The organism is Mesobacillus boroniphilus JCM 21738 (genome assembly GCF_000517385.1).
GTDB lineage: Bacteria > Bacillota > Bacilli > Bacillales > Cytobacillaceae > Mesobacillus > Mesobacillus boroniphilus.
Map to the genome: position 1 here is coordinate 1 of NZ_BAUW01000022.1, position 45,063 is coordinate 45,063.

At 43.9% G+C, this 45,063-nt stretch carries 43 protein-coding genes, 12 pseudogenes and 1 other annotated feature; of the genes and pseudogenes, 45 read left to right on the forward strand and 10 right to left on the reverse strand.

Translation table 11 applies throughout. The annotated features are described in order from the left end of the window. A partial coding sequence (locus JCM21738_RS25620; protein WP_243462955.1) for a hypothetical protein occupies positions 1-187 on the forward strand: 187 nt, incomplete at its 5' end. A gap of 28 nt (positions 188-215) precedes the next feature. Here the strand turns inward: JCM21738_RS25620 and mnmM are convergent. Then, a pseudogene (mnmM, locus tag JCM21738_RS08570) lies at positions 216-787 on the reverse strand (tRNA 5-(aminomethyl)-2-thiouridylate-methyltransferase MnmM). Continuing rightward, entirely contained in the window at positions 777-1,751 is a 975-nt protein-coding gene (gene mnmL, locus JCM21738_RS08575) for a tRNA modification radical SAM protein MnmL/YtqA (protein ID WP_023626897.1), read from the reverse strand. Before mnmL ends, mnmM begins: the two are co-directional and overlap by 11 nt. Before the next feature lie 214 nt (positions 1,752-1,965). On the opposite strand from mnmL, the gene JCM21738_RS08580 reads away from it, so the two are divergent. Together JCM21738_RS08580 and JCM21738_RS08585 are read left to right on the forward strand one after the other, a co-directional pair. Continuing rightward, a complete protein-coding gene (locus tag JCM21738_RS08580; RefSeq protein WP_023626898.1) occupies positions 1,966-2,229 on the forward strand; it encodes a YtzC family protein in 264 nt (87 codons plus the stop codon). A gap of 17 nt (positions 2,230-2,246) precedes the next feature. Beyond that, positions 2,247-2,426, forward strand: coding sequence for a hypothetical protein (locus JCM21738_RS08585; protein ID WP_023626899.1), 180 nt, complete (start codon positions 2,247-2,249; stop codon positions 2,424-2,426). Between the two features lie 13 nt (positions 2,427-2,439). On the opposite strand, the gene JCM21738_RS26685 is transcribed toward JCM21738_RS08585, so the two are convergent. Further along, a complete protein-coding gene (locus JCM21738_RS26685) occupies positions 2,440-2,574 on the reverse strand; it encodes a hypothetical protein (RefSeq protein WP_256360189.1) in 135 nt (44 codons plus the stop codon). Between the two features lie 375 nt (positions 2,575-2,949). Between JCM21738_RS26685 and JCM21738_RS08590 the strand changes: the two genes are divergently transcribed. From JCM21738_RS08590 to JCM21738_RS08680, 23 genes and pseudogenes are all read left to right on the forward strand, one after another. Further along, entirely contained in the window at positions 2,950-3,144 is a 195-nt protein-coding gene (locus JCM21738_RS08590; protein WP_035209218.1) for a hypothetical protein, read from the forward strand. Continuing rightward, positions 3,141-3,908, forward strand: a complete 768-nt coding sequence (locus JCM21738_RS08595; protein ID WP_035209220.1) for a tumor necrosis factor receptor family protein — start codon at positions 3,141-3,143, stop codon at positions 3,906-3,908. Before JCM21738_RS08590 ends, JCM21738_RS08595 begins: the two co-directional genes overlap by 4 nt. Beyond that, positions 3,905-4,063, forward strand: a complete 159-nt coding sequence (locus tag JCM21738_RS25625) for a hypothetical protein (protein ID WP_243462956.1) — start codon at positions 3,905-3,907, stop codon at positions 4,061-4,063. The genes JCM21738_RS08595 and JCM21738_RS25625 overlap by 4 nt, the downstream gene beginning before the upstream one ends. After that, a complete protein-coding gene (locus JCM21738_RS08600) occupies positions 4,060-4,356 on the forward strand; it encodes a cytochrome c maturation protein CcmE (protein WP_243462957.1) in 297 nt (98 codons plus the stop codon). The genes JCM21738_RS25625 and JCM21738_RS08600 overlap by 4 nt, the downstream gene beginning before the upstream one ends. Before the next feature lie 342 nt (positions 4,357-4,698). Further along, a pseudogene (ccsA, locus tag JCM21738_RS27250) lies at positions 4,699-5,198 on the forward strand (cytochrome c biogenesis protein CcsA); the annotation flags it as partial. A gap of 549 nt (positions 5,199-5,747) precedes the next feature. Continuing rightward, positions 5,748-6,359, forward strand: coding sequence for a cytochrome c-type biogenesis CcmF C-terminal domain-containing protein (locus JCM21738_RS27870; RefSeq protein WP_500778548.1), 612 nt, complete (start codon positions 5,748-5,750; stop codon positions 6,357-6,359). A 4-nt stretch (positions 6,360-6,363) separates the two neighbouring features. Then, positions 6,364-6,834, forward strand: coding sequence for a cytochrome c-type biogenesis protein CcmH (locus tag JCM21738_RS22380; protein ID WP_023626903.1), 471 nt, complete (start codon positions 6,364-6,366; stop codon positions 6,832-6,834). A 12-nt stretch (positions 6,835-6,846) separates the two neighbouring features. Then, positions 6,847-7,563 carry a hypothetical protein gene (locus JCM21738_RS08615; protein WP_035209222.1) on the forward strand — a complete coding sequence of 239 codons (717 nt, stop codon included), beginning with the start codon at positions 6,847-6,849 and terminating at the stop codon, positions 7,561-7,563. 17 nt (positions 7,564-7,580) lie between these two features. Next, positions 7,581-8,285, forward strand: a complete 705-nt coding sequence (gene ccmA, locus JCM21738_RS08620; RefSeq protein WP_023626906.1) for a heme ABC exporter ATP-binding protein CcmA — start codon at positions 7,581-7,583, stop codon at positions 8,283-8,285. Further along, positions 8,282-8,806 carry a heme exporter protein CcmB gene (locus tag JCM21738_RS08625; protein ID WP_500778546.1) on the forward strand — a complete coding sequence of 175 codons (525 nt, stop codon included), beginning with the start codon at positions 8,282-8,284 and terminating at the stop codon, positions 8,804-8,806. Before ccmA ends, JCM21738_RS08625 begins: the two co-directional genes overlap by 4 nt. Then, on the forward strand, positions 8,794-8,964 hold the full coding sequence (locus JCM21738_RS27875; RefSeq protein ID WP_500778547.1) for a hypothetical protein: 171 nt from the start codon (positions 8,794-8,796) through the stop codon (positions 8,962-8,964). The genes JCM21738_RS08625 and JCM21738_RS27875 overlap by 13 nt, the downstream gene beginning before the upstream one ends. Continuing rightward, positions 8,964-9,122, forward strand: coding sequence for a hypothetical protein (locus JCM21738_RS25630; protein WP_243462958.1), 159 nt, complete (start codon positions 8,964-8,966; stop codon positions 9,120-9,122). Before JCM21738_RS27875 ends, JCM21738_RS25630 begins: the two co-directional genes overlap by 1 nt. A 5-nt stretch (positions 9,123-9,127) precedes the next feature. Further along, positions 9,128-9,673: a cytochrome c biogenesis protein CcsA gene (gene ccsA, locus JCM21738_RS08630; RefSeq protein WP_243462959.1), complete on the forward strand. Its 546-nt coding sequence runs from the start codon at positions 9,128-9,130 to the stop codon at positions 9,671-9,673. Between the two features lie 20 nt (positions 9,674-9,693). Beyond that, positions 9,694-9,825 carry a CcmD family protein gene (locus tag JCM21738_RS23215; protein WP_023626909.1) on the forward strand — a complete coding sequence of 44 codons (132 nt, stop codon included), beginning with the start codon at positions 9,694-9,696 and terminating at the stop codon, positions 9,823-9,825. Positions 9,826-9,842: 17 nt separating this feature from the next. Next, positions 9,843-10,349: a TlpA family protein disulfide reductase gene (locus JCM21738_RS08635; protein ID WP_023626910.1), complete on the forward strand. Its 507-nt coding sequence runs from the start codon at positions 9,843-9,845 to the stop codon at positions 10,347-10,349. 105 nt (positions 10,350-10,454) lie between these two features. Further along, positions 10,455-10,712 carry a NapC/NirT family cytochrome c gene (locus JCM21738_RS25635; RefSeq protein WP_243462960.1) on the forward strand — a complete coding sequence of 86 codons (258 nt, stop codon included), beginning with the start codon at positions 10,455-10,457 and terminating at the stop codon, positions 10,710-10,712. After that, the gene (locus JCM21738_RS25640; RefSeq protein WP_243462961.1) at positions 10,709-10,978 is read left to right on the forward strand and encodes a hypothetical protein; all 270 of its coding nucleotides are present in this window, start codon (positions 10,709-10,711) and stop codon (positions 10,976-10,978) included. The genes JCM21738_RS25635 and JCM21738_RS25640 overlap by 4 nt, the downstream gene beginning before the upstream one ends. Further along, positions 10,971-12,404, forward strand: a complete 1,434-nt coding sequence (locus JCM21738_RS08645) for an ammonia-forming cytochrome c nitrite reductase subunit c552 (protein ID WP_023626912.1) — start codon at positions 10,971-10,973, stop codon at positions 12,402-12,404. Before JCM21738_RS25640 ends, JCM21738_RS08645 begins: the two co-directional genes overlap by 8 nt. Before the next feature lie 341 nt (positions 12,405-12,745). Beyond that, positions 12,746-13,930: an MDR family MFS transporter gene (locus JCM21738_RS08650; protein ID WP_031308324.1), complete on the forward strand. Its 1,185-nt coding sequence runs from the start codon at positions 12,746-12,748 to the stop codon at positions 13,928-13,930. 155 nt (positions 13,931-14,085) lie between these two features. Then, positions 14,086-14,612 (forward strand): annotated as a pseudogene (locus JCM21738_RS24740) (CueP family metal-binding protein). Between the two features lie 93 nt (positions 14,613-14,705). After that, positions 14,706-16,068, forward strand: a pseudogene (locus JCM21738_RS08665) (sigma-54 interaction domain-containing protein). Positions 16,069-16,407: 339 nt separating this feature from the next. Continuing rightward, positions 16,408-17,727 carry a GntP family permease gene (locus JCM21738_RS08670; protein ID WP_023626918.1) on the forward strand — a complete coding sequence of 440 codons (1,320 nt, stop codon included), beginning with the start codon at positions 16,408-16,410 and terminating at the stop codon, positions 17,725-17,727. 208 nt (positions 17,728-17,935) lie between these two features. Then, positions 17,936-18,712 carry a 3-hydroxybutyrate dehydrogenase gene (locus JCM21738_RS08680; RefSeq protein ID WP_023626920.1) on the forward strand — a complete coding sequence of 259 codons (777 nt, stop codon included), beginning with the start codon at positions 17,936-17,938 and terminating at the stop codon, positions 18,710-18,712. Between the two features lie 164 nt (positions 18,713-18,876). Here JCM21738_RS08680 and JCM21738_RS08685 read toward each other — a convergent pair whose 3' ends face one another. Continuing rightward, positions 18,877-19,737, reverse strand: coding sequence for a nuclease-related domain-containing protein (locus JCM21738_RS08685; RefSeq protein WP_035209224.1), 861 nt, complete (start codon positions 19,735-19,737; stop codon positions 18,877-18,879). A 365-nt stretch (positions 19,738-20,102) separates the two neighbouring features. After that, positions 20,103-20,320, forward strand: a binding site (T-box leader). A 120-nt stretch (positions 20,321-20,440) separates the two neighbouring features. On the opposite strand from JCM21738_RS08685, the gene leuS reads away from it, so the two are divergent. From leuS to JCM21738_RS08700, 3 genes are all read left to right on the forward strand, one after another. After that, the gene (leuS, locus tag JCM21738_RS08690; RefSeq protein ID WP_023626923.1) at positions 20,441-22,855 is read left to right on the forward strand and encodes a leucine--tRNA ligase; all 2,415 of its coding nucleotides are present in this window, start codon (positions 20,441-20,443) and stop codon (positions 22,853-22,855) included. 178 nt (positions 22,856-23,033) lie between these two features. Next, on the forward strand, positions 23,034-23,345 hold the full coding sequence (locus JCM21738_RS08695; protein WP_023626924.1) for a rhodanese-like domain-containing protein: 312 nt from the start codon (positions 23,034-23,036) through the stop codon (positions 23,343-23,345). A gap of 57 nt (positions 23,346-23,402) precedes the next feature. After that, positions 23,403-23,588: a sporulation protein Cse60 gene (locus JCM21738_RS08700; RefSeq protein WP_023626925.1), complete on the forward strand. Its 186-nt coding sequence runs from the start codon at positions 23,403-23,405 to the stop codon at positions 23,586-23,588. Positions 23,589-23,836: 248 nt separating this feature from the next. Here JCM21738_RS08700 and JCM21738_RS08705 read toward each other — a convergent pair whose 3' ends face one another. Further along, positions 23,837-25,105 carry a BaiN/RdsA family NAD(P)/FAD-dependent oxidoreductase gene (locus tag JCM21738_RS08705; protein WP_023626926.1) on the reverse strand — a complete coding sequence of 423 codons (1,269 nt, stop codon included), beginning with the start codon at positions 25,103-25,105 and terminating at the stop codon, positions 23,837-23,839. A gap of 293 nt (positions 25,106-25,398) precedes the next feature. Here JCM21738_RS08705 and JCM21738_RS08710 point away from each other — a divergent pair. Continuing rightward, positions 25,399-27,025: pseudogene (locus tag JCM21738_RS08710) on the forward strand (putative polysaccharide biosynthesis protein). 39 nt (positions 27,026-27,064) lie between these two features. On the opposite strand, the gene JCM21738_RS26690 reads toward JCM21738_RS08710, so the two are convergent. Then, the gene (locus JCM21738_RS26690) at positions 27,065-27,187 is read right to left on the reverse strand and encodes a hypothetical protein (protein WP_256360190.1); all 123 of its coding nucleotides are present in this window, start codon (positions 27,185-27,187) and stop codon (positions 27,065-27,067) included. 220 nt (positions 27,188-27,407) lie between these two features. Between JCM21738_RS26690 and JCM21738_RS08715 the strand changes: the two genes are divergently transcribed. After that, complete coding sequence (locus JCM21738_RS08715) at positions 27,408-28,124, forward strand: pseudouridine synthase (RefSeq protein ID WP_023626929.1); 717 nt, start codon at positions 27,408-27,410, stop codon at positions 28,122-28,124. 35 nt (positions 28,125-28,159) lie between these two features. Here JCM21738_RS08715 and JCM21738_RS23225 read toward each other — a convergent pair. After that, a pseudogene (locus JCM21738_RS23225) lies at positions 28,160-28,380 on the reverse strand (DeoR family transcriptional regulator). 497 nt (positions 28,381-28,877) lie between these two features. On the opposite strand from JCM21738_RS23225, the pseudogene pepV reads away from it, so the two are divergent. The 3 genes and pseudogenes from pepV to speD all read left to right on the forward strand — a co-directional run bounded on the left by pepV (position 28,878) and on the right by speD (position 32,262). After that, positions 28,878-30,292: pseudogene (pepV, locus tag JCM21738_RS08720) on the forward strand (dipeptidase PepV). 36 nt (positions 30,293-30,328) lie between these two features. After that, a complete protein-coding gene (dat, locus tag JCM21738_RS08725; protein WP_023626932.1) occupies positions 30,329-31,183 on the forward strand; it encodes a D-amino-acid transaminase in 855 nt (284 codons plus the stop codon). Positions 31,184-31,408: 225 nt separating this feature from the next. Then, positions 31,409-32,262: pseudogene (speD, locus tag JCM21738_RS08730) on the forward strand (adenosylmethionine decarboxylase). A gap of 320 nt (positions 32,263-32,582) precedes the next feature. Here speD and cysK read toward each other — a convergent pair. Further along, positions 32,583-33,517, reverse strand: a pseudogene (gene cysK, locus JCM21738_RS08735) (cysteine synthase A). Between the two features lie 221 nt (positions 33,518-33,738). On the opposite strand from cysK, the gene thpR reads away from it, so the two are divergent. The 5 genes and pseudogenes from thpR (at position 33,739) to JCM21738_RS08760 (ending at position 39,506) form a co-directional block, all read left to right on the forward strand. Then, complete coding sequence (gene thpR, locus JCM21738_RS08740; RefSeq protein WP_023626935.1) at positions 33,739-34,314, forward strand: RNA 2',3'-cyclic phosphodiesterase; 576 nt, start codon at positions 33,739-33,741, stop codon at positions 34,312-34,314. A gap of 36 nt (positions 34,315-34,350) precedes the next feature. After that, positions 34,351-35,310 carry a hypothetical protein gene (locus tag JCM21738_RS08745; RefSeq protein WP_023626936.1) on the forward strand — a complete coding sequence of 320 codons (960 nt, stop codon included), beginning with the start codon at positions 34,351-34,353 and terminating at the stop codon, positions 35,308-35,310. Between the two features lie 30 nt (positions 35,311-35,340). Then, entirely contained in the window at positions 35,341-36,255 is a 915-nt protein-coding gene (locus tag JCM21738_RS08750; protein ID WP_035209225.1) for a diacylglycerol/lipid kinase family protein, read from the forward strand. Positions 36,256-36,306: 51 nt separating this feature from the next. Beyond that, positions 36,307-38,456 (forward strand): annotated as a pseudogene (gene pulA, locus JCM21738_RS08755) (type I pullulanase). 276 nt (positions 38,457-38,732) lie between these two features. Beyond that, the gene (locus JCM21738_RS08760; RefSeq protein WP_023626939.1) at positions 38,733-39,506 is read left to right on the forward strand and encodes a phosphotransferase family protein; all 774 of its coding nucleotides are present in this window, start codon (positions 38,733-38,735) and stop codon (positions 39,504-39,506) included. 3 nt (positions 39,507-39,509) lie between these two features. Here JCM21738_RS08760 and JCM21738_RS23230 read toward each other — a convergent pair. Next, a pseudogene (locus JCM21738_RS23230) lies at positions 39,510-39,787 on the reverse strand (YtzH-like family protein). A 147-nt stretch (positions 39,788-39,934) separates the two neighbouring features. On the opposite strand from JCM21738_RS23230, the gene trmB reads away from it, so the two are divergent. Further along, positions 39,935-40,579, forward strand: a complete 645-nt coding sequence (trmB, locus tag JCM21738_RS08765) for a tRNA (guanosine(46)-N7)-methyltransferase TrmB (protein WP_023626941.1) — start codon at positions 39,935-39,937, stop codon at positions 40,577-40,579. Between the two features lie 399 nt (positions 40,580-40,978). Continuing rightward, on the forward strand, positions 40,979-41,818 hold the full coding sequence (locus JCM21738_RS08770) for a YtnP family quorum-quenching lactonase (protein WP_023626942.1): 840 nt from the start codon (positions 40,979-40,981) through the stop codon (positions 41,816-41,818). 34 nt (positions 41,819-41,852) lie between these two features. On the opposite strand, the gene JCM21738_RS08775 is transcribed toward JCM21738_RS08770, so the two are convergent. Beyond that, positions 41,853-42,167 carry a PepSY domain-containing protein gene (locus JCM21738_RS08775; protein ID WP_023626943.1) on the reverse strand — a complete coding sequence of 105 codons (315 nt, stop codon included), beginning with the start codon at positions 42,165-42,167 and terminating at the stop codon, positions 41,853-41,855. A gap of 204 nt (positions 42,168-42,371) precedes the next feature. On the opposite strand from JCM21738_RS08775, the pseudogene JCM21738_RS08780 reads away from it, so the two are divergent. The 4 genes and pseudogenes from JCM21738_RS08780 to JCM21738_RS23235 form a co-directional block, all read left to right on the forward strand. Continuing rightward, positions 42,372-43,444: pseudogene (locus tag JCM21738_RS08780) on the forward strand (M42 family metallopeptidase). Positions 43,445-43,509: 65 nt separating this feature from the next. Further along, complete coding sequence (locus JCM21738_RS08785; protein WP_023626945.1) at positions 43,510-44,028, forward strand: DUF84 family protein; 519 nt, start codon at positions 43,510-43,512, stop codon at positions 44,026-44,028. Positions 44,029-44,260: 232 nt separating this feature from the next. Next, entirely contained in the window at positions 44,261-44,728 is a 468-nt protein-coding gene (locus tag JCM21738_RS08790; protein ID WP_243462962.1) for a hypothetical protein, read from the forward strand. A gap of 192 nt (positions 44,729-44,920) precedes the next feature. Beyond that, on the forward strand, positions 44,921-45,063 hold a 143-nt coding region (locus JCM21738_RS23235), incomplete at its 3' end, for a transposase (protein ID WP_173401224.1).

Sequence of the window (45,063 nt, forward strand, 5' to 3'; positions counted from 1 at the left end):
CGTCATGAGGGCGATGACGGACAGAAGTCATGGGGAATCTCGAAAAATGTCCGTTATGAGGATGATGACGGACAGAAATCATGATGAATCTCAAAAAGTGTCCGTCATGAGGATGATGACGGACAGAAATCATGCGGAATCTCGAAAAAGTGTCCGTCATCAAGCCGATGACGGACAGAATTCCTAAATAACCTCAAAAGAAAAGGAGTTAACCATCATCTCTTCTCAATCGCAATAATAAATGGCGGATTGTTTTTCTGGTTGAGGAATTTATATTCCAATACATGGGCGATGTTTTGATCCAATGATTTTACATAACGCAATAAGTACTCCCGTTCGACCTTGCCTTCTGGGTGCCCGTGGTAGATCACAATCACGATGATGCCTTCTGGTGCCATGATTTCGAGCAATTGATCGATGGCCTGGATAGTTGTTTCAGGGACGTGACGATATTCTTATCGCCACCGGGAAGGTATCCGAGATTGAAGACTGCGCCGGTAATTTTTCCGAAGTGCAGCGGCGGGATGCACTCGGTGATGTTTTCATGTCCGGTATGGAACAGTGTGACCTGATCCTGCAAATCATGTTCACGAAGCTTTGTTTTACATGACATTAATGCCTCATCCTGGATATCGAATCCGTAAATCCTGCCGGAAGGACCGGCCAGCTTGGCCAAAAATAAAGTATCATGCCCGTTGCCGACTGTCGCATCAACAGCGATATTACCTGGCTTCACGGCTGATTCAAGAAGGTTCCTTGCAAAAGGAAGAATCCGTTCAAGCTTCATTTTCAATCACCACTTTGTTTCCAGTATAAAATTTCCCCTGCCAGCTGTCGCGACGCTTCAATTCTTTATCAATCGCGTTCAGTACTTCCCATTTATTGACGCTCCACATCGGCCCGACCATTAGCTCGATCGGCCCATCTCCAGTAATTCGGTGGATGATCATTTCGGGAGGCAGGATCTCCAGTTGGTCACAGACCAAATTTACATAGTCCTCAAAACTAAGGAATTCAAGCAGTCCTTTTTCATATTGCTTGACCATCGGGGTGCCCTTCAACAAATGAAGAAGATGGATCTTGATTCCCTGAACATCAAGCTTCGCGACTTCACGAGCTGTTTCCATCATCATTTCCGGAGTTTCCATCGGCAGTCCGTTGATGATATGAGAGCAAACTCTAATGCCATGCTTTCGGAGCTTGTCCACGCCTTCTTTGTACGTATCATAATCATGGGCGCGGTTGATTAAATTGGCTGTTTTTTCATGGACTGTCTGCAGTCCCAGTTCAACCCATAAATATGTTTGCTCATTCAGCTCAGCCAAATATTCCACGACATCATCTGGCAGGCAGTCCGGTCTAGTTGCGATCGAAATCCCGACGACTCCTTCTTCGTTCAATACAGTTTCGTACTTCTCACGCAGCACCTCGACCGGGGCGTGTGTATTGGTGAAAGCCTGGAAATAGGCCATGTACTTGCCGTCTTTCCATTTTGAATGCATTTTTTCTTTTATCTTTGCGAACTGTGTGCCGAGATCTTCTACTCTGTCACCGGCGAAATCTCCTGAACCAGCTGCACTGCAAAACGTGCAGCCTCCGTGGGCTACTGTGCCATCGCGGTTCGGGCAATCGAATCCGCCATCAAGTGCAACCTTGAAAACCTTATGGCCAAAATGGTTCCGTAAATGATAATTCCAGGTATGGTACCGTTTATCGTCTGTTGCATAGTGAAAAGGGTTGGTCTGTTTCATGCCAGAAACCTCCTAAAGCCTGTCTGTCAAAAAAATTAATAATAAAAATTGTACCATTAAGAAAACGTGAATCCAATTGCAAAAAGATTACAATGTGTACCTGACATAATTGGCATCATTAAACATTGGCAAAATCGTGATAGGAAAATGTATTGTGAACAAAATAAAGAAGAAGCAGACTTTGCTTCAGCATCAAGTAAAGGAGGGGCTACTATTGGCAACACGTCAATCGGTTGACCAGTTACTTCAGCAATGTGAGGATGCAATCAATCTGGCCCAGGATCAATACAAGGATGCCGCTACTCAGCAGCATTATAATGATGGCGATTTTACCAATGCACTGCAGGCGCTCGAGGACGCATATAATGATCTGGCCAAGCTTTCCTTCAGCGCAAACTCCCAGCAGCGCGAACAACTGCACAGAATGAGGCTTCAACTGCAGCAAGTCCAGAACAATATGATTTTGCTTGATCACTAAACAGGAGGGAATATATCTTGAAAAAGCGCTCAAAGCAGAACAATCCTGAACAAAAAACAAGGAACGGCATCAATAACCAGGATCTCGAGCTCGGAATGGACCATGATCCTGTAAAAGAAGCGAAGAAAAAATATGAACAAAGCGGCGGGCAGCCCGTAAAATCAAAGTTCCATCCTGAACCAGAGCAATCTTCATAAATTTGTAACACCCTCACTTCTTAACAGAAGTGAGGTTTTTTGATTTTTCTTTCGAGAATGTCCAGCTCCAGCGCCTAGCCCCTCGAGTCGCTTGTCTAGCTGCGGCTCCTAACTCCTCGAGACGCTTCGGTCCAGCCCATGAAGTCAAAGAACGACTTCACGGTCAGGCCCTTCAGCGCTTTTCGGAGTTGAGCAGTCGCCTCCGCTTTTCGAGTTCGGTCCGCCCAATGAAGTCAAAGAACGACTTCACCGGTCGGCCCTCCAGCGCTTTTCGGGGCTGACCAAGGCGCTTTCGCTTTTCTAAATAATACCCCCCGTTCACAAATCGGATAAAACTGGCGGAAATTCCGTGATTTAAATCACAGATTGAGGGCTTTTAGAAATGGTTTAAATAAGGTAGACCAAAAAGGGTCTTGAGGAAAGTTTTGAAAAATCCTTAGCTAAAATAAATTGTCATTTTTCAATGTAAGTTGTCTTGTGAAAACATTCACGAATTTGTCACATATAGAAAGGAGCCAAACAAATGAAAATTATGAAGTTACTATCGGCCATTATTTTATTTTTCATATTCCAGCTGCCTGATCAGGGGAGTGCTGAGGCAAAATCCAATGTCCTGAATATGGAGGAACTGACGATCCAGGTGATGCCAGAATATTCGTATCACCCAAAAGATAAGAAGAAGAATGCCCCGCTTTTGGTCGGCTATCATGGAGCTTGAAGAACAATGCAGAAGAAGCACAAAAAGGCCAGGTAGTCATCCCGCTGCCAATGGATGAAAAGAATTTCAGAATTGGTTTTGTTGCCGATTATTCCCGGGACCTTACAGAAATGAATGAAATTCAATATGAACTCGATAAGGAAAACGGAACGATTTCCTGGGAAACGAGCGAGGAGATCCAGCCGCAGGAGATCTACAAGTTCGTAATCGAGTACTATACAGACAGCATCAAGGAAAAAGACAACACTAAGACACTGACTTACGATTTTAAAAACTTTGCTGATATCGGGTTGTTGAACTTGATTTTTGTTGAGCCGCTGAATTCGGAAAGCTTTAAGCTGGAGCCTGCCTCAGAGCAGCATCAGAAAAACTCATACAACATGAACATGTTTTTATATCAAAGCCAGGGAATGAAGCCTGGTGATGAAAAGAATATCTCACTTGAATACAAACGAGCTGACGATAGGACCACAGCGGAAATCATGGAAGCTATGGCCGGGGATGCGAAGAAGGCCGGCACTGTAAAAGAAAATGACGAGAAAATGCCTCTGTGGCTTGTCATTACAGTCGTTGGCAGTGTGACAATATTTGCAGCAGTACTATTGATTTTCATCATGAAGAAAAAGAGAGCTCAGCCGGTAAAAAACGAACCATCAAGTGATTACGAAGCCAAAAAGTCAAAGCTCCGCGCTATGTTGGTGGAAGGAAGCATTACCGAATCAGAATACAACGAATTGATCAAAAAGCTGGGAGGTAGGAAATGATGTCCAAAAATAAAAAAATTGTAATGGGGTTGGCCCTTGCATCAGTGGCATTTATAATCATGATGTTTTCAACAATGCCAAGCGCAGGGAGCAAGGAAATCACGATTGCGACCTCAGCAAAAATGGTTCGAAATATGAAGGCGATTATATTATGACGCAGGGCCTGCTCAATAAGGAATCCGTTAAATGGGATGCCGACAAACTGGAGCTCCGTTTTGAGCTCTACGAGGAGGGTCAGGGAACGCTTCAGGTATTCCATAAAGGCATCAAGCCGGATAACTTCTCAGAGGATGTCATCGTGTTGGTGGAAGGCTTTATCCAGGAAGACGGCGTGTTCGAGGCGGAGAAAGTCCAGACAAAATGCCCGACAAAATATGAAGGCGAAGACATGGAGAATTATGATACCGAAATGCATAAGGAAATGTACAAAAATGACAAGCCGGAATAAAACAGATGGGTGGTTATCTGTATGTATCTAATTGGAAACATCTCAATCTACCTAGGGATCGTGATTTCGCTATATGGAATCATTGCCAATATCGTCGGGATTAAGAAGAAAAGCAGCAAGTGGATTGAAAGCGCAAGAGGCGCAGTACTTTCGCTGGCGTTTGTGGCAAGCATTGCATCCTTCCTGTTGCTGTATATACTCGGAACAAGCCAGTTCCAATATAAATATGTGGCTTCGTATACAAATGAGAGCCTGCCGATGGCTTACAAATTAACAGCATTTTGGGCGGGTAACGCTGGGTCCCTGCTGTTATGGGCCGTCCTTTTAGCACTATACGCAGCAATGGTTGTTTTTTCAAAAGAAAAGAAAAACCCGATGATGCCGTATGTATCAAGCATCCTGATGGTGAACATCCTGTTCTTTTTCACTGTAATGGCACTTAACGCAAACCCATTTGGAATGACTGATAAAATTCCAGCAGACGGAAAAGGGCTTAATCCAATGCTGCAAAACCCGGGAATGATCCTGCACCCTGTAACGCTCTATATGGCTATGTCGGATTGGCCGTTCCATTCGCATTCGGTATTGCTGCTCTGATCCTGAAGAAAATGGATTCAGAATGGATCAAGCTGACGAGAAGATGGACCTTGCTTGCATGGCTGTTCCTGACACTCGGCAATGTGATTGGCGGATGGTGGGCATACCTTGAACTTGGATGGGGCGGCTACTGGGCATGGGACCCGGTTGAGAATGCGTCGTTCCTGCCATGGCTGACTGTATCAGCATTCCTGCACTCTGTCATGATCCAGGAACGGAAAAACATGCTGAAGACCTGGAATGTAAGCTTGATTATTCTTTCATACATCCTGACACTGTTTGGAACCTTCCTTGTCAGAAGCGGAATCCTGACAAGTGTCCACGCGTTCGGCGACAGTAATCTGGGTACTTACTTCCTTGTTTTCATGGCATTCATGATGCTGTTTTCTCTGTATATCGTGATGACAAGATACGGACTGATTAAAAAGGACAGCAGCCCAATTGAAGCTTATTTTTCAAAAGAAAGCAGCTTCCTGCTGAACAACCTGATTCTGGTTGCTGCCGCTTTCGCTGTTTTCTGGGGGACGATGTACCCGCTGATTTCAGAAACATTTACCGGCACAAAAGTCAATGTCGGGGCGCCATATTTTGATAAAGTGATGGCTCCGATCCTGCTGGTGCTGATTGTATTGATGGGAATCTGCCCGCTGATTGCCTGGAAAAAAGCTGTATTTGAAAAGTTCATGAAAAATACGCTTTGGCCGCTGGCAATGGGTGTTGCCACAGCCATCATCCTGTTCGCTATAGGCGTCAAGGGAATTTACGCGATTATCGGCTTATCGGCAACAAGCTTCATGTTCGGAACGCACTTGCTTGAATTCGCTAGAGGCATCAGCGCCAGACGAAAAGCTACAAAGGAAAATGTCCTGAAGGCTGCGTTCAAGCTGACAATAAAAAACCAGCGCCGCTATGGCGGTTATATCGTCCATATCGGGATTGCGGTGATCGCGGTCGGTGTCATTTCATCACACACTTACTCTACAGAAGTGCTGAAAACGGTGGATGCCGGAAACAGCATCAAGACCGGGGATTATAGCCTGAAATTCAACGAACTTACCGAACATACGAAAAACGGCAACGGCATAGTGGTGGCCGATATCGATGTGACATATAAGGGCAAGGACATTGGCAAAATCAAGCCTGAAAAAATCTTCTATGAAACATGGCCTGAACCATCTACAGAGGTAGCAATCAAGACAAATTGGAGCCAGGACTTATACGTCGTGCTCAGCTCCTGGGAGAACAAAGACAAAGTAACGTTCATGGTAAAAGTAAATCCATTCGTAAGCTGGATTTGGATGGGCGGGATCATCATGGTGATCGGAACAGCATTCGCCCTAATAGGCGGCAGGCCGACAACATCCCGCTACCAAATCAATAAAGGCATTTCAAGAGTAGGAGGGTGAAAAAGTGAACAAGAAAATTCTCTTAACAACACTCCTTTTGCTGATCGTGATTCCTGGCATGACAACAGCTTTCACCTACAACTCAAAGGAATTCAAGCAAATCATCGGCCAGCTTGATATGCAGGGCCATGCGGATCATGAATTGTCGACCTGTTCAGTAAAGAAGATTTACTACGATGAAGTGGTTGAGATGCTGAACGGCGGAAAATCAGAACCTGAAATCATCCAGTCCTATGTTGATGAATACGGTCAGGCAGCCTTGAGAACTCCTGGCGGCGGCACAAGTGGCTGGATTGCATGGGGAATGCCAGCTGCCGGAGTTGGAATCGGCAGCGTGATTGTCGGTGTCTGGCTCAGGAAATTGACTGTCAAGAAGGCAGAATCAAAGCTTGAGAAGAAGGCTGAATGGAATTCGGAAGTGGAAAAAGAAATTGTGGCAAAAACATTTGACGAAGAGCGCCGGAAGCTTTTCTAGGAGCTGATCAAAATGGATTATGTATTTTTAATAATTGGTTCACTCGTAATCATTACTTGTTTTTACTTCATCATATCTCCTTTCTTCTCGGCTGGCGAGGTGCCGGCTGCGGAAATGAAGACAGAGGGTGATAAGCTGACACTTGAGCAAGTATACAGCGCTGTGAATGAGTTCGAGATGGACTTCTTAATGAAGAAAATCACTCGTGAGGATTTTGAGAAATTGAAAGAGGATTACCAACTGCTCGCGGCCGAAATGTTAAAGGAAGAAACGCAAGGACGCAAGGCAAAACATCTTCCAGAGAGCAAAAAGAAGATTAAGGATGCCGAAGCAGAGGCGGAAATTCTTAGAGAACTGAAGAAGCTTCGCCAGCAGAAGGGTGATCAATATGGCGCGGCCTACCATCCTGAATGGCTTGTGGATTTTTGGCTCAGTACTCCGGGGTTGAACATGGTGAATCCACACTATTTGCTGATATTTTTAGCTGCTGTCATTGCTGTTGCCTGGTTTTTGGGAAAGCGGAGGAAGCCTGCCGAGGACATCATTGGTGAGGAAGACCAGTTGTTCAAACACCTTTTACTCAGAAAAAAAATGATCGAAGGGGAGCTGGCCGGTCTCGAAGCTAGGCTGTCAGCTGCGGAAATCACTGAAGAGCACTTTGAAAAACTGAAACTTGATTACCAGAGCCATCTCGCCGAGGTAAACCAAAAACTGAAACAATACACTTAATGAAAGAGTTGGGGACCATGCTGGAACTGAAGAAAATGACCAAAATGCTGGGAGACAAACTCGTTCTAAGGAATATCACCCTTTCATTGGAAAAAGGGGAGATTTTAGCGGTGATTGGCCCGAATGGAGCAGGGAAGAGCACTTTCTTTAAATGCACAGTCGGACTTCTTCAGCCGACGAGCGGGGAAATTTTCCTGGACGGTGAACTGGTTAAGAAAAACTCATCACAGGTAAAACAGCGGATTGGGTTTCTGGGTCATGAATCATTTCTTTATAACAACCTGTCCCCGCTTGAGAATCTCAAATTTTACGGAAAGCTTTACAAGATGAAGAATCTTGAGAGGAAAGCCACTGAACTTTTGAAGGAAGTAGGGCTCTATCTTTTTCGCGATATGCCCATTCGCTCTTTTTCAAGAGGGATGATGCAAAGACTGGCCATCGCCAGAGTGCTGCTTCCCGATCCTGATATCCTTATGCTCGATGAGCCGCACACCGGTCTTGATCAGGAGGCTGTGTCCCTGCTTAATACCATCATTAAAAACAAACGGGACAGCGGGACGTCAATCCTGATTATCTCTCATGATTTTGAGCAGGTGCATGCACTTGCTGACAGGGTGGCCGTGCTGAGGAAAGGAAAGATCGTCTCAACAAGGAGCCTTGGAGAAGGAGTAAGCCTGGCAGAGATGAAAGCCTGGTACGAAGCTGAGGTGAAGAGCTCATGATTTGGATCCTTAGAGATGCGTGGACGATTGCCAGCAAAGATTTGAGCAATGAGATCAAAACAAAACAGACAATCGGGATGATGGTCATCTTCTCCAGTCTCGTTGTCCTGATTTTCAGCTTTGCGTTCGATCCGACAAATAATATGGTGAAAGCGGTCATTCCGGGACTTGTCTGGCTGATTACCGTGTTTTCAGGAATCCTGGGTTTGAACCGATCATTCCTTTCTGAGCACGAAAACGATGCGCTGACAGGACTGCGCTCTGCGCCAATCGACCCTTCCAGTATCTATCTTGGAAAGGTTTTGGCAAACTTTATTCTCGTAATGGCAGTACAGCTTGTCAGCATTCCAGTTTTGTTCTTGCTATTCGACTACAGCTTTTTTGGAAAAATTAGCTGGTTCATCCTTGTGGTCATCATCGGTACTCTTGGTTTCATCATCGTCGGGACCTTCCTGGCTGCGTTATCGGCAAATGCAAGAACAGCGAGATGCTTTTGCCGGTTCTGCTTTTGCCGCTGCTAAGTCCGTTGCTGATCGCCGGGGTCCAGGCAACAAGGATCATTCTTGAAAATGAAGTGATTGCAGATGCATCATCCTGGATCAGGCTGATGGCTGCTTACGATTTATTGTTCCTGGCTGCGTGCTTTTTCTTATTCGAATTTATTATGGAGGGATCTTGATGAAAAAGAATACTGGCATAATCGACCGGCTGCTGCTGTTTACGTTGATACCGACAGTTTTCATCGCACTTTATCTGATTTTTATATGGTCGCCTGCTGAAAGGATAATGGGCGCTTCACAGAAAATATTCTACTTTCATGTGGGCAGTGCTGGGTAGCCTTTTTGGCCTTCGGAGTTGTTGGCTATTACAGTGTGAGGGTGCTGATCAAACCAAGGCTCCAGCATCATATAAATGCCGGAATCTCAGCTGAAATTGGTGTGCTTTTCACGACAATCACACTGATTACCGGGATGATCTGGGGAAAATCAAGCTGGAATACCTGGTGGACATGGGAGCCGCGTCTGGCGACAACATTGATTCTATGGTTCATCTATGTAGCTTATCTTTTCGTCCGTAAGATGGATGGTTCAAATGAAAAAATCGCAAGACTATCAGCTGTTTTTGGCATCATTGGCGCAATCAATGTCCCGATCGTCTTCATGGCAATCCGCTGGTGGAACACGAAGCTGCATCCAGTAGTGTTCGGTGAAGGCAAAAACCAGTCAGGCGGCGGAATTGAACCTGATATGCTCGTCGCGCTGCTGTTCTCTATTTTTACGATTACCGTGCTATACGTGTTCCTGATGCGCAAGGGGATTGAAATTGAAAAAATGAGGCATATCGTCAAAAAGGCAAAGTCAAAAGCAATTGAAAAGCTTGCAGGCTAATTACTAAGGAGGAATTTAAAATGACTTACTTATTCATGGCTTACTCAGTTATCTGGACGTTGATCGCTGGTTATGTAGTGGTGCTTGGCCGCCGCCAGAAGCAGCTGAAGAAAGAGCTTGAACTGCTTGAAGAATGGAACTCAGATTTTTAAAAAAGCGGGTGAATAAAATGGGCAAAAAGATTGTTCCGGTCATTGTCATCGCTGCCGTCATCGGGGTTCTCGGCTTTTTGGTCAGCGGACTGGGAGGGAAAGCATCGGCCCAGCCTGGTGACCAGTCCATCGATTTTGAGCTGCAGGATATTGAAGGCAACACTTATAAACTATCGGATTTTAAAGGCCAGCCAGTGGTCCTTAACTTTTTTGCAACCTGGTGCGCACCGTGCATTGACGAAGCTCCTGAACTGGAAGCATTCGGCAAAGAATATAAGGATGCAAAGCTGCTGATCCTCGCTAAAGGCGAATCGAAAAAACGGATGGAAAAATACATCTCGGAAAGCGGCTCTGAGCTTACGTATCTTTTAGATACAAAAGAGGACATTTCAAAAGATTATAATGTCATTGGCCAGCCTGAGACCATCATCATCGACAGGAACGGCGTCATTGTTGAACGTTTCTCGGGCCCGACAACAAAGGACGATTTAATCAGGATGATCCAGGAGAAAGTTTCACCATAACCTTGGTTAAAGCACATTCGTGTTTTAATAAAGCTGTTTTCGGTTGAGCCTGCGAAAACAGCTTTTAGTAGATTGCGAGAATCCGCTTTAAGGGAGGTGAAAAAGATGCTGAAAAAGCTACTGGGAATAGACAAAAAGATGCTGTTATTCATTGGCGTATTTGCTGGAATCATTGTTTCTGTCGTCACTGTCAAAACGCTTGCCTATACGGATTCACCTGAATTTTGCTCGAGCTGCCATATCATGACAGAGGTCCATGACTCGTTCTCTGATTCCAACCACGCCGGCCTGTCCTGCGGCGACTGCCATTTGCCGCATGATACCATGGTTAATAAATACACCTATAAGCAAAGGCCGGAATGACGCATGTGTATTTCAATACACTGGGCGAGGCTAAAATCCCGAAGGTGCTGCACGCAACGGAAGGTTCTGAAGAAGTCATAAATGAGAACTGCATCAGTTGCCATGAGAATACACTGGACAACGTTTCACATGATGCGAAAGACAGCTGTTCAAGCTGCCACCAGGCAGTGCCGCACGGCAAAGGCTTCAAAACAGAGGATTATTTTAAACCGCCGAAACCAGGCGAGCTTTTAGAAAATAAAGGAGGTACGATGAACAATGGCTAGAAATTACCGCTGGGCATTCTTGCTCCTTGCGGCTGTCATGCTCATCATAACAGGCTGCTCCAGCTCGGAAGAAGAAGCAACTTCCGCAAGTGAGCTGAAAACGGGGCTGAGCAAAGACGAAATCAGCAATGAGGCCTTCAAGAACCTTTTCCCGCTGCAATATGACAGCTACAAGCAAAATGAAAAAATGGAGGATACGAAGTACAGCGGTTCCGTCAAACGGAGCAAGTTCGACCATGATAAGGAACCGTATCTGCCAGTCCTTTTTAACGGCTATGGTTTTGCGACTGAGTACAATGAGGATCGCGGCCATATCTATGCTAATGAGGATGTCCGGGCAATTGCGCGTATCACCGACAAATCAATCGGATCATGCTTAACCTGTAAGTCGACTGCTGTTCCTCACATGATTGAGGAAATGGGAGACGATTACTGGGGCGGAAATTTTAACGAAGATATCTGGCCAAAAGCAGAAGCGATGGGTCATTCACCAATCGGCTGCTCAGACTGCCACGATCCACAGACAATGGATTTGAGGATTACCCGTCCAAGCTTTATCAAGGGAATGGAATCACAGGGAATCGATATGTCCAACCCAACGAAGAATGACATGAGGAACTATGTTTGCGGCCAGTGCCACGTAGAATACTATTTCGCTGCAGATAACGGAGAAGTAACTTATCCTTGGGCAAACGGCTTCGAGCCTGAAGATATGTATGAGTATTATGAGACAACCGCAAAGGGACAAGGATTTGAAAAAGACTGGGTCCACAATGTTTCAGGAACGCCAATGCTAAAAGCACAGCACCCTGACTTTGAGACCCATATAGAAGGCCCTCATGGTGAAGCAGGAGTTACATGTTCAGACTGTCACATGCCATATGACAGGGTAGACGGGAAAAAGAAAATCAGCTCACACTGGTGGACGTCACCGCTTAAGACAATGGACCAGTCATGCGCAACCTGCCATACCAACAGGGATATGGAAGAGCTGAAAGAACGTGTAATCGGTATCCAGGATAAACATATGGAAGCACTTCATAAGGCCGAGGATATATCGATCACCTCACACTATTACGTGAATAAGATGATTACTTCTGGCGTAAGTGAGGAGAAAATCAAGCAGGCTCAGGAGCGTATCAGAAAAGGACAATGGTTCTGGGATATGGTTGCAGCAGAAAGTGCGGCAGGATTCCATAATCCGCAAGGTGCAATGGATTCATTGAGGGTATCGATTGAAGAGTCAAATGAGGCAATCAATCTCGCCATCGAGGAATTGACCAAGAAAGGCGTAAATCTTGAAGAGGTCAAAGAAGAGATTGAAAAAGTGAAGAAGGCTGTTTACGACGAAAAAGATAACTTCAAGAAGAAAGAAAAAGCAGTGAACAGTTACTTCCCAGCACAACAGCCAGCTCCAAAAAAATAGAGAATAGTAAATTTAGAGAAAAGATAAATACGAAAACACTGTGCAAATGGTATTTTGTACGGTGTTTTCTTTAGTTTTGCAGAAAAGTGGGAGAGTGTCAATAATCCCGGATTCATATTTAAAAAATACTGCAAACTTTTGATGGTTCAGAGTGCGTAATTCAGCGAAAAATCCCCGTCATTCCATGATCTAAAATTCTGCGTCCTTTTTCCAATTTAACTTCAAATAAATAGAAAATTTCAACTTCAAATTCTGTATAAATTCCTATTGCAACCAATTGTGAAAAGCTCTAGAATTACTTTGGTATTCGAAATTAATTTAGTGAAAGAAGGCGTTGAATGATGCCTAGAGCCTTGTGGCTTTTAATTATCGGGATGGCAGTCAATGTTACTGGATCTTCGTTTTTATGGCCTCTGAACACCATTTATATACATGAACACCTCGGCAAATCGTTGTCTGTTGCCGGAATCATTCTGATGCTAAACTCAGCTGCCAGCGTCATTGGCAATCTTTTTGGCGGCAGTCTTTTTGATAAAATCGGCGGTTACAAGTCTATTATTCTAGGAATCAGCATTACCATCATGGCACTGCTTGGCTTGACCTTATGGCCTGGCTGGCCGCAGTATATTTTCTTCCTGACTTTGGTTGGTTTTGGGTCCGGCATCGTCTTTCCAGCGATGTACGCAATGGCGGGTTCGGTCTGGAAGGAAGGCGGCCGTAAAGCGTTTAACGCGATTTACGTGGCACAGAACCTCGGAGTGGCAGTTGGAGCTGCGCTTGGCGGGCTAGTCGCATCATATTCATTCCAGCTGATTTTCATGGCGAACGCCGCCATGTACCTGATTTTTATGTTGATTGCTATTTTCGGCTATCGCAGCATCGACACCCGGGCAGCGAAGCAAACAAGCATCATCCAGGAAAACGGCGCCATCAAAAGCCATACCAAGCTGTACGCCCTGCTCATCCTTGCTGTTGGCTACTTGCTTTGCTGGGTTGGTTACGTACAGTGGCAAACAACGATCGCAGCTTATACTCAGAAATTGAACATTTCTCTGAACCAGTATAGTATCCTTTGGACAATAAACGGTGCATTGATCGTACTAGGCCAGCCAGTTGTAAACAGGCTGATCAAGCCGTTCCAGAATAAACTGAAATTGCAAATCATCATTGGCATGGTCATCTTCATGGTTTCCTATGCAGTAGTTGCAGGAGCTTCAGCATTCTCAGGCTTCGTTGCTGGTATGGTAATCCTGACGATTGGGGAGATGCTGATCTGGCCGGCCGTTCCGACAATCGCAAATGAACTGGCGCCAAAAGGCCGGGAAGGCTTTTACCAGGGAATCGTCAACAGCACCGCAACTGGCGGAAGGATGATCGGCCCGCTGATGGGAGGAATCCTTGTCGACCTATACGGTATGCCAATGCTATTCGCGATTTTGATTGCGCTCATGTTTATCGGGATCTTCACTACCGTAATTTACGACCGGAAATTAAAGGCGGCTCACAACGTGGCTGCCCAAGCATAAAAAAATAATATGGAGCTGGGCTTAGATGCCTGGCTCCTCTTTTAGTTGGTCACAATTTATGCATTTTTCTCGATAAAAAATGCATATTTTACATCTAATATAGGACTGTGAGTTTATGATATAATCATACTTTGAGAGACAAGGGGGTGAATGGGTTGAAATTTAAGATCCTCGGAATTGCGTTTTTGGCTGCCGGTTTATTAACTGCCTGTAATGGCGGGGAAGAATCTGCTGAACCTGAAAAACAACAAGAAAACATCAAGGAATTGGTGAGTGATTACAGCACGGGCAAAATTAAGGGCCACAATGCTTCCATCACCTCACAAGAGCTGACAATTGCTGATAGTGAAGGGGACAAGCAAGTCTACGACATTTCGGAAGAAGACTTCTTCGTCTCAATCGCGCCTTACGAAAATCAAACCCATCCTTGAACGAATCATAGCTTGACAGGTTGTCAAGGTGAACTGGTTGAAAAAGAGTTTGATGTATATATTGAAGATGAGGATGGAACGTGATCGTTGATGAGAAAATGACATCCCACCAGAATGGTTTCATCGATTTGTGGCTCCCACGTGATCAAAAGTTCAAAACAAAGATTGACTATAACGGTAAAACTGTAGAATCAGAAATATCCACTTTTGAGAATGACGCCACTTGCAATACAACAATGCAGCTAATGTAGACTAAAGCACCTATTTTCAGGTGCTTTTTTTTATGCGTGTTATTGTTTTCAGAAAAATGTGATAAAATCAAAAGAAAAACCAGGTGACGGATTATGAATACGAAACTTTTACATATTCCTGCAGACATTATTGAAACCATTGTTGAGAATGCCTTCGAATGGCTTGTTGTGGTTGATCGAGAAGGAAGGATCATCTATATCAATCATAATTATTGTGAATTCCTTGAAGTCAATCGTGAAGAAACAATTGGCAGGCATGTGACCGAAGTGATCGAGAATACCAGGATGCATATTGTGGCCCAGACAGGAAAAGAGGAGCTGGCTGACTTGCAATTTATCAAGGGCAACTACATGATTGCCAACCGGGTGCCTATTATTAAAAATGGCGAGGTAATCGCTGCCTTTGGAACGGTATTTTTCAGGGATACTCAGGAATGGATGAAAATGGACAGCCATGTAAAAAGCCTGCTGACCAGGATGCAGCCATACATCCAGAAAATTGATTCAGGCGTGAAATATACACTTGATGACATCCTCGGCGAGTCGCAGCAGATTATCAGTTAAAAGAAAAAGTGAAAATGGTATCCAATAGTGATATTTCAATTCTGATCAGGGGAGAAAGCGGAACAGGGAAGGAATTGTTCGCTCACAGCATTCACCAGCTGAGCAGCCGGAGCAAGAAGCCGTTCATCAAGGTGAACTGCGGCGCAATCCCGGAAAATCTGCTGGAATCTGAGCTGTTTGGCTATGAAGAAGGAGCTTTTACAGGCGCGAAAAAAGGCGGGAAAAAGGGGAAATTCCAGCTGGCTAATGGCGGTACCTCTTCCTGGATGAAATCGGGGACATGCCGCTAAGCATGCAGGTGAAGCTTTTGCGTGCCCTGCAGGATGGGGAGATAGAACCGATTGGGTCGACGAAGTCGATTTCGGTTGATGTCCGGATAATCGCAGCCACAAACAGGCCGCTTGAGAACATGATTGAAGAGAAGCGATTCAGGGAGGATCTTTTTTACCGGATCAATGTCGTTCCTTTCAGCGTTCCGCCATTAAGGGAGCGCGCTGAGGACTTAACACTGCTGATCGCCTATTTTATCGGCAAGGTCACGAATCGGTTAGGCAAGCGGATTGCCGGGATTGAAAAGAACGTTATGGAAATTCTTCAATCATACAGCTGGCCGGGTAATATCCGTGAATTGGAAAATGTCATCGAAGCGGCAGTCCATTTGACAAAAGGAGAACAGGTTACTCTGGATTCCTTGCCTGATTATCTGCAAACACAGACAGCCATGTATCGATTCAATAATAAGAAGCTTAAGGATATTATGGAAGAAACAGAAAAATGGGTACTGATGCAAAGCCTTGAAAGGAATAAAGATGACAAAGTCCTTGTGGGAAGAGAGTTGGGGATCAGCAGGTCAACACTTTATGAAAAACTTAATAAGTATGGTCTCTTATAGTCCGGAAATTCGGAATGATGTCCGAGTTTTCGGACTTTCTTTTTTCTATCAATATTTAAATATGTTTTCACTGTATGAATGGTAATTAATCAACCGGAACGGGACAGGTTAAATCTATTAAGTAATAGTAATGGAAGTTTGTTAGAGTCCGGAATTCCGATTTAAATGACTGAAAATTAAGAATAAATCCTGATTCTCCTTGCCTGAAAAGTTGGCACGATAGTTGCAATAAGATAATACAGCAATTTTATTCAATATTTTTGTAAGCGTTGTCATCTCGTTAGGCAAGGAGGGCAGTGTTCGGTTGGTTTTATTTTAAAAAAACAAGGGGGAAAAAGAATGCTGAGTATGATTGGATTGATTGGTGGTTTGGCTTTATTGATTTATTTGACGATGAGGGGAATGAACCTGCTGATTGTCGGGCCGATTTCTGCGTTGTTTGTTGCTGTGTTCAGTGGGATGCCACTGTTTCCGCAGCTCGTTGAAGAAGGTGCTGCCAACTTTGTCGGCAACTATATGTCTGGTTTTTCTGGATTCGTTACAGCATGGTACATGATGTTCCTGCTTGGGGCGATCTTTGGAAAGGTAATGGAGGATAGCGGTGCGGCTGACAGTGTGTCTGAGTTCATCGTTGACAAATTGGGGATGAAGTTTGCCGTTCTTGCGATCGTTGCAGCCTGTGCCGTGCTGACATATGGCGGCGTAAGCTTGTTTGTCGTAGCATTTTCGGTTTATCCAATGGCATTGAGCTTGTTCAGGCAGGCGAATTTGCCAAGGCGTTTTATTCCGGCTGCATTGGCTTTCGGATCGGTTACCTTTACGATGACTTCTGCCGGTTCTCCGGAAATCCAGAACTGGATTCCCATTCAATTCCTGGATACTTCGCCGGTTGCAGGCTGGGAGGTCAGTGCCATCGTTGCCGTGTTCATGATGATTTTTGGGTACTGGTGGCTGAAACGAATGATCACAAAGGCCGTTGCAAAAGGGGAGAAATTCGAAGCTCGGAAGACTGATCCAATGATGGAAAAGCGAGACCTGCCTCATCCTCTTATGGGTCTGATTCCTTTAGTTGTGGTATTGGTGATTTCATTCATTTTCCATGATTCATTGAAACAATCAGCGTTGATCATTGCTCTCCTTGGTGGAGTTGTATCTGCCTATCTATTAAATCGCAAGTATTTCAAAAATTTCTGGGAAGCCCTTTCTGAAGGGACTATGGGCGCCTTGATTGCAATTGGTAACACAGCTGCGGTTGTTGGATTCGGCGGTGTCGCAAAAGCAGTGCCGGCTTTCCAGACGGCGGTTGATGCGATGACGAATATTCCTGGAAGCCCGTTGATTGGTGCAGCGATTGCTGTCAGTGTCATTGCTGGTATGACTGGCTCGGCATCCGGGGGTCAGGCAATTGCGCTTCCATTGCTCGCTCCACATTACATGGATATGGGAGTCAATCCGGAAGCGCTGCACAGGGTAGCGGCAATCTCCTCCGGGGCGCTTGATTCACTGCCGCATAATGGTTACGTAGTAACGACTGTCCGGGCAATCTGTGGCGAGTCCCATCAGGATGCGTACAATCCAGTTGCTGCTGTGACTGTCATTGTTCCGTTGATTGGTGTGGCAATTGCGATTGTTCTATTCTCTCTAGGATTAGGCATTTAATGAAGGCTCTTTTCTCAAACTTTGTTGCTATTGACTACAAAATAGGATCGTATTACCTAAGTTTCTTTACAAAATTAACGCTTATTATGAGAAAAGAGCTTGCAAACTTAGTACCGACATACAAAAGGACTTTTTATCACGTTAAAATCGGCTTTAGGATTTTAACAACAATCTTTACGGAAACCGCCTTAAAGAAAGGAGATTCTCAATGGTAAAAGATAAAGTCGTGATGATTACCGGTGCCGCCCAGGGAATCGGGTATGAGATTGGCAAAAGTTTTGCTGAGCAGGGCGCGAAGGTGTTTTTGACAGATTTACAGGAAGAAGCTGTGGAGAAGGCAGCTGCCAGTCTGCGTGAATCTGGGCATGAATCCGCTGGTTTGAAATGTGATGTTACCAGCGAAAAAGACATTGAGGAGGCAGTTGCAAAATGCATTGAGCACTTTGGTACTGTCGATGTTCTCATTAATAATGCGGGCTTGCAATATGTCTCCATGATCGAAGATTTCCCGACGGAAAAATTCGAACTGTTGATAAAAGTAATGCTTACTGCACCATTTATGGCCTTGAAGCATGTGCTGCCGATCATGAAAAAACAGGGTTCTGGCCGGGTGATCAACATGGCGTCCATCAATGGGCTTGTCGGTTTTGCAGGTAAAGCAGCTTACAACAGTGCCAAGCATGGGGTCATTGGATTGACAAAGGTTGCAGCCCTCGAAACCGCGGAGCACGGAATCACCGTAAACGCGGTCTGCCCTGGGTATGTCGACACACCGCTTGTGCGCAACCAGCTTTCCAGTCTTGCCGAAACAAGGAATGTTCCAATTGAGAAAGTACTCGAAGAAGTCATTTTTCCGCTCGTGCCGCAAAAACGCCTGCTGGCTGTCGAGGAAATCGCCAGTTATGTTATGTTCCTCGCCAGTGATGCAGCCAAAGGCATCACAGGCCAGGCGGCAGTGATTGATGGAGGGTATACAATTCAATAGATTAGGAGCCGGTCCCATTTTTTATGAGGGAGCCGGCTTGTTTTTTTGAATAGGTCATTTAAAAAAATCTTTGGGCGGGGAGTATGTTTTGTTTTTCTTTGATCCGGACGGGGTAAGGTTAGTTGATTTCAATATATGAGTGGCAAGATCAACAGAATCAATTTCTAAAACTCGCGAAGCTGTTGATTGTTAATGGAAAAACCATTTAGCAGAAAAAAATCTTTAATAGCTGAAATATGTGCTGTTTTTGAAAGGTGGCCGCAGGAGGAACATAGCCAATTTCCATGAATCCTTTTCATCCCAAATCCTTGACATTCAGGGCATTGGATTCCTTTCGTTAATTCATTAAGCGGGAGATTCAATACCTTTGGATCAACGATTAGTGGCTGATGGGATTTTATTAATTTATGTGCAATCTTCTTTAAGTCTTTCATTGTGAGAGTTTCGGATTTGAATTTCAATTTCATATCCTCAATTTTATAAAGTGCTCGCGCATTACGGCAAACTCTATAGAATACTTCCGGGGACTTGTTTGAGTTTTTGATGGTTGTTTGTGCGCTGCTGATGGTGACGAAATACTCTATAGGTGGGAAGGAAAAGGAATTGTTTTTCAGCCAGGTGGTTAAGTTTGAGGTTTGAATCTTCGCCTGTAAAATGGGGTTCCCATAAGTATCTTGTTTCCCATCAATAGTTCTGATTAATTGATCAAATGTTAAATCAATGTCAATTTCGCCAGCATAGTTTTTGGATTCGAAATTAATAAAAAATGAAGGGGAAAGAAGAAGGGTATCGATTTGAAAGTGGGTTTCTAAATGAGGAAGCCTCAAGGCTTGGAGTAGGATATATTCCTTTTCCGGAAGTTGTGCTAGATAATAATCCAAATCAACTTCCCCTTTGTATCCCGCCTTCAATTTCATCAATTTTGTCTGGAATTCTTTTTTACGGTGGTGATTAACGGGTAGCCTTTTCACAACAGCTTCATAAATAAGAATTTTCAGTGGGATTGTCCTTTTTTTAAGTATCAAGTGCATCACTCCTTTTCATCTGACACAGATATTACCTCTTTTTTTGAAAGATTACAGTGAGAAACCTCTCTCATCGTAAAAAAATTATTAAAACTCTTATAAATAGTTGTTTTATTCGCAAATAAGGTTTATTTAATCGCAAATAAATACATTTGTTCGCAAAAAAAGAAATTTATTCGCAAAAAGTAATGCTTTATTCGCGAACTGGAAATTCACCGCGTTTTTTACCAATTTTGTGACCAAATCTACGATCATAATCCCACACCAAACAAAAGATACAGACATAAACTACTCTCCATAATCATTTATTCCATCCCCGCTTGCATATGGGAGGGAATTTTATTACAATATCTCTATATTCATAATGAAAGACTTCGACAAGGAGTAGTAGTGGTGTAAAGCCTGATGTAGAGAGCTGGCGGTTGGTGCAAGCCAGACGGTCCATCATGAACTCGCCTTTGAGTCGCATACGTGAAACACAAGTAGCGTTTGCCGTTTTCCGCGTTAAGGATGAATGAAGCGAGTGTTACACACTAATTTGGGTGGTACCGCGGGAGATCATACATAACCTCTCGTCCCTTTTACAGGGGCGGGAGTTTTTTATTTTTCTGGAGTCATTGACTGGGCAGCTAGTCCAATAAGGTCGCTGGAACAAGCCTCATCCGCTAAAAATAAATCGAAACAAAACAGGAGGACATTGACGATGAGTTTTAACCATCAGGAAATCGAGAAAAAATGGCAATCGCATTGGGAACAGAACAAAACGTTCAAAACAACTGAAGATAAAGGGAAAGAGAAATTCTATGCGCTTGATATGTTCCCGTATCCATCTGGTGCCGGCCTTCACGTGGGCCACCCGGAAGGTTACACAGCGACTGACATCCTTTCACGCATGAAAAGGATGCAGGGCTTCAACGTCCTTCATCCAATGGGCTGGGATGCTTTCGGCCTTCCTGCTGAGCAGTATGCACTGGATACAGGGAATGACCCAGCAGAGTTCACGGAGCAAAACATCAACACGTTCCGTCGCCAGATCAAGGCATTAGGCTTTTCATATGACTGGGATCGCGAAGTCAATACGACTGACCCTGAATACTACAAGTGGACGCAATGGATTTTCTTAAAACTTTATGAAAATGGCCTTGCATACATTGATGAAGTTGCGGTTAACTGGTGCCCGGCACTTGGAACTGTTTTAGCAAATGAAGAAGTAATCGACGGTAAAAGTGAGCGCGGCGGACACCCAGTTGAGCGCCGTCCGATGAGACAGTGGATGCTTAAGATCACTGCCTATGCAGATCGCCTTCTTGAGGATCTGGATTTGCTTGACTGGCCGGAAAGCCTGAAGGATATGCAGCGCAACTGGATCGGCCGCTCAGAAGGTGCAGAAATCACCTTCAACATCGAAGGACATGAAGGAACGTTTACCGTATTCACGACGCGTCCGGATACATTGTTCGGCGCAACTTATGCAGTATTGGCACCAGAGCATCAATTAGTAGATAAAATCACTACTTCAGAACAGCGCGCAGCAATCGATAAATATATCGATGAAATCAAGAGCAAGAGCGACCTTGAGCGTACAGACCTAGCCAAGGACAAAACGGGCGTCTTCACTGGCGCTTATGCTATCAACCCAGCAAACGGCGAAAAAATGCCAATCTGGATCGCTGACTATGTTCTTGCATCCTACGGTACAGGAGCGATCATGGCGGTACCTGGCCATGACGAGCGCGACTACGAGTTCGCTAAAAAATTCAATCTAGAAATCAGAGAAGTCGTTGCAGGCGGAGACATCGAAAAAGAAGCTTACACTGGCGACGGCGAGCACATCAACTCCGAATTCCTTAACGGCATGGGCAAGGAAGAGGCAATCAATAAGATGATTGCGTGGATTGAGGAAAAAGGAATTGGAACGAAGAAGGTCACTTACCGCCTACGTGACTGGTTGTTCAGCCGCCAGCGCTACTGGGGTGAGCCGATTCCAATCATCCACTGGGAAGATGGCACAATGTCCGCTGTACCTGAGGATCAGCTTCCGCTTGTCTTGCCAAAAACAACTGAAATCAAGCCATCAGGCACAGGTGAATCTCCGCTTGCCAATATCGATGACTGGGTGAACGTTGTTGACCCTGAGACAGGCAAAAAAGGCCGCCGTGAAACGAATACGATGCCGCAATGGGCTGGCAGCTGCTGGTACTATCTGCGTTATATCGATCCGAAAAACGACCAGGCACTGGCCGATGAGGAAAAATTAAAGCAGTGGCTTCCGGTTGATATCTATATCGGTGGAGCGGAGCACGCGGTACTTCACTTGCTTTATGCTCGTTTCTGGCACAAGGTCCTTTACGATGTAGGAGTTGTCCACACGAAGGAGCCTTTCCAAAAGCTTTTCAACCAGGGTATGATTCTTGGTGAAAACAACGAAAAAATGAGTAAATCAAAAGGCAATGTCGTCAACCCGGATGAGATCGTTGAGAGCCATGGAGCAGATACGCTGCGTCTTTATGAAATGTTCATGGGACCGCTTGAAGCATCCATCGCATGGTCTACAAATGGTCTGGACGGATCACGCCGTTTCTTAGACCGCATCTGGCGTCTGCTTGTCAATGAAAACGGCAGCTTGAGCGAGAAAATCAAGGATGTTGAAAGCACGAACCTTGAGAAGGTCTATCATCAGACAGTGAAGAAGGTAACTGAAGACTATGAAGGACTTCGCTTCAACACAGCGATTTCACAAATGATGGTCTTCATCAATGAAGCATATAAAGCGGAAGAGCTTCCAAAAGCATACGTTGAAGGCTTTGTAAAAATGCTGGCGCCGATCACTCCGCATATTGCAGAAGAGCTTTGGGCTAAGCTTGGCCACAGTGAGTCAATCACATATGCAGCATGGCCGGCATATGATGAAGCCAAGCTAGTCGACGACGAAGTTGAAATCGTTGTCCAGGTAAACGGTAAAATCAAAGCGAAAATGATGGTACCCGCAGACGCAAACAGAGAAACTCTTGAACAAATCGCGATGGGCGATGTTGCTGTCAAAGAACAAATCGACGGAAAGACAATTCGTAAGGTAATTGCAGTACCAGGAAAGCTGGTTAACATAGTCGCAAACTAAAATTTTCTTGAAAGGGTCGTTTATTGACGGCCCTTCTATTTTTTTTACAAAAATACCCCATTGGGTTTTTTCTTTGTAATCTAAAAAGAGTTTTTATATAATAAATAGGGGAAAATACATTAAGGTATTGTATCCTTTAAATAGGAATAATTTTACTGAATATTGGAGGAAATGATTAATGAATAAAGTTGAAACAATCACACCTGAAGAACTTCAAAAGAAGCTGGAAGCTGGCGAAAAGCCAGAAATGGTTGACGTTCGTGAGCATGACGAAGTTGAGTCAGGAATGATTCCTGGAGCTAAGCACGTGCCGATGGGCGAAATTCCTGAAAGACTGAACGAATTTGACAAAGACAAAGAATACATCTTCATCTGCCGTTCAAGCGCGCGCAGCGGCAACGTCTGCCACTATATGAACGAGCAAGGCTTCAAAGTCCGTAACATGGTTGGCGGCATGATGAGCTGGGGCGGAGAAACAAAGCGTCCATAATTATAAAATTCTGAAAATATGGCCAGAATGGATGTAAAAAAGGAAGGATGACTTCCCTTGATCCAGGTCAGAGTATTTGATCATGAACATGAAAAAGATCTTGAACAGGAATTGAACCGATTTCTTGAAAAACTCGACGAAAAAAAGCTTTTGGACATTAAATACAATGTCGCGGTCATTCCCGAAGAAGAGGATGAAGAACAGATTTACTGTTTTTCAGCAATGGTTGTGTACAGAGCCTGAGTGAATTCACTCGGGCTCTGTTTGTATTTAGGGATGACTTACAGATAAAATTGTCGGTCATCAAGCCCATGACGGACAGAAATAGACGGGAAGCTAGTAAAAGTGTCCGTCATCAAGGCCATGACGGACAGAAATTGGCAGGAAACGAGCAAAAGTGTCCGTCATCAAGTCTATGACGGACAGAAATAGACGGGAAGCCAGAAAAAGTGTCCGTCATTAAGGTCATGACGGACACTAAGTCATCTAATCTATTTCTGCAGCGCGTATTTTCCAGCATTAGTACCAGCAAGCCGGCCGGTAACAAGTGCGGAGGTAATATTGTAGCCTCCTGTATATCCATGGATGTCGAGGATTTCCCCGCAAAAGTAAAGTCCTTCTGCTTTCTTGGATGCCATTGTCTGCGGCTCGACTTCTTTAACCGAAACGCCGCCTCCGGTGACAAATGCTTTATCAAGCGGCAGGGTGCCGTTCACTTTGAACTCGAATTGCTTGACTGATTTGGCGAAGCTTCTTATTTTTTCATGGCCTAGCTGTCCGCCCTGCATCGCCGGGTCAATCTCATTCAGCTCAAGCAGGAACAGTAGATACCGTTCTGGCAGGAGACCCTTCAATAAATTCTTCACCGCTTTTTTTGGCTCGGCTTTGATCAGTTTATTGATTTCCTGGAACAATTCTTCCTCTTTCATATCAGGAAGGGCGTCCAGGGACATGACGACTTCTTTCAGATTCCACTTTTGCATCGCTTTGACGACGAACTGGCTGCAGCGGAGAACTGCTGGGCCGCTGATGCCAAAGTGTGTGAAGATCATATCCATTTTATGAGTGATCAGCGCTTTTCCTTTTGGGTTAAGGACGCTTAGCCCAATTCCCCTTAACGAAAGTCCCTGCAGAACTTTTTCTTTTGCAAAAGGTTCAGAGGACGTCAATGGAACTTCAGTCGGGAACAGAGTTGTGATCGTGTGGCCTGCTTTTTCCGCCCAGGCATACCCATCTCCGGTGGAGCCTGTATGAGGCACTGATTTTCCGCCGACGGCAATGATGACACTGTCCGCATAAATCAATTCACCATTTTTCAATTCTACAGATTCAGCCTTGCCATCTTTGTAGTGGACATCGGCAACAGGGGTGTTCGTCTTGATTTCCACTTTCAAATCTTTAAGCTTTGATAAAAGAGCGTCAACAACTGATTGAGCTTTATCCGTGACCGGGAACATCCGGCCATGATCCTCTTCTTTTAGCTGTATTCCTAGCCCTTCGAAAAATGAAATGATATCTTCATTGCTAAAAATCGACAGTGCACTGTATAAAAACCGCCCATTTCCGGGTATATGTTTAATGATTTCATCTACTGGCAGCCGGTTGGTCACATTGCAGCGGCCGCCTCCCGAGATTGCCAGCTTTCGGCCTAGCTTGTCTCCTTTGTCGATCAGCAGCACTTTTGCGCCCTGCTCACCAGCAGCAATCGCGGCCATCAAGCCAGACGGACCGCCTCCAAGGACGATTACATCATATTTCATTGCTTCACCAACTTTTCGTTTCACTTTTTAAATGCATTTTGCACTTTCATTATTATAATCTATCTCATCATTAAAAACATTGCCTTGAATTAGGTTCTTTAAACGGATTACAGCCCGGAAAACTGGCAGTCATGCTCGAGAAGGAGTAAACTAGGGAATGCAGGAAATTTGTGCAGCAAGGATGCAGGAAATTTTTTCATCCCTTGATAAATATCATAGTGTCTGATTGTGTTTATGGTAAAATACAAGTTTGTAATCTGTTTTTAATTTATAGATTGAAAAGTAGGGATTTTATGTCATCAAAGCTTTTAAGAGGGACGTTCATATTGACGCTTGGCACGATTTTGTCTAAAGTGCTGGGACTGTTTTATATTATCCCTTTTTATGCGATTATCGATAAATACGACGGTACTTTATTCTTATTCATATATTCCTTATACGATTTTTATTAGCGTGGCAACTGCGGGGGTGCCGCTTGCAGTCTCTAAATTCATCGCTAAGTATAATGCGCTTGGGGAATATGCTGTCGGCAGGAAACTGTTTAAATCGGGTGTCATCGTCATGCTTGCTACAGGCTTCATTTCCTTCTTGATCATGTATTTTACAGCACCGGGTCTCGCGGACATAGTCATTTCCAGCAGTGATGATGATGATGTCGTCATCAGCGCACAGGATGCTACAACTGTTATACGTGCTGTCAGTTTTGCCTTGATTGTTGTTCCATTCATGAGCTTGATCAGAGGTTTCTTCCAGGGGCATCAATCGATGGGGCCATCAGCTGTATCGCAAGTTGTTGAGCAGATCGTCAGGATTGTCTTTTTGCTGTCGGGTGCATATATTGTCCTTTACATCATGAAGGGAAGTATGGTTTCAGCCGTCAGCGTTGCGACCTTTGCAGCCTTTATTGGGGCACTTGGAAGTTTAGGTGTACTTGGATGGTACTGGTTCAAACGTAAACCTCACCTCGATGAGTTGCTTAAAGAAGACAAGGGGACAATGGATGTCTCCTTAAAAGAAATATATAAGGAAATCTTAATCTATGCAGCACCATTTGTTTTTGTTGGGATCGCCAATCCATTATTCCAGTTCATTGATATGCTGACATTTGAGAGGGCAATGCGTGCTGCTGGCGTAGTCCATAAAGAAGCCCAGGCAGCTTTTGGTGTACTGAATTTCCAGACGCATAAGCTGGTAATTATTCCGGTTTCATTGGCTACTGCATTTTCTTTAACACTGGTTCCAAGCATTACAAAAGCCTTCACTGATAATGACCGAAAAGGAATGCGGCGCCAGCTGGACCAAACCTTCCAGGTACTTATGTATCTGACTGTGCCTGCAGCGTTGGGGATTTCTCTGCTGGCACAGCCAATGTTCACCGTTTTCTTTGAGAATGATCCTTTAGGAACCGAAGTACTGAGAACCTACGCACCAGTAGCCATCCTTTTCGCGCTCTTCTCCGTCACCGCTGCCATCCTCCAGGGGATCAACGAGCAGCGATTCACGATTTTGAGTTTGCTGACGGGATTATTGGTGAAGCTAACCTTTAACATCCCATTGATCAAGCTTTTTGAAACACAGGGGGCGGTAATGTCAACTGCTTTAGGCTATATAGCAGCAATCATAATTAACTTGCTTGTGATTAAAAAGTTCGCTAGATACCCAATGGGCTTTGTGACGAGAAGAATCATCCTGATTTTGATTTTCTCAGGTTTGATGGCAGGCGTTACGATGGCTTTCTATGAAGTGCTTGTTGAATTCCTTTCACCTGCTGCGAAGTTCCAGTCGATTGTCATCATCGGAATCTCTGCGCTTGTCGGAGCTGGTGTTTACTTCTACCTGGGACTCCGGACAAAGCTGGTGGACAGGCTCTTCGGAGACAGGGTGACCAAGCTCAAGCAAAAATTAAGGCTGCCTGTATAAAAGAAAATGGCCTTCTGACATGAGGGCCATTTTTGCTGACTAGTAATAAAAATGCTGGTCTTCTTGCCTTAAGCCAAGGCGCCGCTCAATCCTGTCGACCCTGCGCTCAAGCCGGTCCAACTGATTGTTCAATCTTTGAATCTGACGTTCAAGGCGATCCAACTGTCCGCCGCCGGGATAGCCGCCGCCAGGGTATCCTCACCGGGGAATCCGCCGCCTCCGCCTGGCAGACCGGGGATTGGGATGTACAAGCCTTGCCCTTGTTGTCGATGGTTCATTCAGGTCATCTCCTCATAATCTGATTTAAACTATGATATTAGTCTATGTAAGGCGGCACGAAATGGAATGGGCACCTGCCCATATGAATAAATGGAGGTATACGATGAGAATCGATAAAGTGCTTTCCAACCTTGGGTATGGAAGCAGGAAAGACGTGAAGAAACTTTTAAAAGATGGCGCTGTAAAAGTTAATAATGAAATTGTCAAAGATGCAAAGCACCATGTGGATCCTGAGAATGATTCAATTACTTTAAACGGTGAAGAAATTCATTATAGAGAATTTATTTATTTAATGATGAACAAGCCGCCTGGCGTCATTTCAGCGACGGAGGACAACCTTGATGAGACGGTCATTGACCTGCTTGAGATCGAAGATCAGGTATTTGAGCCATTCCCGGTAGGCAGGCTGGATAAGGATACGGAGGGCCTGCTGCTGATCACCAATGATGGCCGGCTTTCCCACAAGCTTTTATCGCCAAAAAAACATGTGCCAAAAACGTATTTCGCGGTTATTGAGGGAGAAGTGACGGAAGATGATATCGAAGCATTCAAAGAAGGCGTCACCCTGGATGATGGTTATGAAACAAAGCCAGGGGACCTCGTTATTTTAAAATCCGGCTTAACTTCTGATATTGAACTGACGATCACCGAAGGAAAATTCCATCAGGTGAAGCGGATGTTCGAAGCAGTGGGAAAAAGGGTCATTTACCTGAAACGGTTATCGATGGGGCCGCTGAAGCTCGATGAAACACTGGAGCTCGGGGAATACAGGGAGCTGACAGACGAAGAAGTGGAAATGCTGCAAACCTATGAAGTATAAAAATCGCCAAATTGCTTTGGCGATTTTTTCTATTACTAAGATGACATCTTTACCTTTTTCTGGGTCGTTGTCCATTTACCTCGCTCGGACTTTTCACTAAGTCGTTATAAGCCAGGACATTCAAATCCCTCTGGATGGTTCGAGGAGTAATTCCGAATTCCTCTACAAGATCTTGAGTTGTGACAGTGCCATTCTGACATATATACATGTAGATGGATTTGATGCGGTTTATCATCCGGTTAGTTGAAGGTTTCAAACAACCACTCCCTATCCTTTTTTAAACCCCTTTGTCATATTCCTGCAACCGACTATTGATTGAAGACGAATCCTCAAGTATGTAGTTTTCTTCTTTCCAGACAGCTCCTTTTGCGTCCATTTTAAAAGGCAGTTTTAAGATGTCTTACCTTTTGGACTATTTTACACTTTAATAAAATATAATTCCAGATTATTTACTGTTTTTTATGAAAAATTAATAATTTACTGAGAACGTACCCCCTTCATAATGGTTTATATACTTAACAATATGGTGTTAAACAGGTTAAATATGACAGTTATTAGAAAATTACAAAAACACATCAGACTGTAATTTAAATTTTACCCAGAGTTTACGAAAAGAGGTTATAAGGAGTAAAATAATATTCAAGTTTTCAAATGGGGATTTAGAGTACAATAAGAAAATCTTCTCGCTTAAGTGTTCCTGAAAAGGGAATAACACCTTTATACATATAAAAGTAAATTGGGAGGTTTGAATGGATGACTTCAATCAATTGGACACAAGAAGTAGAAAAGAGACAGGCAGATTTGATTAAAGACGCTCAGGAGCTCCTGAGAATCAAAAGTGTTCTTGACGAAGAAAATGCGTCTCCGGAGGCACCGCTTGGTGAAGGGGTAAAGGAAGCTTTGGACTTTTTGCTTCAGTTAGGTGAAAAGGATGGCTTCACTCCAAAGAATGTCGGCAATCTTGCCGGGCATCTGGAGTTCGGGCAAGGAGACGAAATTGTCGGTGTTCTTTGCCATGTCGATGTTGTACCTGAGGGGGATGGCTGGACAAGTGACCCATACGGTGCGGAAATTCGTGATGGTAAAATCTACGCACGTGGCGCGATCGATGACAAAGGGCCCACGATGGCAGCATATTATGCAATGAAAATAGTTAAAGAATTAGGCTTGCCTCTGAACAAGCGAGTCAGGATGATCATAGGTACGGATGAGGAAAGCGAATGGCGCTGTGTTGACCATTATTTCGAACATGAAGAAATGCCAGCGATGGCTTTGCGCCAGATGCTGACTTCCCAATCATTTACGCGGAAAAAGGGATCGCTGATTATGATTTGGTATCAAAGGCAGACGGTATTGCAAAAGAAGACTTCGATGCTGAAGTAATCGAATTTTCATCAGGACGCCGCTATAATATGGTACCTGATTTTGCGAAGGTAGAATTGGTCGTTCAGCAAGGACAAACGGATGTTGTCCAGCGTTTTGAGGAATTCAAAAGGAACAATGAGTTAGATGGCAAGGCAGTAGTGGAAAGCGGTAAGCTGATCCTTGAGCTTGAAGGTGTTTCAGCACATGGCATGGAGCCAGACAATGGCAAAAATGCAGGCCTATATATGGCAGGATTCCTGTCTGAATTGAATCTTGATGGAAACAGTGAAAAGTTCTTTCAGTTTGTCGCCAAGTACCTGGGCAAAGATTCACGCGGCAGGGAATTGGGCGTCGCTTATGCCGATGACATCACCATAGATTTGACGATCAATGTTGGTAAGCTATCTTACTCAAAGGATAAAGGTGGCCGCGCTGGCTTGAATATGCGCTACCCGGTGACAACCAATCTTGAAAAGACAAAAGAAATATTAAATGGGGTTTTAGACGCTGAGGAATTTTCCATCGAGAATTTCTCAAACTCTAATCCGCATCATGTTGACGAAAGTGACTTCCTCATCCAGACCTTGAAAAAAGTATATGAAGAGCAGGTTGGTGAAAAAGCGGAGCTTATTTCTATTGGCGGCGGAACATATGCAAGGTCGTTGAAGTCAGGTGTGGCATTTGGTCCGCTTTTCCCAGGAAGACCTGATATCGCCCACCAGAAGGATGAATATATGATTATTGAAGATCTTCTTAGAGCAACTGCAATCTACGCGCAGGCTATCTATGAATTGGCAAGATAAAAAAGATATTACCGGAAATCAAGGAGGGGAAAGAGCATGGAATGTGTAATTGTAGATGGCGAAGTTCTTGACCGGACGGTCGCCAAGGTAGACATTGAGGATAGAGGCTATCAATTTGGCGATGGTGTTTATGAAGTCATCCGGATCTATAATGGCAAAATGTTTACTGGAAAAGAGCATTTGAACAGACTTGTAGAGAGTGCAGAAAAAATCAGGATGAAGTTGCCTTTCAGTACTGAGGAGCTTGAATCCAAAATGGAAGAGCTTATCTCGAAAAACGAACTGGATACTGGTATTGTTTATATGCAATTTACAAGAGGGACTTCGCCTCGTAATCATGTTTTCCCTGCCAGTGATGTGGCCCCAACCTTTGTCGCTTACACGCGCAAGGTGGCACGCCCTGTGGAATCCATGGAAAAAGGAGTCAGGTCTATCCTGGATGAAGACATCCGCTGGCTTCGCTGTGATATTAAAAGCTTGAACTTGCTTGGGAATCTGCTATCGAAACAAAAGGCAGCAGAGGCAGGTTGTTTTGAAGCAATCCTTCATCGAGGAGAAACGGTAACAGAGGGAAGCCATTCCAACATCTCGATTGTGAAAGACGGCGTGATCATCACACACCAGGCAGACAATTTCATCCTCAATGGAATTACCAGACAAAAGGTGCTGGAGATCTGCAGCAATGAGAATATTGCTTTTGAGGAACGAGCTTTCACCCTTGACGAATTGTCTTCGGCTGATGAGGTGTTTTCATCTGGAACAACAGTCGAAGTCATGCCGATTGTTGAAGTGGACGGGAAGCCTGTAGGAAATGGGGAGCCAGGTCCTGTCACCAGGAACCTGCAAAACCTATTTAAGGCGGAAATTGAACGCCAGTGCGGCAATTTATAACTTTTAACCTGCGGCTTTACAGCTGCGGGTTATTTTTTTACAAATAAGTGACACTGCAGCTTATTTAAAATATCAACTTCGGCATTCTACACCTGAAGGATTTATCGCTTGCTTTGTTTTTTCTTGGCAGGAATGGGTATCATAAAAATATTTAAATCATCAGGATACCTGCTTTTGTTCATAATCAGACAAACTACATGAGAATACCGAACAGGGGGAACAGAAATGAAAATTACTTCTGTACAGCATATTGAATTGCATGGATTCAATAATCTGACGAAATCTTTAAGTTTTAATATGTATGACATCTGTTATACAAAGACAAAAGAAGAGCGTGAAGCTTATCTTGATTATATTGATGAACAGTATAATGCTGACCGCCTGACTAAAATACTCACTCACGTTTCAGATATTATTGGTGCCCATGTTCTGAATGTGGCCAAGCAGGATTATGTGCCTCAGGGTGCAAGCGTGACCATTCTTGTTTCTGAAGGGCCTGTTGTCGAGGTGCCTGATGAAGTGTATGACGAGTCGCCAGGCCCGCTGCCTGACAATGTCGTCTTACAGCTGGATAAAAGCCATATCACCGTCCATACGTATCCGGAATTCCATCCGGATGAGGGAATCAGTACGTTCAGGGCTGATATCGATGTATCTACATGCGGAGAAATCTCGCCGCTGAAGGCGTTGAATTACCTGATTCATTCTTTTGAAACTGATGTAATGACAATCGATTATAAGGTAAGAGGCTTTACGCGTGATAAAGATGGCAATAAATTGTTCATCGACCACGATATCAGCTCAATTCAAAACTATATTCCTGAGAATGTTAAAGATCAATTCGATATGGTCGATATCAATGTGTATCAGAAAATATTTTCCATACAAAGTGCAAGCTAAGAGAATTCGATTTGAATAATTACCTTTTCGGCTATACAAAAGAAGAGTTATCTCCTGAAGAACGTGAAGAGATCACCGAAAGAATCCAGGATGAAATGGAAGAAATCGTGTCAGGAGTGACACTCCATTCGGGTACGATTTTTGAGGATGAAGAGGAAGATGAACAGATGGAAAAATAGCGATTGAAAAAGGCGTGTGGATGGGATTGATCAAAGACTGGAGACGAACCGCGTTAAGTTCGTCTCCAGTCTTTTTTTATAGTCAAAGATTGAATGGGGAGGGACCCTTATGTGGAGTTAAAGACCTGCATAAGGGCCTCATTCAGTCGGAAAGGTACCCTTATGCAAGGGAAATGATGTGCATAAGGGTACGATTAGAGCGGAAAGGTACCCTTATGCAAGAGAAACCTGCTACATAAGGATACTAAAATGTCAAAATGTATCTATTTCATTTCCTCTTTAAAGTAAAAAACTCGCCACATGGCGAGTTTTCTTCATGACTAATCCTCAAACCTGAACAAATCGCTTGAGAGGTACCTTTCTCCTGTGTCGCAGGCAATGCAGATGACGACTTCATCCGGCTTTAGGTTCTTTGCGACATTGATGGCGGCGAAGCAAGCGGCTCCTGATGATGGGCGACAAGTATGCCTTCTTCTTTGGCCAGTCTACGTGCTGTTTCATAAGCATCTTCATCCTCGATTTGATGGATTTTCTCATACACATCTTGATTGAGGATTTTTGGGATGAATCCAGGACTTGTGCCGACGAGCTTGTGCTTCCCAGGCTTGCCGCCGGAGAGGACTGGCGACCCGGCAGGCTCAACAACGTGTACTGCAAGATCAGGGTACTCTTCTTTTAGGGCTTCGCCTGTACCGGTGATGGTCCCGCCAGTCCCTGCTGTTGCCACGAATGCGCTGAGCGGCTTTTTCAGTTCTTCCATCGCCTCGATGATCTCTCTTGCTGTTGTTTGCCTGTGAGCATCTGGATTCGCTTCATTTTCAAATTGCATCGGCATAAAGCTGTCGGGAATCTCTTTTACCAACTCTTCTGCCTTTTTGATCGCCCCCGGCATTTTTCCATCGCCAGGAGTCAGCACGACTTCTGCTCCATATGCTTTTAACAGATTGATTCTCTCTTCTGTCATCGTGTCTGGCATGACAAGAATCGCTTTATAGCCTCTTGCCGCCGCGTTCATAGCCAGGCCGATGCCAGTGTTGCCGCTTGTGGGTTCAATGATTGTGGAGCCAGGTTTAAGTTTTCCTTCATTTTCGGCTGAAACAATCATATTGAATGCTGCCCTGTCTTTTACGCTTTTGCTAGGGTTGAAGTATTCAAGCTTTAAGTAAACCGCTGCCCCGCCCTCAGGTGCGAGTGCGTTCAATTTTACAAGCGGTGTTTCTCCAATTAATGAAGCAATATTGTTAACGACTCTCATGTGATAGCCTCCTTGATCGATATCGACCTGCTTTAGTATTTCCATTTAAGTGAATAATTGATGATAAGCAACTGAAAAATAATGTTAGCTTCTTCTTATCATATAAAAAAAGACTATTCCTATCAACTTGTGTGGATTAGAAATGTTTATTAGGAAGTTCTGCCAATATCCCAAACCATTTGCTACAATAAATTCAAGTGTACAAGAAAGGGTGTATTTGATTGACGGGTCAGCAAACACATTATTTCTATGCTCTCGAACTTCCAGGGGAGACAAAAGAAATGCTGAAGGGCACAATCCACAGACTGCAAGGTGAATTTCCTTTTAAAACCTGGGTACATCCACAGGATTTACATATTACGCTCGCTTTCCTCGGGGATGCACCTGAAGCTAAAATCCAGGCTGCTAATGAGTTGATTGACGCAGCACTAAATAAAACAACTACATTTAAAATGGAAATCGATCAATTAGGCATCTTTGGCCGAAAGGACTCTCCGAGGATTTTTTGGGCCGGACTTGAAAAATCCAATGAATTGAACGCTGTTAGAAATGCTGTGTTTACTGCATGCGAGGCCTCTGGCTTTACCCTTGAAACACGCCCGTTCAGCCCTCATATCACGATTGCGAGGAAATGGGTTGGCGAGGAAGCTTTCAAAGCTGATCTGCTAGAGGCGATGAACCCATTTAAGGAAGAATTAATTTTTCATGCCGAAAGAGTCGTTTTGTACAAGACTCATTTGGGGAAAAGTCCAAAATATGAACCAATTACACTATTCCCGCTTGCTTCCCGGACTTAATCTGAATGGGAAGCAGGAATAAAGGCAGGTCAATCTATGGCACAATTAATCAAGCTTCAAGACTATGTATCACGCTATGCCCAGGACATTTACCTTTATCCCTCAAGATATGTCCGTCTGAAGAAAAAGCAATGGGAGGGCATTAAGGATAAATGGGAGAACGGTCCTGTCCAAAACATTGAAAACTTTATTGATCCACAACAGGAAGAGCAGCCTAATAATATCCTCCATAAAATAAGAAGCATCGTGCGCCACCCAGAGACTGCAAATGAAGAGAGTGCTCATGAGAACCTGGAAGACCAGGAGAATTTAATGGACGCTGGTTCTTTGAACTCAATCACTAACATAAAAACGATCGAAGAATTAAAACAGCATTTCCTCGACGGATTGCTGCCATTCCAGCTGAAATGGGCCAGCTCGACTTTGACGGAACGATCCTTTATCGCAAAAGAATTCAACAATGATCCGACACTAAAATTTTTGCTGCAGCGATTTCCTGATACCTTCCTCATTTTATATAAACCTATATTTTTATTAAAAAAAGCACCGGTCGAAGCCGAGTTAATCATCATCACTCCAGCTGCAGCCATGTGCATTTCGTTCATCGAAGCCGAAGAGGATGCTGCTTATGTCGGGTCAAAGGAACGCTTCTGGATCAAGAAGACGAGAAATAAGGAAAAGAAAATCCTTAATCCTTTGATTGCGCTAAATAGGACAGAGAAAATCGTCAAGACACTATTTGACATGTACGGTGTCGATCTTCCTGTGCAAAAGCTGCTGATCAGCAGGAATGGATTCTTTGACTATCCACTCCAGACTTATGGAGTGCAATTCATTGAAAAACGCAATTTCGAGGAATGGTTCATATCCCTGAGAGGCATGAAATCTCCATTGAAGCATATGCAATTAAAAGCAGCACAGGTTCTTCTGCAATACTGCCAGACAACATCCGTCAGAAGGCTTGAGTGGGAAAACAATCCAAAGACAGAAGGATAAAAAACAATTAAATAGTTAAAGGTTGATCATATGGAGAAGATCTATTTTATCGTCAACCCCAATGCGAAAAATGGGAGCTGCCGGGAGATTTGGAGAAACATAGAGATAGAGCTGGAGAAATTGGACATTCCGTACCTTGCATTTTTTACTGAGTACTCGGGGCATGCGCAGGAGCTTGCAGAGTCTATTGCCCGCAAGGCTCACGGGACCCTGGCAGTGATTGCGGCAGTCGGAGGGGACGGTACACTGCATGAAGTGGTTAACGGCACCGCATCCTATTCGAACATTACTGTAGGATTCATTCCAGGCGGGTCAGGGAACGATTTTTCAAGAGGTTTTGAAATACCGAAGAAGTCAATCGATGCCTTGCGCTTATTGGTGGATAAGAGCAGTAGCCAACCGGCTGAAATCGATATCGGAAAAATTCAGCACAATGAATTACAAGAAACCTATTTTATGAATAATATGGGAGTAGGCTTTGATGCTGCGGTCGCGAAGGATTCGAATGAGTCCAGGATGAAGCAGCTCCTGAACCGTTTTTCATTGGGCAGGCTGGTCTATGTTTATATCCTTGTCAAAAAACTGCTCACTTTCAGGACGATTCCAATAAAAGTGACCATTGATGGCAAAGTGTACAAATACAGCAACGCTTGGTTTGTCACGGTTTCGAACCAGCCATACTACGGAGGGGGCATGAAGATTGCGCCTGCGGCTCTCCCGGATGATGGAATTCTCGATATCACTGTCGTGCACCGGATTTCGAGATTAAAGCTGCTATTGGTTTTCGTCAGCGTCTTCTGGGGAAAGCATACTATGTTCCCGGAGGTTGAGCAGTTTACCGGCAAATCGATCACCATCGAATCCACTGATGAAGTTTTAGCTCATGCAGATGGTGAAGCGATTGGACATACACCGCTGAAAATCCAGGCATGTCCAAAAGCTTGAAGATTCTATCTGGTAAAATCAATCCAGGGCATACCGAGGAGTTGAAAATGAATGATTGCCATTGAAAGGGATTTTAACGCCTATCTTGATCAAGTGGATGTTATTACTGTATTGCTTCCTTATTCATATTTTCAAGGAACCTCCAATGTGTTCCGCCTAAAAGGAGAAGGCGTTGATTTGCCATTGGCAATTCAAGAGAAGGTATTGCTGGAGGATGCAATAAAATACATTTGCTTATCAAGTATTAGGCCCGAACTAGGCAAAATATACGTAATTTGGGATGAGCATGGCGGCCAGACGGATCTGCAAATCGGAGCCGTCATCCGAACAGAGGAATTTGATTCATTATTTTTTTACGGCGGCGATGATCTTGGTGTCAGCTACAAACCTGAAAAAACTCTTTTCAAGTTATGGGCTCCTACCGCTACAAAAATAAGGCTAAGGCTTTTCAAGGAAGATGACCAAAACCCCGAGCTTATCGATATGAATAGGATTGATAAAGGCGTATGGAGCATAGAGTTAGCAGGAAATCTTGAGCTTTATCGCTATTCGTTCCTGGTATGTATCAATCTTGAGTGGAGAGAAGCTGTTGATCCTTATGCCACTGCTTTAACGGTCAATGGTGAATATGGCGTTGTTATCGATCCGGCAAAAGCAAAGGTCCCCATAATTGATGCCCCGAAATTAAAACGGCCGGTTGATGCTATCATTTATGAAGCTCATATCAGGGACCTGACGATGCACCCGAACAGTGGAGCTGTAAGGAAGGGAACATACTTGGGAGCTGCGGAAATGGAAACAAAAAGTCCGATGGGGTTGGAAACTGGTCTCTCCTACATTAAAAATCTCGGTATCACTCATTTAGAACTGCTTCCATTCCACGATTTTGAGGGAGTAGACGAACTGAAGCCTGCAAGGGACTATAACTGGGGGTATAATCCGGTTCATTATAATGTCCCTGATGGGAGCTATGCTTCTGATTCCGGGGATCCTTATAATCGGATCATGGAGCTTAAACAGTTAATTTCAGCGATTCACAGCCAGGGAATGGGTGTCATTATGGATGTGGTCTATAATCACGTATACATACGCGAGGACTCTCCTTTTGAAAAAGTTGTTCCAGGTTACTTTTTTCGTCATGATGTACATGGCCTTCCCTCTAATGGAACCGGAGTTGGGAACGATATCGCCTCCGAAAGGATGATGGCTAGAAAATTTATCGTTGACTCTGTTATTTTTTGGCTAAATGAATATCAAGTCGATGGTTTCCGCTTTGATTTGATGGGTATTTTTGATATCGAGACAATGACTGCTGTCAGGAAGGCAGTAAATAGCATAAGTACCGACATTTTGATCATAGGTGAAGGCTGGGACCTGAATACACCGCTCCCGTCTGATCGGAAAGCCAATATTTTGAACCAGGGAAAGCTTACTGGAATAGGCCAGTTTAATGATTGGTTCCGCGATTCCATTAAAGGCAGTACTTTCAACATTTACGATAAAGGCTACGCATTAGGAAATGATCGTTATCTGGAAGCTGCCAAACAGGTGATGGCTGGCAGCATTGGAATCGGTAAGCGGAAACAGGGCCTGTTTTTGCAGCCGGGACAATCGGTTAATTACATTGAATCGCATGACAATCATACATTGTGGGATAAGCTGAAAATAAGTGACCCTGACCAGAATGAAGCTATTTTGAAGAAGCAGCACAGGCTGGCGACTTCGATGGTATTACTGGCCCAGGGAATCCCATTTTTGCACAGCGGCCAGGAATTTTCAGGTCGAAAAAAGGAATTGGCAACAGCTACCGATCTCCAGATGAAATAAACTGGATGGATTGGGACCTTCGTGATGCAAACATGGATAATGTCCAATACATCAAAGGAATCATTGAAATTCGGAAAACAAACGAAGCTTTCCGGCTTCCTGACAGTGAACAAATCCGAAAGAATATGGAATTTTTTACATTGCCGGCTCCGCTGATCGGCTTTTCGCTAAAAGAAATAAAACAAAGCGGACATTGGGAAAAAATTCTCGTGCTCATAAATCCATCCATGGATCAGCAGCTTGTGGAACTAACAGAGGATGCGAGATGGAGTGTCCTTGCTGACCATGAAAAGGCTTCAGCAAAGCCATATCGCCATATAGAAGGAGATAAGGTGCTGCTGGAGCCATGCTCGCTGTTTGTGCTGGCAAAATAGGGATACTCTCGTTTAGTCCAGTTCGAGCCCTTATAAATACTCAATAAAGAACTTCTGCTTTTCTTTTGATAACTTTTTCACAATATTAATTTCAGATCCATGGGGTTGACGTACTCAGCCTCTAGGGGATAAAATTTATAAGATAGCTATTGTGTGTATTTTTCTATCAATAGCTGTCTTTTTATTTCCGATAATAATAACAACGGCGAATTAAGATTAGAATCCATTTCCGGTTTTTAGCATAAGGGAAATAGTGATAAATGAAGGTGACTAACTTTGGAACATTTATTTGGACAGGATTGGGAGATCGTTCCTGCAGGTGGTGCAACCGGTGCCGCTTATTTTGCGCAGTATGAAGAACAAAGGCTTTTTCTAAAACGCAATTCATCCCCTTTTCTTGCTGTTCTCTCCGCAGAAGGAATTGTACCCAAGCTTGTTTGGACGAAAAGGTTAGAAAATGGAGATGTCATTACGGCACAGCAATGGATGAATGGACGCGAGCTTAAACCCGGGGATATGAATATTGACCGTGTGGCTAAGCTGTTGAAGAAGATCCATGCTTCAGAACCGCTTCTTGGGATGCTTACCAGGCTGGGAAAAAGCCCGCTGAAGCCCGAGATGTTCCTTTCAGCGCTGAATGAGGAATTGGATGAGGAACTTCGCACGAAGCAAGCTGTCATAGATTCATTAAAGTTTTTAACTGGAAACGTTGGCAATATTGATGTGGAAGAGAAGGTCGTCTGCCATTGTGATGTAAATCATAACAACTGGCTGCTTACCGAAGACAACCAGTTGTATTTAATTGACTGGGATGGAGCGATGATTGCCGACCCTGCCATCGACCTCGGACTTCTCCTGTATTCCTATATACCGGAAGAGGAATGGGAGGAATGGCTGGATAAATACGGCATACTCCTGACAGAAAACCTTAAGCAACGAATGAAATGGTATGCAGTTGCACAATCTCTTTCAGCAATCCAATGGCATAAAAATCAGAATCGCATTCCCGAAATGGACAAATGGATTGATTTTTTAAAAGCACTTATTTAATTTTTATGAGAATGTCCCGATGTCATTCACCCATTGTGACAGCTGACCCTGATTTGTTTGGATATGCTGTTCCAAGTCAGAGGCATTGACACCATTTTGGCTATACTGGTAAACATCCTGAAGAATCGATTTGATGTTGCGTCAACATTCGTGTTGACCATCAACGATTTGATCAGACGTTCCAATTGTTGATACTCCGCAACCGAACCGCAGCAGTCCGTTTGCTGGTTGCTTAATATATCCTTTAATAAATTTACCTGGTCATGGTGGCTTAAAGGCACGATGATCACCCTTTCTTTTAAAAGGAATTCACCTATAGATTGTGGATTCCTTTTTGTGTTTATGCAGCCAGGATAAATTTCACCTTGAAAACATATGGGTTGCATGATATTGTTTGAAACGAATGAAAATAGTACAGAGGTGTCAGTATGAGACTAAGAAACAAGCCTTGGGCTAAAGATAAATTACTTCAGTATTCGAATTTTGTTATTCATGAACCGGAACAGCACCGTGGGAAATGGGGTCAAGTTTTTGAGAAGGATCAACCCCTACACATTGAGATTGGAACGGGAAAAGGCCAGTTTATCACTGGAATGGCAAAAGCCAGCCCTGACATTAACTATATTGGCATTGAATTGCAGGAAAGCGTCATCGTCAGCGCGCTGGACAAGCTGATTGAAGAAGACTTGCCAAACTGCAAACTGATGAACGTAAATGGTGCGGAGCTTGCAAAGTATTTTGAAAGCGGAGATGTCAGCCGCGTTTACTTGAATTTCTCTGATCCATGGCCAAAGACACGCCATGAAAAAAGAAGACTTACATTCAAGTCCTTCCTTGAAGTCTACGAATCCATCCTTGTTAAAAATGGTGAAATCCATTTCAAGACAGATAACCAGGGATTGTTCGAGTACTCCCTTGTCAGCTTCTCGTATTATGGCATGAAGCTTAACTATGTCAGCCTCGATCTTCACAACAGTGATTTCGAAGGCAACGTCAAGACAGAATACGAAGAGAAATTTTCCTCTCGCGGCAGCCGCATTTATCGTTGTGAGGTACAGTTTCAGTCTAAATAAGTTGTGAAGCCGATCGATCAGTGTCGATTGGCTTTTTTACATGGAAAAAACATCAGTACAATTGGAAAAAAAGCGTGGTAATTTCCAGTTCGCCAATAAAAATGTGAAAACCGCCAATAAAAAGTTATTTTCGCCAATAAAATCATATTATCGCCAATAAAAATAAAATATCGCCAATAAAATTGTGAACTTCGCCAATAAAATATTTTCATGTATGAAAAAGGCTAGGAAGTAAACAAATTGATCAAATGAGTAGCCGGAAATTATAATTCAACCTTATTGTTAATGTGGTTGGACCAAAAAATCGCGAAACTGTGCAAGAAATGAAGCAATATAAGATGAATTATTTAAAAATTTAAAATTCCGGTGTTACAATCAAGTAAAAAAGGGGGATGCACCATGGAAAAGCTTGAGCTTCGGAATGTTAAACTGCAGTGGCTGAACGGCGGAGTCAATCATCTTGATGGCGGCGCGATGTTTGGGGTTGTGCCGAAAGCGTTATGGTCACGCAAATATGCTGTTAATGACAAAAACCAGATTGAGCTGCGAGCAGATCCGATTTTAATCCAGGCCGAGGGAAAGAATTTCCTTGTTGAAAGCGGCATGGGTAATGGAAAACTGAATGAGAAGCAAAAACGCAATTTTGGAGTCCTTGAGGAATCAAGACTGGATTCAGAACTGGAAAAGCTGGGCTTGAAGCCGGGAGATATCGATTACCTATTGATGACGCATATGCATTTTGACCATGCCTGCGGGTTGACGAAGGTTTCAGGCGGGGAACTTGTTTCGGTCTTCCCAAACGCGAAAATTGTCACTTCCCAAGTAGAATGGGATGAGATGCGCAATCCGAATATCAGGTCAAAGAGTACATATTGGAAAGAAAACTGGCACGGAATTGAACAGCAGGTTGAGACTTTTGAGAAAGAATGGTCATTTGGTCCAATTAAAATGATCCACACTGGTGGACATAGTGATGGCCATTCAATTCTTATTATTGAAGATGAAGAACTGACAGTCGTTCACATGGCTGATATTATGCCAACTCATGCTCACCAAAATCCTCTCTGGGTGTTGGCCTATGACGATTACCCTATGGATTCAATTTTCTCCAAGCAGAAATGGCTGGAATTTGGAATCAACAGGGACGCCTGGTTCACTTTTTACCATGATGCGGTCTATCGTGCAGTAAAATTCGGTCAGGATGGTAAAATAACAGAATCGATTGCGAGAAAAAAATAGACCTGCGCTAAGCAGGTCTAGATTCCATCCAATATTAATCTAGTGGGTAAGCATCGAGTATCGCTCCAGTGGATGCATCAGCGATGAATTCAAATTGTTCCACCTTGCCGTCGACATTGCGGGAGATGCCGCCTTTATATACCTGATAATCAAGGGGGGCTATTGAATAAGGCTCGGCAGTCATATTGATCCATGAGCCGCTGATTGGCCCCGATTTTTTAAACGCTGCCTTTGCATGATTCAGCACTTTATCAGCTGACACGGTTTCTTTTTGTGAAGCAAGTTCCTTTACAGCATACGCACCTGCCAGGCCGGCGCCAACGCCAATGAAAAAGGCTTTCCAGTTCATAGTCAAGGACCTCCAAGGTTAAATATGGAATTTCAAGTTACCTTCATCATAACAAATCACTCAAGTGTAGCAAAGAAATAATGCCCGCAAAAAATGCGTACGACAGGATTAAGACTGGCAAGCATAAAGAATGTTCTGTAAAATGGAAAGTATAAATACATAATCTTTAGTAAATCTAAATTTTTAGCGAGAAGGAGAAGTTAAATGAACGAGCAAACACTGAGCCTGTTTAAAATTTTGACAGAATTGCCTGGAGCCCCGGGCAATGAGCATGCAGTACGCAAGTTTATGCGCGAGCAATTAGAACAGTATTCTGATGAACTGATCCAGGATAAACTGGGCAGTGTGTTCGGCGTTAAAAAAGGTGACCCGAACGGCCCAAAAATCATGGTTGCTGGCCATATGGATGAAGTTGGCTTCATGGTCACATCGATCACGAAAAACGGATGATCAGATTCCAGACGCTTGGCGGCTGGTGGAGCCAGGTCCTTTTGGCACAGCGCGTCCAGATCATCACCAACAATGGACCGGTAACAGGTGTAATCGGGTCGATTCCGCCTCATCTGCTGGATGAGGCAAAACGCAATAAGCCGATGGAAATCAAGAATATGCTGATTGATATCGGTGCAGACAATAAAGAAGATGCCATCAAAATCGGCATCAAACCGGGACAGCAAATCGTACCGATCTGTCCATTCACTCCGATGGCAAATGAGAAGAAGATTCTTGCTAAAGCTTGGGATAACCGCTATGGCTGCGGCCTGGCAATCGAGCTTTTAAAAGAAACGAAGGACATCCAGCTGCCAAACATGTTGTACTCAGGTGCCACGGTACAGGAAGAGGTCGGCTTGAGAGGCGCGCAGACTGCAGCGAACATGATTGACCCGGATATCTTCTTCGCATTGGATGCAAGTCCGGCTAATGATATGTCAGGTGATAAGAACGAATTTGGCCAGCTAGGCAAGGGAACTTTGTTAAGGATCCTTGATCGCTCAATGGTCACACATCGTGGCATTAGAGAATTCATTCTTGATATGGCTGAAACTCATAATATTCCTTACCAGTACTTCGTTTCACAGGGTGGTACGGATGCAGGAAGAGTGCACACTTCCAATCAAGGTATTCCAAGCGCCGTAATCGGCATCTGCTCACGCTACATCCATACCGCAGCCTCCATGATCCATGTCGATGATTATGCGGCAGCCAAGGAACTTCTCGTCAAGCTTGTAAAAGCAGCAGATAAGACAACTGTGGAAACAATCAAGAGTAATAGCTAATCAAAAGAGAAATGAGGGGGCAGGTAAAACTGCTCCTTTTTCATGCATGAAGGGTGGCATAAATAATGCGAGTTGCAATAGGTTCAAAGAATCCGGCAAAAATCAATGCAGTTAAGAACGTCTTCAAAGACGAAATTATCTCTGTAGATGCCGAATCAGGAGTAAGCGAACAGCCGATGTCCGATGAGGAAACAATCAAAGGGGCGATCAATAGGGCAATACAGGCAGCTGAACTGGGTGAAGCAGAAATTGGGATTGGTTTAGAGGGAGGCGTCCAGCAAACTCCCTATGGGTTGATGCTTTGCAATTGGGGAGCTCTGGCAGCCAGAGGAATGGAACCAATCGTTGCCGGTGGCGCAAGGATTCCACTCCCAGAAGAAATTGCAGTGCAGCTATTAAATGGGGCCGAACTGGGACCGGTAATGGACGAATATGCAAAAAAACAAAATGTCCGCAAAAACGAAGGCGCGGTTGGAATTTTCACGAATGGACAAATTAACAGAAGCGAAATGTTCGCACATGTCATGAAACTGCTCGCCGGACAATATGAATATCAAATAGGGCAAGTTAAAAAGACAGTCTAAAAGCTGTTTTTTTGTTCATCTGTTTCGATGAACTTAAACACCCATGAAGCCGATTGGCCCCAAAAAAACCTTGTTTTTGAAAAACAGGGTACCAATACCAAGATTTCTCGACAAATTTCTGAAAAATATCATAAATATCAACAAAAATTGCTCGACAAGCCTTGTCACCTATCAAATAAGAAAGGTATGATAGAAAAGAAGTGGTTAAGTCCTTAGCGAGGGGGTAAAAAGTATGATGAAGTTCAGAAGGGCATTTGGGCTTATCTTTGTGGGGTTATTTCTTCTTAGCGCTTGTTCTGCCTCGTTTTTCGAACAGAAGGCTGATATGAAAAAGGAAGTTGGCACTACTTTTGAAAGCCAACCTGAAAAAACGAATAATAGTACTAAAGACATAGATTATTACTTGCCGACGGGTGTCAATGTAGAAGAAGAAACACCGAATAATGTATTGCTCAAAGATGGTTCAAAGACATACATTCTTTTTTATAATCAGCATGAAAAAGCGGATAGTAAAGTCGTTTATGATTCCACTGTGAAACAGCAGAAGGAATGGGACGCTAATGAGACCTTTAGTAAAGATGGCAAATTTGGCTATATGCTTGTAAAAGAACTGAAGGAAGACCATTATCAGCTCATCATCGGTATAGGTGGTATCAAGTTGACTACCGAACCGGGAATGTTAAAGAAGATGCAGAAGTGATGATGGAAATCGCCAACTCTGTGAAAGTAAAGTGACGCCATTCATTTTGATGGCGTTTTTTTTGTGAAAATGAAAACCCCGGGCTATGCCCGAGGTTCCAAAAAGCTTTCAGCGTGGTATTAAAAAAACTTCCTCTTGGTGCTAAAATATTTCTTGGTTCGCCAACCAAAATATCAGCACGGAGGAAGTCCTATGTCCAAAGACAATAACAGTTTAGCACACACTACCTGGAATTGTAAGTATCACATCGTATTCGCCCCAAAGTACAGAAGACAGATCATATATGGAAAGATCAAGAAAGATATTGGGGAAATACTGCGTACCTTATGTGAACC

What these genes read in the sequence shown, in the direction of transcription:
- mnmL (WP_023626897.1), bottom strand. Translation starts at nt 1,751, where the DNA reads ATGAAACAGACCAACCCTTTTCACTATGCAACAGACGATAAACGGTAC.
- JCM21738_RS08590 (WP_035209218.1), top strand. Translation starts at nt 2,950, where the DNA reads ATGAAAATTATGAAGTTACTATCGGCCATTATTTTATTTTTCATATTC.
- JCM21738_RS25625 (WP_243462956.1), top strand. Translation starts at nt 3,905, where the DNA reads ATGATGTCCAAAAATAAAAAAATTGTAATGGGGTTGGCCCTTGCATCA.
- JCM21738_RS08600 (WP_243462957.1), top strand. Translation starts at nt 4,060, where the DNA reads ATGACGCAGGGCCTGCTCAATAAGGAATCCGTTAAATGGGATGCCGAC.
- JCM21738_RS27870 (WP_500778548.1), top strand. Translation starts at nt 5,748, where the DNA reads ATGTTCGGAACGCACTTGCTTGAATTCGCTAGAGGCATCAGCGCCAGA.
- JCM21738_RS08615 (WP_035209222.1), top strand. Translation starts at nt 6,847, where the DNA reads ATGGATTATGTATTTTTAATAATTGGTTCACTCGTAATCATTACTTGT.
- ccmA (WP_023626906.1), top strand. Translation starts at nt 7,581, where the DNA reads ATGCTGGAACTGAAGAAAATGACCAAAATGCTGGGAGACAAACTCGTT.
- JCM21738_RS08625 (WP_500778546.1), top strand. Translation starts at nt 8,282, where the DNA reads ATGATTTGGATCCTTAGAGATGCGTGGACGATTGCCAGCAAAGATTTG.
- JCM21738_RS25630 (WP_243462958.1), top strand. Translation starts at nt 8,964, where the DNA reads ATGAAAAAGAATACTGGCATAATCGACCGGCTGCTGCTGTTTACGTTG.
- JCM21738_RS23215 (WP_023626909.1), top strand. Translation starts at nt 9,694, where the DNA reads ATGACTTACTTATTCATGGCTTACTCAGTTATCTGGACGTTGATCGCT.
- JCM21738_RS08635 (WP_023626910.1), top strand. Translation starts at nt 9,843, where the DNA reads ATGGGCAAAAAGATTGTTCCGGTCATTGTCATCGCTGCCGTCATCGGG.
- JCM21738_RS25635 (WP_243462960.1), top strand. Translation starts at nt 10,455, where the DNA reads ATGCTGAAAAAGCTACTGGGAATAGACAAAAAGATGCTGTTATTCATT.
- JCM21738_RS25640 (WP_243462961.1), top strand. Translation starts at nt 10,709, where the DNA reads ATGACGCATGTGTATTTCAATACACTGGGCGAGGCTAAAATCCCGAAG.
- JCM21738_RS08645 (WP_023626912.1), top strand. Translation starts at nt 10,971, where the DNA reads ATGGCTAGAAATTACCGCTGGGCATTCTTGCTCCTTGCGGCTGTCATG.
- JCM21738_RS08650 (WP_031308324.1), top strand. Translation starts at nt 12,746, where the DNA reads ATGCCTAGAGCCTTGTGGCTTTTAATTATCGGGATGGCAGTCAATGTT.
- JCM21738_RS08670 (WP_023626918.1), top strand. Translation starts at nt 16,408, where the DNA reads ATGCTGAGTATGATTGGATTGATTGGTGGTTTGGCTTTATTGATTTAT.
- JCM21738_RS08680 (WP_023626920.1), top strand. Translation starts at nt 17,936, where the DNA reads ATGGTAAAAGATAAAGTCGTGATGATTACCGGTGCCGCCCAGGGAATC.
- leuS (WP_023626923.1), top strand. Translation starts at nt 20,441, where the DNA reads ATGAGTTTTAACCATCAGGAAATCGAGAAAAAATGGCAATCGCATTGG.
- JCM21738_RS08695 (WP_023626924.1), top strand. Translation starts at nt 23,034, where the DNA reads ATGAATAAAGTTGAAACAATCACACCTGAAGAACTTCAAAAGAAGCTG.
- JCM21738_RS08705 (WP_023626926.1), bottom strand. Translation starts at nt 25,105, where the DNA reads ATGAAATATGATGTAATCGTCCTTGGAGGCGGTCCGTCTGGCTTGATG.
- JCM21738_RS08715 (WP_023626929.1), top strand. Translation starts at nt 27,408, where the DNA reads ATGAGAATCGATAAAGTGCTTTCCAACCTTGGGTATGGAAGCAGGAAA.
- dat (WP_023626932.1), top strand. Translation starts at nt 30,329, where the DNA reads ATGGAATGTGTAATTGTAGATGGCGAAGTTCTTGACCGGACGGTCGCC.
- JCM21738_RS08745 (WP_023626936.1), top strand. Translation starts at nt 34,351, where the DNA reads ATGGCACAATTAATCAAGCTTCAAGACTATGTATCACGCTATGCCCAG.
- JCM21738_RS08750 (WP_035209225.1), top strand. Translation starts at nt 35,341, where the DNA reads ATGGAGAAGATCTATTTTATCGTCAACCCCAATGCGAAAAATGGGAGC.
- trmB (WP_023626941.1), top strand. Translation starts at nt 39,935, where the DNA reads ATGAGACTAAGAAACAAGCCTTGGGCTAAAGATAAATTACTTCAGTAT.
- JCM21738_RS08770 (WP_023626942.1), top strand. Translation starts at nt 40,979, where the DNA reads ATGGAAAAGCTTGAGCTTCGGAATGTTAAACTGCAGTGGCTGAACGGC.
- JCM21738_RS08775 (WP_023626943.1), bottom strand. Translation starts at nt 42,167, where the DNA reads ATGAACTGGAAAGCCTTTTTCATTGGCGTTGGCGCCGGCCTGGCAGGT.
- JCM21738_RS08785 (WP_023626945.1), top strand. Translation starts at nt 43,510, where the DNA reads ATGCGAGTTGCAATAGGTTCAAAGAATCCGGCAAAAATCAATGCAGTT.
- JCM21738_RS08790 (WP_243462962.1), top strand. Translation starts at nt 44,261, where the DNA reads ATGATGAAGTTCAGAAGGGCATTTGGGCTTATCTTTGTGGGGTTATTT.